The 54,874-nt window shown below is 59.5% G+C and carries 60 protein-coding genes (1 of these 60 cut by a window edge); 29 read left to right on the top strand and 31 right to left on the bottom strand.

The window, feature by feature from the left end; genetic code table 11:
• From MF268_RS20960 to MF268_RS20930, 7 genes are all read right to left on the bottom strand, one after another.
• Positions 1–640, bottom strand: the 5' portion of a protein-coding gene (locus MF268_RS20960) for a DUF1217 domain-containing protein (RefSeq protein ID WP_238372812.1). Its footprint begins 185 nt before the window's first position; 640 of the gene's 825 nt are visible here — the first part of the coding sequence; the start codon lies at positions 638–640; its stop codon lies off the left edge, out of view.
• Positions 637–1,080, bottom strand: a complete 444-nt coding sequence (locus MF268_RS20955; protein WP_238372811.1) for a flagellar biosynthesis repressor FlbT — start codon at positions 1,078–1,080, stop codon at positions 637–639. Before MF268_RS20955 ends, MF268_RS20960 begins: the two co-directional genes overlap by 4 nt.
• A gap of 3 nt (positions 1,081–1,083) precedes the next feature.
• Positions 1,084–1,482: a flagellar biosynthesis regulator FlaF gene (locus tag MF268_RS20950; RefSeq protein ID WP_238372810.1), complete on the bottom strand. Its 399-nt coding sequence runs from the start codon at positions 1,480–1,482 to the stop codon at positions 1,084–1,086.
• A 163-nt stretch (positions 1,483–1,645) separates the two neighbouring features.
• Complete coding sequence (locus tag MF268_RS20945; RefSeq protein ID WP_238372809.1) at positions 1,646–2,482, bottom strand: flagellin N-terminal helical domain-containing protein; 837 nt, start codon at positions 2,480–2,482, stop codon at positions 1,646–1,648.
• A gap of 102 nt (positions 2,483–2,584) precedes the next feature.
• The gene (locus MF268_RS20940; RefSeq protein WP_238372808.1) at positions 2,585–2,980 is read right to left on the bottom strand and encodes a hypothetical protein; all 396 of its coding nucleotides are present in this window, start codon (positions 2,978–2,980) and stop codon (positions 2,585–2,587) included.
• Positions 2,977–3,300, bottom strand: a complete 324-nt coding sequence (locus MF268_RS20935; protein WP_238372807.1) for a rod-binding protein — start codon at positions 3,298–3,300, stop codon at positions 2,977–2,979. Before MF268_RS20935 ends, MF268_RS20940 begins: the two co-directional genes overlap by 4 nt.
• Before the next feature lie 26 nt (positions 3,301–3,326).
• Positions 3,327–4,445, bottom strand: coding sequence for a flagellar basal body P-ring protein FlgI (locus MF268_RS20930; protein WP_238372806.1), 1,119 nt, complete (start codon positions 4,443–4,445; stop codon positions 3,327–3,329).
• Positions 4,446–4,640: 195 nt separating this feature from the next.
• Here MF268_RS20930 and MF268_RS20925 point away from each other — a divergent pair, with 195 nt between their 5' ends.
• Positions 4,641–5,387, top strand: coding sequence for a response regulator transcription factor (locus MF268_RS20925; protein WP_238372805.1), 747 nt, complete (start codon positions 4,641–4,643; stop codon positions 5,385–5,387).
• Here MF268_RS20925 and MF268_RS20920 read toward each other — a convergent pair whose 3' ends face one another.
• The 4 genes from MF268_RS20920 to MF268_RS20905 form a co-directional block, all read right to left on the bottom strand.
• Positions 5,388–6,437 (bottom strand): flagellin N-terminal helical domain-containing protein, encoded by a 1,050-nt coding sequence (locus MF268_RS20920; RefSeq protein ID WP_238372804.1) that lies wholly within the window; start codon positions 6,435–6,437, stop codon positions 5,388–5,390.
• A 14-nt stretch (positions 6,438–6,451) separates the two neighbouring features.
• Positions 6,452–7,852: a flagellar hook-associated protein FlgK gene (flgK, locus tag MF268_RS20915; protein ID WP_238372803.1), complete on the bottom strand. Its 1,401-nt coding sequence runs from the start codon at positions 7,850–7,852 to the stop codon at positions 6,452–6,454.
• A 30-nt stretch (positions 7,853–7,882) separates the two neighbouring features.
• The gene (locus MF268_RS20910) at positions 7,883–9,175 is read right to left on the bottom strand and encodes a flagellar hook protein FlgE (RefSeq protein ID WP_238372802.1); all 1,293 of its coding nucleotides are present in this window, start codon (positions 9,173–9,175) and stop codon (positions 7,883–7,885) included.
• Between the two features lie 141 nt (positions 9,176–9,316).
• The gene (locus MF268_RS20905; protein ID WP_238372801.1) at positions 9,317–11,080 is read right to left on the bottom strand and encodes a tetratricopeptide repeat protein; all 1,764 of its coding nucleotides are present in this window, start codon (positions 11,078–11,080) and stop codon (positions 9,317–9,319) included.
• A gap of 137 nt (positions 11,081–11,217) precedes the next feature.
• On the opposite strand from MF268_RS20905, the gene flgF reads away from it, so the two are divergent.
• The 5 genes from flgF to MF268_RS20880 all read left to right on the top strand — a co-directional run bounded on the left by flgF (position 11,218) and on the right by MF268_RS20880 (position 14,849).
• Complete coding sequence (flgF, locus tag MF268_RS20900; RefSeq protein ID WP_238372800.1) at positions 11,218–11,967, top strand: flagellar basal-body rod protein FlgF; 750 nt, start codon at positions 11,218–11,220, stop codon at positions 11,965–11,967.
• Positions 11,968–11,982: 15 nt separating this feature from the next.
• Positions 11,983–12,768: a flagellar basal-body rod protein FlgG gene (flgG, locus tag MF268_RS20895; RefSeq protein ID WP_088634289.1), complete on the top strand. Its 786-nt coding sequence runs from the start codon at positions 11,983–11,985 to the stop codon at positions 12,766–12,768.
• Between the two features lies 1 nt (position 12,769).
• Positions 12,770–13,429 (top strand): flagellar basal body P-ring formation chaperone FlgA, encoded by a 660-nt coding sequence (gene flgA, locus MF268_RS20890; RefSeq protein ID WP_238372799.1) that lies wholly within the window; start codon positions 12,770–12,772, stop codon positions 13,427–13,429.
• Positions 13,426–14,181 carry a flagellar basal body L-ring protein FlgH gene (locus MF268_RS20885; protein ID WP_238372798.1) on the top strand — a complete coding sequence of 252 codons (756 nt, stop codon included), beginning with the start codon at positions 13,426–13,428 and terminating at the stop codon, positions 14,179–14,181. The genes flgA and MF268_RS20885 overlap by 4 nt, the downstream gene beginning before the upstream one ends.
• Positions 14,182–14,246: 65 nt before the next feature.
• Positions 14,247–14,849: a hypothetical protein gene (locus tag MF268_RS20880; protein ID WP_238372797.1), complete on the top strand. Its 603-nt coding sequence runs from the start codon at positions 14,247–14,249 to the stop codon at positions 14,847–14,849.
• 16 nt (positions 14,850–14,865) lie between these two features.
• Here the strand turns inward: MF268_RS20880 and MF268_RS20875 are convergent, their stop codons facing one another.
• From MF268_RS20875 to MF268_RS20845, 7 genes are all read right to left on the bottom strand, one after another.
• Positions 14,866–15,531: a flagellar hook assembly protein FlgD gene (locus tag MF268_RS20875; protein WP_238372796.1), complete on the bottom strand. Its 666-nt coding sequence runs from the start codon at positions 15,529–15,531 to the stop codon at positions 14,866–14,868.
• Between the two features lie 31 nt (positions 15,532–15,562).
• On the bottom strand, positions 15,563–16,756 hold the full coding sequence (locus MF268_RS20870) for a flagellar hook-length control protein FliK (protein ID WP_238372795.1): 1,194 nt from the start codon (positions 16,754–16,756) through the stop codon (positions 15,563–15,565).
• A 10-nt stretch (positions 16,757–16,766) separates the two neighbouring features.
• Positions 16,767–17,501: a sigma-70 family RNA polymerase sigma factor gene (locus MF268_RS20865; RefSeq protein ID WP_238372794.1), complete on the bottom strand. Its 735-nt coding sequence runs from the start codon at positions 17,499–17,501 to the stop codon at positions 16,767–16,769.
• Between the two features lie 114 nt (positions 17,502–17,615).
• On the bottom strand, positions 17,616–18,368 hold the full coding sequence (locus MF268_RS20860) for a hypothetical protein (RefSeq protein ID WP_238372793.1): 753 nt from the start codon (positions 18,366–18,368) through the stop codon (positions 17,616–17,618).
• Positions 18,369–18,749: 381 nt separating this feature from the next.
• On the bottom strand, positions 18,750–19,742 hold the full coding sequence (locus MF268_RS20855; protein ID WP_238372792.1) for a flagellar motor protein MotB: 993 nt from the start codon (positions 19,740–19,742) through the stop codon (positions 18,750–18,752).
• Between the two features lie 72 nt (positions 19,743–19,814).
• The gene (locus tag MF268_RS20850) at positions 19,815–20,285 is read right to left on the bottom strand and encodes a Ros/MucR family transcriptional regulator (RefSeq protein WP_238372791.1); all 471 of its coding nucleotides are present in this window, start codon (positions 20,283–20,285) and stop codon (positions 19,815–19,817) included.
• A gap of 134 nt (positions 20,286–20,419) precedes the next feature.
• Positions 20,420–20,740 (bottom strand): MucR family transcriptional regulator, encoded by a 321-nt coding sequence (locus MF268_RS20845; RefSeq protein WP_238372790.1) that lies wholly within the window; start codon positions 20,738–20,740, stop codon positions 20,420–20,422.
• Positions 20,741–20,938: 198 nt separating this feature from the next.
• Between MF268_RS20845 and MF268_RS20840 the strand changes: the two genes are divergently transcribed.
• Positions 20,939–21,601, top strand: coding sequence for a response regulator transcription factor (locus tag MF268_RS20840; protein WP_238372789.1), 663 nt, complete (start codon positions 20,939–20,941; stop codon positions 21,599–21,601).
• Here the strand turns inward: MF268_RS20840 and MF268_RS20835 are convergent.
• From MF268_RS20835 to MF268_RS20825, 3 genes are read right to left on the bottom strand one after another with little or no spacing between them, the layout of a single operon-like run.
• On the bottom strand, positions 21,598–23,457 hold the full coding sequence (locus MF268_RS20835; protein WP_238372788.1) for a hypothetical protein: 1,860 nt from the start codon (positions 23,455–23,457) through the stop codon (positions 21,598–21,600). The genes MF268_RS20840 and MF268_RS20835 overlap by 4 nt on opposite strands.
• Positions 23,454–24,800 carry an FkbM family methyltransferase gene (locus tag MF268_RS20830; protein ID WP_238372787.1) on the bottom strand — a complete coding sequence of 449 codons (1,347 nt, stop codon included), beginning with the start codon at positions 24,798–24,800 and terminating at the stop codon, positions 23,454–23,456. The genes MF268_RS20835 and MF268_RS20830 overlap by 4 nt, the downstream gene beginning before the upstream one ends.
• Positions 24,797–25,798: a hypothetical protein gene (locus tag MF268_RS20825; protein WP_238372786.1), complete on the bottom strand. Its 1,002-nt coding sequence runs from the start codon at positions 25,796–25,798 to the stop codon at positions 24,797–24,799. Before MF268_RS20825 ends, MF268_RS20830 begins: the two co-directional genes overlap by 4 nt.
• Before the next feature lie 130 nt (positions 25,799–25,928).
• Between MF268_RS20825 and motA the strand changes: the two genes are divergently transcribed.
• The 3 genes from motA to MF268_RS20810 are packed head-to-tail and all read left to right on the top strand — an operon-like array spanning position 25,929 to position 27,509.
• Entirely contained in the window at positions 25,929–26,795 is an 867-nt protein-coding gene (gene motA, locus MF268_RS20820) for a flagellar motor stator protein MotA (protein WP_238372785.1), read from the top strand.
• Positions 26,792–27,073: a hypothetical protein gene (locus MF268_RS20815; protein WP_238372784.1), complete on the top strand. Its 282-nt coding sequence runs from the start codon at positions 26,792–26,794 to the stop codon at positions 27,071–27,073. The genes motA and MF268_RS20815 overlap by 4 nt, the downstream gene beginning before the upstream one ends.
• Position 27,074: 1 nt before the next feature.
• The gene (locus MF268_RS20810) at positions 27,075–27,509 is read left to right on the top strand and encodes a hypothetical protein (protein WP_238372783.1); all 435 of its coding nucleotides are present in this window, start codon (positions 27,075–27,077) and stop codon (positions 27,507–27,509) included.
• Positions 27,510–27,732: 223 nt separating this feature from the next.
• On the opposite strand, the gene MF268_RS20805 is transcribed toward MF268_RS20810, so the two are convergent.
• Entirely contained in the window at positions 27,733–28,767 is a 1,035-nt protein-coding gene (locus MF268_RS20805) for a GlxA family transcriptional regulator (protein ID WP_238372782.1), read from the bottom strand.
• Between the two features lie 100 nt (positions 28,768–28,867).
• Between MF268_RS20805 and MF268_RS20800 the strand changes: the two genes are divergently transcribed.
• From MF268_RS20800 to MF268_RS20785, 4 genes are read left to right on the top strand one after another with little or no spacing between them, the layout of a single operon-like run.
• The gene (locus MF268_RS20800) at positions 28,868–30,121 is read left to right on the top strand and encodes a sarcosine oxidase subunit beta family protein (protein WP_238372781.1); all 1,254 of its coding nucleotides are present in this window, start codon (positions 28,868–28,870) and stop codon (positions 30,119–30,121) included.
• Between the two features lie 12 nt (positions 30,122–30,133).
• Positions 30,134–30,436, top strand: a complete 303-nt coding sequence (locus tag MF268_RS20795; protein ID WP_238372780.1) for a sarcosine oxidase subunit delta — start codon at positions 30,134–30,136, stop codon at positions 30,434–30,436.
• Positions 30,433–33,423, top strand: a complete 2,991-nt coding sequence (locus MF268_RS20790; protein ID WP_238372779.1) for a sarcosine oxidase subunit alpha — start codon at positions 30,433–30,435, stop codon at positions 33,421–33,423. Before MF268_RS20795 ends, MF268_RS20790 begins: the two co-directional genes overlap by 4 nt.
• Before the next feature lie 13 nt (positions 33,424–33,436).
• Positions 33,437–33,991, top strand: a complete 555-nt coding sequence (locus tag MF268_RS20785) for a sarcosine oxidase subunit gamma family protein (protein ID WP_238372778.1) — start codon at positions 33,437–33,439, stop codon at positions 33,989–33,991.
• Between the two features lie 7 nt (positions 33,992–33,998).
• On the opposite strand, the gene pqqE is transcribed toward MF268_RS20785, so the two are convergent.
• From pqqE to MF268_RS20750, 7 genes are all read right to left on the bottom strand, one after another.
• Positions 33,999–35,108 carry a pyrroloquinoline quinone biosynthesis protein PqqE gene (gene pqqE / locus MF268_RS20780; protein ID WP_238372777.1) on the bottom strand — a complete coding sequence of 370 codons (1,110 nt, stop codon included), beginning with the start codon at positions 35,106–35,108 and terminating at the stop codon, positions 33,999–34,001.
• A complete protein-coding gene (gene pqqD / locus MF268_RS20775) occupies positions 35,105–35,383 on the bottom strand; it encodes a pyrroloquinoline quinone biosynthesis peptide chaperone PqqD (RefSeq protein WP_238372776.1) in 279 nt (92 codons plus the stop codon). Before pqqD ends, pqqE begins: the two co-directional genes overlap by 4 nt.
• Positions 35,380–36,138: a pyrroloquinoline-quinone synthase PqqC gene (pqqC, locus tag MF268_RS20770; protein ID WP_238372775.1), complete on the bottom strand. Its 759-nt coding sequence runs from the start codon at positions 36,136–36,138 to the stop codon at positions 35,380–35,382. Before pqqC ends, pqqD begins: the two co-directional genes overlap by 4 nt.
• Entirely contained in the window at positions 36,135–37,031 is an 897-nt protein-coding gene (gene pqqB / locus MF268_RS20765; protein ID WP_238372774.1) for a pyrroloquinoline quinone biosynthesis protein PqqB, read from the bottom strand. The genes pqqC and pqqB overlap by 4 nt, the downstream gene beginning before the upstream one ends.
• Positions 37,032–37,052: 21 nt before the next feature.
• Positions 37,053–37,148: a pyrroloquinoline quinone precursor peptide PqqA gene (pqqA, locus tag MF268_RS20760; protein WP_088634264.1), complete on the bottom strand. Its 96-nt coding sequence runs from the start codon at positions 37,146–37,148 to the stop codon at positions 37,053–37,055.
• Between the two features lie 102 nt (positions 37,149–37,250).
• The gene (locus MF268_RS20755; protein WP_273545128.1) at positions 37,251–37,955 is read right to left on the bottom strand and encodes a response regulator transcription factor; all 705 of its coding nucleotides are present in this window, start codon (positions 37,953–37,955) and stop codon (positions 37,251–37,253) included.
• A 9-nt stretch (positions 37,956–37,964) separates the two neighbouring features.
• Positions 37,965–39,548 carry a HAMP domain-containing sensor histidine kinase gene (locus MF268_RS20750; RefSeq protein ID WP_238372773.1) on the bottom strand — a complete coding sequence of 528 codons (1,584 nt, stop codon included), beginning with the start codon at positions 39,546–39,548 and terminating at the stop codon, positions 37,965–37,967.
• Positions 39,549–39,722: 174 nt separating this feature from the next.
• On the opposite strand from MF268_RS20750, the gene MF268_RS20745 reads away from it, so the two are divergent.
• The 14 genes from MF268_RS20745 to MF268_RS20680 all read left to right on the top strand — a co-directional run bounded on the left by MF268_RS20745 (position 39,723) and on the right by MF268_RS20680 (position 52,043).
• The gene (locus tag MF268_RS20745; RefSeq protein WP_238372772.1) at positions 39,723–39,926 is read left to right on the top strand and encodes a hypothetical protein; all 204 of its coding nucleotides are present in this window, start codon (positions 39,723–39,725) and stop codon (positions 39,924–39,926) included.
• A gap of 153 nt (positions 39,927–40,079) precedes the next feature.
• Positions 40,080–41,027: an AAA family ATPase gene (locus MF268_RS20740; RefSeq protein ID WP_238372771.1), complete on the top strand. Its 948-nt coding sequence runs from the start codon at positions 40,080–40,082 to the stop codon at positions 41,025–41,027.
• Positions 41,024–41,929 (top strand): DUF58 domain-containing protein, encoded by a 906-nt coding sequence (locus MF268_RS20735; protein ID WP_238372770.1) that lies wholly within the window; start codon positions 41,024–41,026, stop codon positions 41,927–41,929. The genes MF268_RS20740 and MF268_RS20735 overlap by 4 nt, the downstream gene beginning before the upstream one ends.
• Positions 41,922–42,293, top strand: coding sequence for a hypothetical protein (locus MF268_RS20730; protein WP_238372769.1), 372 nt, complete (start codon positions 41,922–41,924; stop codon positions 42,291–42,293). Before MF268_RS20735 ends, MF268_RS20730 begins: the two co-directional genes overlap by 8 nt.
• Positions 42,286–43,242, top strand: coding sequence for a VWA domain-containing protein (locus tag MF268_RS20725; RefSeq protein ID WP_238372768.1), 957 nt, complete (start codon positions 42,286–42,288; stop codon positions 43,240–43,242). Before MF268_RS20730 ends, MF268_RS20725 begins: the two co-directional genes overlap by 8 nt.
• The gene (locus MF268_RS20720; RefSeq protein ID WP_238372767.1) at positions 43,239–44,129 is read left to right on the top strand and encodes a vWA domain-containing protein; all 891 of its coding nucleotides are present in this window, start codon (positions 43,239–43,241) and stop codon (positions 44,127–44,129) included. Before MF268_RS20725 ends, MF268_RS20720 begins: the two co-directional genes overlap by 4 nt.
• Positions 44,126–44,821, top strand: coding sequence for a hypothetical protein (locus MF268_RS20715; protein WP_238372766.1), 696 nt, complete (start codon positions 44,126–44,128; stop codon positions 44,819–44,821). Before MF268_RS20720 ends, MF268_RS20715 begins: the two co-directional genes overlap by 4 nt.
• Entirely contained in the window at positions 44,818–46,026 is a 1,209-nt protein-coding gene (locus MF268_RS20710; protein WP_238372765.1) for a hypothetical protein, read from the top strand. Before MF268_RS20715 ends, MF268_RS20710 begins: the two co-directional genes overlap by 4 nt.
• 105 nt (positions 46,027–46,131) lie before the next feature.
• The gene (gfa, locus tag MF268_RS20705; RefSeq protein ID WP_420485452.1) at positions 46,132–46,743 is read left to right on the top strand and encodes an S-(hydroxymethyl)glutathione synthase; all 612 of its coding nucleotides are present in this window, start codon (positions 46,132–46,134) and stop codon (positions 46,741–46,743) included.
• A 117-nt stretch (positions 46,744–46,860) separates the two neighbouring features.
• Complete coding sequence (locus MF268_RS20700; RefSeq protein ID WP_238372763.1) at positions 46,861–47,586, top strand: response regulator; 726 nt, start codon at positions 46,861–46,863, stop codon at positions 47,584–47,586.
• 16 nt (positions 47,587–47,602) lie between these two features.
• Positions 47,603–48,760: an FIST N-terminal domain-containing protein gene (locus tag MF268_RS20695; RefSeq protein WP_238372762.1), complete on the top strand. Its 1,158-nt coding sequence runs from the start codon at positions 47,603–47,605 to the stop codon at positions 48,758–48,760.
• Positions 48,757–51,021, top strand: coding sequence for a hybrid sensor histidine kinase/response regulator (locus tag MF268_RS20690; protein ID WP_238372761.1), 2,265 nt, complete (start codon positions 48,757–48,759; stop codon positions 51,019–51,021). Before MF268_RS20695 ends, MF268_RS20690 begins: the two co-directional genes overlap by 4 nt.
• Positions 51,022–51,048: 27 nt before the next feature.
• Positions 51,049–51,699 carry a hypothetical protein gene (locus MF268_RS20685; protein ID WP_238372760.1) on the top strand — a complete coding sequence of 217 codons (651 nt, stop codon included), beginning with the start codon at positions 51,049–51,051 and terminating at the stop codon, positions 51,697–51,699.
• On the top strand, positions 51,696–52,043 hold the full coding sequence (locus MF268_RS20680) for a hypothetical protein (protein ID WP_088634250.1): 348 nt from the start codon (positions 51,696–51,698) through the stop codon (positions 52,041–52,043). The genes MF268_RS20685 and MF268_RS20680 overlap by 4 nt, the downstream gene beginning before the upstream one ends.
• A 4-nt stretch (positions 52,044–52,047) precedes the next feature.
• Here MF268_RS20680 and MF268_RS20675 read toward each other — a convergent pair whose 3' ends face one another.
• Positions 52,048–52,863 carry a quinoprotein dehydrogenase-associated SoxYZ-like carrier gene (locus MF268_RS20675; RefSeq protein WP_238372759.1) on the bottom strand — a complete coding sequence of 272 codons (816 nt, stop codon included), beginning with the start codon at positions 52,861–52,863 and terminating at the stop codon, positions 52,048–52,050.
• Positions 52,864–53,003: 140 nt separating this feature from the next.
• Here MF268_RS20675 and MF268_RS20670 point away from each other — a divergent pair, with 140 nt between their 5' ends.
• Positions 53,004–54,011, top strand: coding sequence for a quinoprotein relay system zinc metallohydrolase 2 (locus tag MF268_RS20670; protein ID WP_238372758.1), 1,008 nt, complete (start codon positions 53,004–53,006; stop codon positions 54,009–54,011).
• A gap of 1 nt (position 54,012) precedes the next feature.
• On the opposite strand, the gene MF268_RS20665 is transcribed toward MF268_RS20670, so the two are convergent.
• Entirely contained in the window at positions 54,013–54,624 is a 612-nt protein-coding gene (locus tag MF268_RS20665) for a hypothetical protein (RefSeq protein WP_238372757.1), read from the bottom strand.
• Between the last annotated feature and the right edge of the window lie 250 nt (positions 54,625–54,874).

The following is a 54,874-nucleotide window of genomic DNA, read 5'->3' as shown; positions in this document are numbered from 1 at the left end:
CCGGGTCTTGCAGCTTGGACAGGTCGTAGGCTTCTTCGATGAACTTGGCCTGTCGGTCGATATCGACCTGCGCCATCGCAGCAGGAAAACCAAGTGCCGTCCGCATGAAAGACGCCATTTCCTTGTCTTTCAGGATATCGAAGGGATTCTGGACATCGGCGGCTTTGGCTCGAAACTCGAGCGCGGTGGCGACCGTTTCGTTCTGGTCGGCCTGGTTGTTCACAAAGATGGTGTTGGTGTACCGCTCGACCATTTCGTTCTGCCAGGTCGGCAGCAAGGTATTGATGTTCGTGGTACCGCCGTTGCCAAAACCCATAACTTCGTAGAGGTCCTTGAAACGGCTGTCGGTCAGCTTGTTGATCAGTGACTCATCATCCTCGATGTCGCTTTTCAGGATCGACTTGATCATCGCCTTGCCAAAGATCTGGTCCTCTAAATCAAAGGCTTTCATAACGAAGGTGTAGAGTTCATAGTCATCGACAAGCTGGTCGACAGTTTCTACATCACCGATCCGTTCAAGAAATGTCTCAATGGCACGGCCGTGTTGGGCCGTGTTCTTGATCGTTTCTATCTGCGTATCCTTGGTCGCGTCCGCGATTTTCAGACCCAACAGACTCGATGATGCGCTGATCGGAATCATGCCCGAATTTTCTCCACGTCCGGCTCTTCCGCTTCGACACGGGTTGGCGCGGCGATATCGTTCATCAGCATGCGTTCGTAGTCCAGCACCGGACGCAATTCACGCAGCGCCTTGTAATAGTCAGAACAGCTCACATAGTTCGCGGCCTCGAAAATGTGGTGGACACGCGACGGACCAAAGACTGTCGCCAACTCGGCAAGGCTTTTCTGGATGGTTGGGATCAGCTTTTCGCGCAGGTCCGCCCGGGTGAGCGCGGTCTGAACCAGATAGTAGACCTTGCTGACCGAGGTTACCGCCGATGACGTGTCCAACAAATCCTTGCCGCGGACCACATCGGCCTTTTCCTCGATGATGATGGTGTGGCGGCGGCCCGAATTGCGCATCGGGCAGCCGTTAACGATTATTCTTTCGTAGGGTTTGAGGGTGAGTTTAAGTGCCATGGTTTACGCGCTCTCTCTCAATTGCTGAACTGTCAGCGCCTCGATGATATTGTTGTTGACGGTGGTCAGGGCGCGGACGCCGGCGGTGCCGCCAAGAATATTTGAGGTGGTCTTTTCGACCCAGATCGCCAGCGACAAAAGTCTGGCGCGAAGCTCATGCGGAAGATTGTTCCCCTCGTCCGTGAGATCGTATTTCATGGCGCTCCAGAGCCGCTGGTTCTCTGCCAATGCGGCGCGTAACCCGGTCGCCAGTATCACTAATCTTTCATAGGAACTTTCGGCGTTGTCGAATTTGTCTGCCATTTGTTCCATTCGTCCCGTAACCGTGGATAACAAGCGACGTTCGATTTGACGCGGCGTCTCAACTTCTCGGAGCGTGCGCCGATAAGCATTAATGCTCATATTCTGCCTTTCCTTGCCGCACTTTCTGTACGGACTGGTCGTTGTATGTGCCTTCCGTGTACGGAAGTGCGTTATGAATCGTGCCCCAACTTGTGGAAGGGCCCGCATACGGGCCCGACCGGTCTTATGTTACGCCTAAGCGTAAGCCAGTGATCCTGGTCTGTTAACGGAACAGGCTCAGGATATTCTGTGGCGCCTGGTTCGCAATCGAGAGCGATTGCGTGGCCAGCTGCTGCTGAACCTGGAGAGACTGCAGACGTGCCGCTTCCTGCTCCATATCAGCGTCGACCATCGAACCGACGCCACTATCCAGTGTATCGGTCAGTGCACCCAGGAATTCTTTCTGGGTTTCGATCGACTTTTCGGCGATGCCGAGCGCGGTTGCTGAAACGATAGCAGCGTCAAGCTGGGTCTCTGCCTCTTGCAGCGCGGTCTGCATAAGTGCCGTGGTCGATGCGGTGGTCAGGTCGATCGCGCCCAGGGTCGAGGCGATAGCGCCAAGGTCCTGTTGGCTGAATGTGATCGTGGTGGTCGAGATCGAACCTGCCGCGCTGCGGCTGATACCGGTCACTACCGTCACGGTCGCGGTACCTTCGACAAGGCTGGTGCCGTTGAAGGTAGCCTGCGAGATCGACGTGTTGATACGTGCAACCAGTTCATCCAGTTCGTTTTGGATGTCTGCACGTACTTCTGCAGTGCCGCCCTGTGCAAAGGCAACACGCTCTGCGAACAAGCTTGCCACTTCCTGAACCGTTTCCGCGCCAAGGCGGGCGGTTGCAACAGAGTTTTTCTGAAGCGTCAGGCCTTCATCAATCGCTTTGTACATGGACGAGTCGCCCTTCATCGTCTCGGAGATCGAGAAGTAAGCAGCGTTGTCCTTGCCCGAAGAGATCTGCAGACCCGAAGAGATACGGCTCTGAGTGGATTCAAGGTTCTTGTTGATGGATTGCAGAGTTTGCAACGCGGTCATTGCCGAGTTGTTCGTGAGAATAGAGGACATCTTCTGTTCCTGTAAGAATTTTCTCGAGATCGTCTTTCTGACGAAAACGGGACATGCCCGTGAAAGGGAAAATTGGAGCAGAAGTTAAAGCAGGGTTAAATTTCAGATCGACTGATCTATGTGTTGCGGCCGCGCCACATCATCCTTCCGTAGAGTACCCGATGATTCATACAACCCGCCAAGCCCGTACCGATCCCGGATCTTGGCGATTTCCTGCGCCGCGCGACCGGTCGCATCCGCCATCCGCTCCAGCAAAAGCTGGTCTTTTCGGATCAGAGCGTAAAGATTTGTAAGGTCTTCGCGCAGCTTCGCGGATTGCTTTCCGTCCTTTTTCAGGTGTGCTTCGATCTGCCCCGAAGCTTCTTCGAGTTCGTTCAGCAGCGCGTATTTTTCGCTGTAGAGTTTCCGGACGACTTCCAGCTCGCCGACTGCGATGGCGGAAATCTCGTCGTGAAGCAGGCGGGACAGACGTTCAATGATCTGATGGGCTGCGCTCATTTTTCATCCTCGGAAAGGCCGGCAGAAAGACCGGATTGATAGGCCTGGATCGTTCCCACGACCTGCTGTGAAATTCCTGTAAGACCCTGTCCGGCGATTTGGTCCGCATAGGCCCGGGCGAGGAATCCGCGCCATGTCTCTTCGGCGTGACCGCCGCCGAACTCGCCGATATCAACGCTCTTCAGCATTTCTTCGACTGCATTGGTCAGGAAAACGGATTCGAACTCCCGCGCGGCGCGCTGTTCAGGCGTTTCGCCGGAATGCCCGATCTTGTAGGTTGCGGCAGGCATCTCTGCCGCCATTTTCGAACTGATTTCCATTTCCCGTGCCCCCCGGTCCGGTCTGATCAGATGATTTCAAGGTCAGCGTGCAGTGCACCGGCGGCCTTGATCGCCTGCAATATAGATATGGTCTCGCTTGCACCGATGCCAATGGCGTTAAGTCCATCTACAAGCCGCTGCAGGCTGACATCTCCTTCGAGAATGGTGAACTTCGCTTCCTTTTCATTCACGGCAACCGAGGTTTGCGGCACGACAATCGTGGCACCGCTGACCGAGAAGGGTTCTGGTTGGCTGATCACAGGGTCTTCGCGTACGACGACGGTCAATCCGCCCTGGGAAACGGCAACCTCGTCTATCCGTACGTTTGAACCGATAACGATTGTCCCGGAGCGGGCATCTATAACCACCTTCGCCGCGCTGTCCGGTTCGACCGTCAGGTTCTCGATTCCTGCCATGAGCTGCGGCACGTCTTCCTTGTTGTTCAGCGCTATTTCGATCGTTGTCGGGTCCAGCGCGGCTGCCTTGCGTTGTCCGAGCTGATCGTTGATGGCATCGGCGACCCGGACGGCTGTGGTGAAATCCGGTGTACGCAGAGCGATCCTCAGCGAGTCCATATCGTTGAGGCGAAAATCGATCTCGGCTTCGACGGTGGCGCCGTTCTCGATACGGGCGACGGTCGGGACACCTTCGACAACTGATGCGTTAATGCCCTGCGCCGCGAAACCGGCGACGGCGATCGGGCCCTGCGCGACGGCATAGACTTCGCCATCCGCGCCGGTAAGCGGGGTCACGACCAGCGTCCCGCCGCGCAGGCTGTCAGCGTCCCCCAGCGATGAAACCACGACATCGATGGTCGATCCGCGCCGCGCAAACGGCGGAAGCATCGCCGTCACCATGACGGCGGCGGTGTTTTCTGTCTTGATCTTATCTTCGCTCAGGTTGCCGACACCAAGGCGTTCCAGCATGCCTTCAATGCTTTTTTCGGTGAAAGGACTGTTGCGAAGCGTGTCTCCGGTGCCGTTCAGCCCGACCACAAGTCCGTAACCGACAAGTTGGTTCTCTCGCACGCCCTCAAAGCTCGCGATGTCCTTGATGCGGACATCGGCGTGTGCGGAGCCGACATTCAGAACGGTCACAATAGCGATCGACAGGAACTTGAGCGCAGAAAGAATAGCGTAACGCATGGCTTTTCCCGTATCGCCCAGAAGGGCAGGGTGAAGATTTCAAGCATTAAAGTACTATTAAACCTAAGGATTGCAAGAATAGATTGCCGCTTTTCAAAGGATATTCATAGTTTTTATTGACTATACTTCGAATAATACTTTATTCTTGTAAATGTTGCCGCGAATAGTGTGCGGATATTTCGGACAGGGGACGCGATGAACGTCTATCTCTACCATAGCCAGGACCGGCGGCAGAAGTTGCTGGATGAGCTACACGCTGATCGGATCAAGGCGATCGAGATCGGCCCGGCGTTCTTCAGGGGTGACCTTCGTCTGTTGAACCGTGCCGGGCATGAAAATCATGCCATCCTTCTGGTCTCGGGGCCCGATATTATCGAGCAACTGCGTAAACTGCGGCGCGCTGGTTGTGCGCAGCCGATCATCGTCCTGCGTGACACGCGCGATGCGCAAGAGGCGGTCAGCGCTCTCGATGCGGGTGCCGATGATGTTCTTGTCATGCCGGTTCGCGCGCCCGAAATCCGGTCGCGTATTAACGCGGTGTTGCGCCGCATCCACGGTCATTCCGCGGACAGCGTGACGGTAGGCGAGGTCACCGCGTTCTTTGACGGGCGGGATCCGGAGGTCAGTGGACAGCGGGTAAAGCTTTCGCGCCGCGAACATGCGATCTTCCAGCAACTGGTGCTGAATTCGCGGCGCGTCATCTCTAAAGCTGCCATTTATGATGCGGTGTACGGAATGGCGGAGGATCAACCGTTCGATAAGGTAATCGACGTTTATATCTGCAAGATCCGCAAGAAAATCGGGCAGGCCGCGCTCTCGGGTCATCCATATATCGAAACGGTCCACGGGCGCGGCTACAAACTCGACACGGCCGAGCGTGACGCCACGTCTGAACGCCGTCATTCGGCCGGGGTTACGCCGATACAGGCGGCGCTCAGCTGATTACCCGAGGTAGTTAAGCAGCGTCATGTTGGCGAGACGGGATGTCAGGACATAGCTCGACTGAAGCTGTGTTTCGAGAAGCTGAAGCCGCGTCGCCGCCTCGTAGGGGTCCACAGCTTCGAGCGCAAGAACGCGGGAATTCAGCACGCTCAGCAGGTCTTCCTGACCGGTGACGGTATTTTCCAACCGCTGCTGCTGTGAACCAAGGCGCGCCTCTGCTTCCAGTACACCGCTGGTACCGGATGAAATCGCCGAAACGGCCTCTGTCATGTAAGCGGTATAGGCGTCATCATCGCTGATCTGCGAGATATCTACCGAGGCAAGCATCGTCAGCCCCTTGATCACGTCGCGAAACGCCTGATCATTTGCTTGTACCCCATAGGCAAGCGTTACACCTTCTTCAATCCGCGCAGTCACACGTTCGCCTGTCGCCGCCGGTGTGCCGTTAAAGAACACGTTTTCGTAGTCGGTAGAGCTGAACAGCGTGTCGAGCGATGCGATCATCGCCGTTGCATCGGCAGTATTGACCGGCCCAGTGCCGGTAATGGCGGCCAGAACGGATTCTGGCGTCGTTCCCATGCCGTCAATGTCCTGATCCCACTTGTTCAGCGCGATCTTGTCATCGTCGACACCGGCGAACAGGGACTTGCCTTGGTACTGGGTGTTTGCAAAACCGATGAACTGCTCAAGCGCTGTCCGGGCTGCGGCCTGAACTTCGGGCGCGGTTGACACGGGGCTTTCCTTGTTCGCAACAGCCATCGCCATCACGTCCCGAATGGCGGTCCGCATTTCAGTCATCGCATTGACTGTTACGTCCATCCGACCTTCGAGCAGCTTGTTCGATGTCACAAATGATTTGGTCCGGTCGATTTGGTTGCGCACCGAAATCGAACTTGCGGCGCGGGCGCCAAGGTCGCGAAACACATCCGCGCGAAGACCCGTTGTCGCTTCTTCTTCGGCTTTCGAAAGTTCCCGGGTGATCCGCAACGCCTGCTGTTGGCGCGCCAGCGAGGACTGAAGGTTCGATACGTTGTTTACGAAAGTCGTCATGGCCGGTTTTCCCGTTAGACCGCTGCAAGCAGCGAGTCGATCATTTCGTTCAGAGTGCTGATCACCTTGGAGTTCGCCGCATAGGCTTGCTCGATCATCAGAAGATCCTGAAGCTCGGTATCAATGTTCACGCCCTGGGCGTTCAGCCGGGCGGAATTCAGGCTCGACGCCGAAGCAGCCAGGCCTTCCTGTTCTTTTTCCGCGGTTGCCCGCGTGTTCTGCTGATCCGCAATCAATGCCGAGGCATAATCTGAAAGGGATATGTTCGTCGGCAGTGAGGTTGCGCCGTCAAATGTCTGCGGCGCGTCCAGACCATCGAGGAACGCGCCAATTTGCGTGGCGGAGCCGGAAGGACCGGGTGCCACCGCGTTCATGCCGTCGCGAATACGTGAGATTTCACCGCCCTGTTCCGGCAGGACCGCGTCGTTAATCTCGATCCGCGAGGCAAGACCTGTGATACGCGCCGGGTCATAGGCAAGGCCTTCATCCGTGAACAGCCCGGTATCCCCTGCGCTTAGGCTCGCATCGGCTGCCTCAAAGGTCTGGATCAGCGCGCGGGCAAATTCATCAAGCTGCAGCTGCATCTGCGGCATGACGTCATTAACCAGTTCGATCTGCCCGGCAAGACGACCTTCGGCAATACCGTTCGGGGGCGTGATGTCGACCGTTCCAGCGGTCAGGACACCCGAACCTACATTGTACTCGAGGTCAAAGGAGGCGTCGTCTTCGACGAGTCGGTAGCCGTCCGTGGTCATCACGTCGACACTGCCATTACCGTTCGTTTCGGTCCTGAAGTCGATGAATTCGGCGAGCTGGTTCAGCTTGTCGCCCATCTGGTCTTCAAGCGCTGCGCGTTGCTGCGAATTCGGCAGGGTGTTCTCAAGGCGCTGGTTCAGCAGGGCAACATCGCTCAGCAGATTGTTGACTTCGTCGACACTCGCCAGGAGAGAGTTGCGCACTTCCTTGAGGCTCGTATCCAGATCTCGCGACAAGGTGTTGAGCCCGGTCGCGATGGCGCCCGCTGACTGAACTACCGCTTGTTGCACGGAAGCGTCCGAAGGATCGTTATAAAGCAGATCAAGGTTGCTTTGAAAGTTTGTCAGAAGCGCTGCCGGTGAACTCGGATCATCCACCTCACCCAGTGAAGTCGTGTATGCCGAAACTCCGTCCGCGATCGCATCCTGCCGTGTCATCCGTGCCAGTTCCGAATGATACATGCGGGTCAGAGACTGATCGACCGCACGGTTCACGCCGTTCGCCACGGCGGTTCCCATCGCGGTCGTCGTTTTCGAGAGGGTGCGCCTTCCATAGCTGTCGCTATCGGCATTCGCGATGTTATTGGACACCAGTTCGGCCCATTTTCCCGTGCTTTTCAGCCCGGTGTTCGCGATATTGTATGCGCTATTGATACTCATCCAGCGCCCCTTTCAACTTTTTGGTACCGATTAACGTTTCAGACGGGTGGTTTCATCCATCATTTCATCGGCGGTCGTGATGATCGTCGCGTTCGAGGAATACGCCTGCTGTGTCCTGATCAGCTGGGTCAGTTCCTCCGCCAATTCGACGTTCGAGGATTCAAGTGCGCCGGTCGCGATGGACCCGATCGATCCTGTGTTGGCAAATCCAAGGTTGAAGGCACCCGACGACTGGGTCGTGATATAGGCGTTGCCGTTAACCTGCTGCAGGCCATTCGGGTTTGGCACTTCGGCCAGCGGGATATTGTAAAGCAGGCGGCGGGCGCTGTTGTCGAATACACCATAAAGGTCGCCGCTCTCGTCGATTTCGAACCGCACCAGCTGACCGGTTTCAAACCCGTCCACATCGGCATCGACCGGTGTGTAATCACCCGCGAACTGCGTCATGCCGTCGGTCGAACCCGGTGCGCCAATCGATATATCGATAGTCTGGGGCGTTGTCCCGTTATCAATCGTCAGGCTTGCAACCCCGGTGGCGGCGTCAAAGCTGAACGCGGCCGGCGCAGTTGCGAGAGAGGTGATATTGGTGAAGGAAGCAGGTGTGCCGGCGGCCGCGCCGCTGTCGTTAAAGGTGACATCCACGGACCCCATTGGTGATCCTTTCGCCGAGATCTGGAGATTCCACTCGTTCGCCGTGGTCGACGGGGTCCATTGGAACTCCATCTGCTCAACCGCACCCAGGGCGGTATAATAGTCCTGTGAACTGACGAACGCCTGACCGGTGCTCGACGCGCCCGTCTGCTGTGCGGGAAGGTTGCCGCTGATGCCAACGGTGGTAGAGGCCTCGCCCTTGATAGTGGCCGATGCGACGTTGACGGTAGTCAGGTCGCGAAAGTTCGACCGGTCGACCGAGCCGAGATTGCCGTTGCTGTCATAGGCGAAGCCGGAAAGAAACAGGCCTGCCGCGTTGACCAGATTGCCTTCTTCGTCGGCGCTAAAGGAACCGGCGCGGGTAAAGGCGAAGTTTGTCGAAACCGTTTCATTCGGCGAGCGCGATACAACGAAGAACCCGTTGCCGCTGATCGCAAGGTCGGAGGCGACCCCGGTCGAACGGGTGGTGCCGTCGGTGTCGATTTCAGAGCGCGCAACCGCGTTGACCCCGCCGACGCTGCCGTTCGGTGTGGCGGTCGTGACCATCTGGGAAAAGCTGCGGCGATATCCGTCCGTGTTCGCGTTAGCAATGTTTGCCGAAATCTGACCGACTGCGGTCGAGTTGGCCAGCAAGCCGCTGACACCTGACTGCATTGCGTCCGAAATACCCATACTTTTCCCCGAATGCCGTTTACGTTTTCTTCCACCGTAAAGATAGGCAGAGAGATTTTCATGCCGGTTAAAGAATTGAATTTTATTTTGCCCGACGAATCTTGCCCCAGGATCAGACAATACTTGGTTACGGCCGTGAGGTCAGTCGGTGCCCGGCTTCAGATCGTTCAGCGTATCCAAAGTCTCGCCTACCAGATCGACCCGCGCTCTCGCCGTGTCCGAGCGAAGTGGCAGAAGGGCAGGGGCATCGTCGCTAAAGCCGCGCGCGATCTGCTCCCACTGCGGGCGGTCGTTAAGGTCGGGGTATCTTTGTACCAGTTCGTTGACCTGCCCACGGTCGCCGGAACGGTGTGCAACCAGCAAAAGTCGGACCACATCCACAAAATCAACGTTGTCCGAGGTCTGGTCGACGATTTTAGTATAAGCGGCCTGCGCTTTCTCCCAGTCCCCTTGATCAAACAGGGCTGCCGCCCGCAGCCGCTGATAGTTCAGGCTTGGGTCGGTCTGGCTGGTTCTTACGACATCTTCCGCGTCGCCCTGATCGGCGAAAAGCTTCGCCTTGAGCATATTCAACTGGTCCGCAAGTTCGGTGTCGTCGCTTAGCAGGCCTTCGGAAAGAATGTGTTCCGTTTGCTCAATCTGACCACCGCGATAGAGCGCCTCCGCCTGTTTCAGCTTCAGTGAATCCAGCTTGACGTCATCGACCTCAAGCAGCCCAAGATCTCTTCCGACTAGAAGGTAGTCATGGGTTTCCCCGTACTCATCCGCCGCCACGACGGTCGAACCGGCTGCCATGAAACGATCGGCAAGTGCCTCGGTCTCGGCGCCAAAACCCGGTTCAAACCGGTAATCCATTGAGATGATATAGTGTCCTGCAAGGAATTCTGTCAGCGAAAACTCTTCGTTCCGTCCCTTCGCATAGAATGTCGTCCAAAGGCTCCGCGCCTGCTGTCGCGCGAGAGAGGCGGCGGGGGTGTCCGGGTGGCGGGAAATGATGGCGCCCAATGTCCCCAGCGCAGCGACCGTATCATCGAGTTCTATTTCCAGTTCGACAATGCGCTGCAACAACTCAATCCCGTTGCGATCACCGCTCCACGACCGGCTCGCCTGTTTCATCATCGACAGCGCGTCTTCGCGGCTTAGCGTTTTGCTTTCGAGCCCCAGCTCGATCAGGGAAAGCCGTGCGTGATGGGCCCAGATATCGTTGCCTTCGCCTGCTTTCTGGAAGTTCTCGAAGGCCATCAGCAAGTCGCCCCCTTTTTCGGCGGTCTTGCCCAGAAGGTAAGGATAGGCTGGCAGTTTCGCGAGTTCCGGGTCTTCCTCGAAACGCGCGGCCAGGTCCTTGGCGGTCGACCATTGCGACGTTCTTATCGCCAGATCGAGAAACCTTGGCAAAATACGTTCCACCAAGGCTTTGGGATAGGCAGCAATCCGGGCCGACGCCGCATCAAGCCGCTCAGCCGCCGCGTCGTCGTCTCCCTGCTCATAGGCGTTCAGAACCTCGAATACCGACCGATCCGGCCAATCGAGGCTCTTATCCGACAAAAGCTGTTTTGCATGGGGGCTCAGATCACGTGTTCGGGTGTCAAGCATGCCTAGCGCAAGTTCAAGTTGCGCTCGTTGCCGCGCCATATGCTCGGGGAGATCGTCACCGAGTTCCGACAAAACCGAAAGCCCTTCGGGCATCAGCGCATGGGCCAGGTAAAACTCTGCGAGGTTGAGCAGATTCCGGGGTGTTTGCCCGCGATCAGGTGACAGCTTTGATTGCAGCCTTCGCCGGTCGCTCAGAAAGTTTTCCGTCTTGTATCTCGACAGCCGAAAAGCCGGCTGACCGGCCTCGGCGTGGCTCACCGTTTCCGGAGCGCCGGACGTTGCCGTTGATGCCTGCGGCGTAAGCGCAATCATCGTCGCAAACAAGGATATACAAGTATTAAATCGCAAAATCGCCCGCATATCTTATCAAAGTTCTTGCGTTATTGTAGAATAGAATTCATTCTATGCAAGAACAGATATACACTTGATCATCGTAAGCGGGGGCAAGCATGGATAACTCGACCTACGTGGCGCTATCCCTGGCGCAGGCCATGCGTCGTGATCTTGATGTGACGACAAACAATATTGCGAACGCCAATACCGCCGGGTTCAAGGGTGAGCATATCGTCTTCAACAACTATGTTCATAGACCTGAGGATACAGCGGACGGTCAGGACATCAGCTTTGTCATCGAGGACGGGTCTTACCTCGACAATCGGCAGGGGCCGATTGAACAGACTGGCAATCCCTTGGATGTTGCAGTGCTCGGAGAAGGCTGGCTTTCGTACCGAACGCCCGACGGTCAGACAGCGTTCGGGCGCGATGGCCGGTTCACGATAGATGCCGAGGGCAATCTGATCACGCTGAACGGGTCGAGCGTTCTGGATGCCGGCGGCGGTGAGATTGCGATCCCACAGGATGCGGGCGACATAACGATCGCACGTGACGGAACCATATCGACCGAAAACAACGGCGTGGTCGGACAGCTTGGCCTGTTCGATATCGCCGATTACCAGCGGCTTGAACGCATTGGCGGCGGTCTGCTGGTGCAACCAGAAGGGTCGGGTGCGCCCGTCCTGATCAACTCGATCACCAGTGAAATCGTGCAGGGCTCCATCGAAGGGAGCAATGTCGAACCGGTCACAGAGATGACCCGGATGATCGAAATCCAGCGCGCCTATGAGCGGGCGATAAACCTAATGAGCAGCGAAGACGACCTGCGGCGCGACATGTTGCGCCGTGTTGGCCAGACGACGTGATAGGGGACTGAGCAGATGAGAGCTTTGGGAATTGCAGCCACGGGGATGATGGCGCAGCAGACGAATGTCGATGTCATCTCGAACAATATTGCCAACGCGAACACGACCGGTTTCAAATCCAGCCGAGCCGCGTTTCAGGATCTGATCTATGACAGCCAGACCCGTGAAGGCGCCATCACGGCCGAAGAAGGCACAGTACGCCCGACCGGCGTGGACGTCGGCCTTGGGGTTCGCACCGTCGGCACCGTCCGGCTCAACGTGCAGGGTGGTCTGATCAGCACCGAGAACGAGCTGGCGATGGCAATTGATGGACGCGGCTACTTTACCGTCAACTTGCCCGACGGAGCGCAGGCCTATACACGCGACGGGTCATTCCAGCTGTCGGCCGAGGGTCAGATCGTGACGCTTCAGGGGTATGAAATCGACCCCGGTCTCGTGGTACCCGAGAATACGGTTCAGCTTGAGGTCAGCGAACAGGGCATCGTCAGCGCCTATGTCGAAAATGATCCGGTCCCGGTAGAATTGGGTCAGATCACCCTAACGACCTTTATCAACGAAGCAGGTCTGCGCCCGCTCGGGAACAACATGATGGCCGAGACAAACGCCTCGGGCGATCCGATTCAGGCGGTGCCGGGCGATCCGGGCGTCGGCATGATCCGGCAGGGCTACCTTGAAAACTCGAACGTGAACATCATCCAGCAGATCACCGATTTGATTTCTGCTCAGCGCGCCTATGAGATGAACTCGAAAGCGATCGAGACCGCTGACCAGATGATGTCCTCGACCAACCAGATCAAGTAACATGCGTTTTCTGGCCCGTCTCTCCATCGCATTGATAAGCCTTGGGTTTTCCGCCGGGGCAGAGCCCGCGCGCGAACTGGTGATCGAAAAGGCGCGCGACACTTACGGCGCAGAACTGCCCCAAGGTGCCGAATTCAACGTCTCCTTCCAGCGCGGCGAAGGCGTTGACGCGCTCATGCTCTCGGCTTTCTGGATGGATAAATCTACCGGGCAATTCCTGGCTAACGCTGTTACGGCTGACGGAACGATCGAGCGTTTTCAGGGGCTTGCGATCTTGTCGGTCAAGGTCCCGGTTCCGACACGCCGGCTTTTGCCCGGTGAAATCCTCAAGGCGAGCGATATCCAGATTGTTGACATGCCCTACGCTCGGATCAGCGCTTTTGCCGAAATCGATGAAACCAAGCTGGTCGGCAAGGAAGTCCGCCGTGTACTGACTCAGGGCCGTCCGGTTATGGTGCAATCGGTCATGGAGCCGCTGGTCATCACGCGCGGCGACCGTGTGTCGATCCGTTACAGTGATGGCAGACTCGCGCTGACGGCGCCGGGACGCGCGATGCAAGATGCGCATCGCGAGCAAGAGCTGAGTATCATCAACCTCGTCAGCAACAATCTCGTAACTGGTATTGCCCGCGCAGAAGGCGTGGTGGAGATCATAAGATGAAACACGGAATTCTTCTGTTGGCCTCGGCCCTGACCGCACTTTCGGCCTGCGGTTCCGACCCGTTCAACCTTGATCCCGAAGTGTCGGGCATTCAATTCAACTCTGGCACCATGCCCGAGGCTACACGGGTAAGCGTACCGATGCCCGTGCCTGAACCCGAACGCCGGCCTGTCCGTGCCGAACGCGCCTCGCTTTGGGAGACGGGATCGGCCGGGTTCTTCGCGGACCAGCGCGCGAGCACGGTTGGCGACATTCTGACCATCCTGATCGAAATCGAAGACGAAGCGCAGCTCAGGAATGCCTCGACGCGCGCCCGCAGCGGCGGCGCTTCCATCGGCTATCCCAAGCTCTTCGGCTATGGCACCCAGATCGACAAGATCCTGCCGGGCGTCGGGCCCGAGGATCTGCCGTCGGATGACATCGTCGATATCTCGGGCGAGCTGAGCGCGCTTGGGGCGGGAACGATCAACCGGAATGAATCGATCAATCTCAAGATTGCCGCCCTGGTTGTCCAAGAACTGCCGAATGGCAATCTGGTTGTGGCGGGACGTCAGGAAGTCAAGGTAAATCAGGAACTTCGTGAATTGCGGGTGGCGGGCATCATCCGCCCCGAAGATGTCCAGATGAACAACACCATTCCTTACGAAAAGATCGCCGAAGCACGGATAACCTATGGCGGGGACGGATCGATTTCGCGTCAGCAGCGTCGCAGCTATGGCGAAGGTGCTCTCGACATTATTTTGCCTTTTTAGGACGCTATTTTCGCCTCAATAGGCATTCATAAAGCTACTTGAAACAAATTTACTCGAGTGGCGGAATGAAAAAAATACTGATCCTCGGCGCCGTCCTACCTATCGTAGGCATTGGCATCGGCTATGGCGCGGGCCTTCAGATGAAGAGCCCGGAAGCCGAGGCTGCCGAAGTCGCCGCCGCCGATACTCACGAACCGGCGCCACAACCTAATCTCTTCGACGATGCGGCGGAAAAAGCACCGCAGCCGGCGAAGAAGAAAGAGGTGCTCCACCTCGCCAGCGTGCACAAGTACTCGGGTAAGGAAGAGGCGCTGATCGAAACCGATGTCGAGGACGCCAAGGATTCCAAGAACGTCGTCCAGCTCGGCTCCATGATGGTGCCGGTCTACAAGGCGAAATCGGTAACCTACGTCGTTGCCGACTTTGGCGTTTCCATGCCGGATTCGACCTCGGCGGCTCATTACCGGATCGCCGAAAACTCGGCGCGTCTGCGTGACAAGATCCTCGTTTCCTTCCGTGAAGCAGCCGAGAATTCACGGATGAAGCGGGCGGCGATCGATTCTGACTGGTTGTCGGAAAAGATCACGGACAACGTGCGCAGCGAATTCAAGGAAGCACAGGAAGTTCTGTTCCTGTCGCTCTACAAGAAAGACGTGCCGCGCAGCTAAGCGCGGCACCCGATCTCTACCTGATCGAGATCACGCTTCCGGCCAGTGCCAAGCTGCCGTTTTCCAGCATCAGGACTGATTCACCTGTCTCAAAGTTCAGCTCCTTGACGGTCGAGGCCGTATAGGTGCTCGCAGATACGTCCGCATCTTCGGCTGTCGTCGCAGTCATCCGGATTGTATAGACGCCGTCCTGCACCGGCAGACCGTCGGTATCCATCCCGTCCCATTCAACCTTGTGCACTTCACCCGCCGTTCCCGAGAGATTCTTGAGCGTGCGGATGACCGTGCCATCGGCAGTAGTGATCGCTGCGGAAACGGTCGAGGCTGTCTCGGCTAGGTCATATTCAAACGCGGCGGCTCCGTTGCTCAGGGTCAGCTGATCGCTGGCAAGAGTGACTTCGTGCCCAATCAGCTGGATATCCGAAAGCGCGCCATAGGCCGCGAGATAGGCGTTCACCTGTTCCAGATTCGAGTTCGTCTGGATCGACTGTTCAACTTGCGAAAGCTGCGCCAACTGGGACACGAAGGTCGTCGAATCCATCGGTTCAAGCGGGTTCTGGTTTGCGACCTGCGCGGTCAGCAGCTTCAGGAAGCTTTCGTAATCCGCAGTCAGCTTGACTTGGGCGTTGCCGGCGGCTGAATTGCTTGCAGTCGTCGCGCCTGTGGTTGGATCGATTGCCATTTCTGTTGTTCCTTTTCGTCGCGACGAGGCGTTACGTGATGATATCGACGCGGCCTTCACCGACCGTGGCAGTCATTGCCTCTGGCGTCGCCGCTTCTTCTTCGGTCTCGCCCATTACTATGGAAATCTGTTCGGACGGCTCATTGGCGTTGCGATTGCCCTGTCCGAAGTCTTCAAAACCAAGGCTATTGTTTTCGAGGCTGACGCCACTGTCGCGCAGGGCCAGCAAGAGAGCTTCCCGGTTGTCCCGCAGCGCGCCCATGACGCTGGGGTTCTCTGCCCGGACCGTCACTTTTAACGTGCCTTCATCGTCGCGGGAGAGATCGATTTCGATTCCTCCCAATCCGCGCGGAGATAGCTCAACGCGCGTCGTGCCGTCGGCGATCTGCGTACCCTTTATCTGCCCGACCAGATTGGCGGCAAAGCCGGAAACCTGCGGTTGCTGTTGGGGCGTCGGGCCGTTTGACGCGCTGCTTGGGGCAGGGGAGGACGGTTGGGTTTGCTGTGTTTCAGCGGGTCGCAGGTTCAGCAGTTCCTGAAAAGTTACCGGGTGGCGTGTTTCGCTCGTGCTTTGCGGCGCCGTTTGTGTGACAGCCTGCTGCGCCTGATCACTGGCGACTTTGCTTGCGGTGCTGCTCCGAAGCTCGACAGGTTGACCGCTGGCAGCAACCGAGCTCAGCGCAGGCGCTGTCGGTGCGGCCGACGGCTCAAGCCCAATCAGCACCCGCGCCATCCCAAGAAAGGCCTGACCCGCTTTGGCGCTGTTCTCTGGCAGGGCGACCTCAGGTAGCATGGCCGCGTTCTTGAGCAAAACCTCACGCGTGTTCGCGCCATACGCCTTGTCGAATTCTGAAAGCAGCGTGTTCAGCTTTTCGGCAAGCTTGCCAATGTCCAGCCCGGTACCGGTATCGCCCGGTTCAGTGGTCACGGCATTCTGTTGCGTTCCTGTCTGCGCCATCATCCATGCCGCGAGAACATCCAGATCGTCCGCAAGATCTTTGAGCGCGAATTCCCGTTGGGTGGAGTCTCCGGGCAACTTTAGCGTGGCACCGCCCGTGTTCGGGTCTTGTGATGCCGTCGAGGCGCCAAGCCGCGCGAGGAGGGCGGCAAAGCCCATTGCCGCGTTGCCTTCGGTCGAAGTCTGGGAGGTCGTCGAATTAGTTTTCGACGCGCCTGCCGAAGCAAGCCCGGGCAGAGAAGTAATTGATGAAAGTGTAGACAGCATAATAATTTCCTCAGGTAAGAGCGTGAAGCCCAAAGCCGCCGTCAATCAGGCGTTTGCGCAGCCGCAACAGGGCGCGGCCTTCCAATTGCCGCACCCGATCGCGGGTAATCCCCATTTCCTGCGCAAGTTCTTCGGGTCTCATCGGTGGATCGTTCAGTTTCAATTTCTTGATAATATTTGCATCTTCTGGTTTCAGCTGGTCCAGCGCCGCGCGTAGCATCCGCCTTTGTTCGTCCTTGCTGGATGACAGGGTGGCTTCTTCCTCGGGCGTCAGACTTGGGCAGGCCATGCTCAGCAGCGTTTCTCCTGCCACGCCGATTTCCACCGTACTGTTCATCGCGACCTGCGCGATTTCCTTGCGTTCTCCGTCCAGCCTTCCTCCGCTGGCGTCTAGAAAGGTTCTTACCGGAATATCCACGACTGTCTTGATTTTTACCATCGCCGAGGACACACCGTTAAGAACCCACCATCCGGCATAGGTCGAAAACCGGACATCCTGCGACAGGTCGAAATTATCGGCGGCGCGCATCAGTCCGATCATGCCTTCGGCCACCATGTCTTCGCGGTGCGAGGGATTGTCCGACCAGCGGGACGCCTGTGCATAGACCTGTCGGGCGTGCGACCGGATCAACAACTCCAGCGCATCGCGGTCGCCCTTATCCTGCCAGTTCCTGACTGCCTCGCGCTCTTCTTCGACCGACAACATCGGTTCGTTCATCGCCGCGTGGCGGGTGATAAACATCATGGATGTATGCCTGATAATTCATACCTGCATGAACAGATAATCATAAGACATGATTAGATGAAAGATTTGTTTGATTTAGCGATGGTTAAATTGCCCCTGAGAAGGAGCAATTCATCAACCTTCGATCAGGCGCTGCTGGCGGGGCATCATCAGGCTGCCAACGGCGGCACTTGCTTTCTTGAGCCAGTCGCCAAAGCCCAGCTTGTCCTTCGAAAAGTTCAGCAGTCCGGTCGGGACAAGGTGGTACATCGGCGCCGAGAATCCGGGATCGAGCGTTGTGAGGTACTTGCGCAGCTGGGGCCCATGCAGACAATCCTCTGTCGCGAAAAGACGTGCGGCCTGGCAATCCTTGCCGCGTGAACCGGACCAGTAGTCGCCAAGACACGCCGCGAGGCCCTTTGAGAACTCCTCGGGGACAAGCCCGAGATTGCGAAGCTCGGCTGTTCGCGCCATCTGATCGAACGCGCAAGCCATGATGTAGAGCGCCTCGTTCTCGCGTTCGAGCGGAAACGCTCCGACGCGGAGAACGCTGAGAAGCGTCTGACCGACTGCCATGCCAATATCGTGGGAGAACGCATGGGGAGAGCTCATCCGGATAGCATTATCAGGCTCGGAGACCAGCAGCAGCGAACCGTAGGGAACGTCTACGGCAAGTTCCTCGACAACGACATCGCCCAGTGGCAGCGCGGGCATTAACTCGAGTTCGTCGGGAAGGATCATAAGTCCATCAATGCCTCGCTCGGCGGAAAGGCAGACAAAGTGCATTGGCAGAAGCACTTTCAATACCCGCATTAGGCGATCAGCCTGCTTGCGTTCCATAGGCAGGATCGCACCCTGCCATATGAGCTCTAGCGTTCGATTTGACATTTTACTCCCCAGAAAATTTCCGTCACACCCAACACCAAATTAACCCGTTATTTACTGTCTATTCCAGTTTCAAACGGTTAACTCGAACAACAATATACACCCTTGGTTGCGCTAAAAACACACAATATATAGTCGATCTCCTATATCTAGCGTAGGTTTTCAGCGATACTTATGGCCTTGTGTTTTAAGGAGTTTTTAATTGGGAAGGGTGATCCGCCTTAATTATGCCTTGAAATTGTAGCGTCGGAAACCCGCATTAGTTGTGAAAACAAGCGTTTACAATTTCGGGGATTGACACCGATTTTTTGTGGATAAGAGGCGGAAACCCACGTTCCCATTGATTATCCGCTCGCCCGGAAGGAGAAGATGCGGGATTTCCGCCTATGGGAGAGAGCCTGGCATAGGATCGGGATAAGCGAGCAGAATGTCGATCCGTCGGTTCTGTGGCGCTTCGGGTGTGTCGGGCGACAACAGCTTGGTATCTGCCATGCCGGAAATACGTTCGATCCGCGCGGGATTAATTCCATTGCTGACCAGCACGCGTCGCGTCGCGTTTGCGCGATCTGCGGAAAGTTCCCAATTTGAATAACCCGACGCCCGGCTGAAGGGAACCGCGTCCGTATGGCCGGAAATGGTGACGGGATACGGCATGTCCGAAATTGCATCGCCAACGATCTGGATCAATTCGCGGGTGTGGTCCTCGATACGCGAACTACCGCGCGGGAACATGGAGCGTCCCTCTTGATCGAGGATTTGCACGTTAAGCCCTTGCGGCGTGCGTTCAAAATTGATGTTTTTCATCAGATCGCTCAGTTCCGGCTGGCCGCGAACTGCTTCGCTGATCATCTGCTCGATCTCGTCGAGGTCACGTTCACGCTGATCATGCGCCTGAACAATGTCGGTCATATCAGGGGGCAACGTTTGATCGCCCGGAACCTCTGTCTGTTCCTGCGGTTCATCGGCGATTTCCGTACCGTCCCGCATGTTTTCTGCGGCAGGTTCGTATTCGACGATCACTTCGGGCTCGGCCTCGATGCGGCTGTCGAAAACGGAAAGGGGGTTTTCCTGTCCAAAACTTGGAAGCTGGATTTCGCTTTGCGGTCCGTCCGTCCCGCTGAGCACGCCGTCCGGTCCCAGCACTTCGCCGCCAAGTACGCCATCGCCGCGTCCGCCCGATTCCGAGAGCGACGGGGTGAAATAATCAGCAAGGCCGCGCAGTTTTTCCTCATCCGATGCGGCGAGAATCCACAGAAGCAGAAAGAAAGCCATCATCGCGGTCATAAAGTCGGCATAGGCGACCTTCCAGCCACCGCCATGGTGGCCGTCGTGCGAATCCTCTTCGACACGTTTTATGATGATGGGTTCGTTGGACATTGCTTACCTGCTCGACAAATCGTCACCCGGGCGCCGGCCTCTAGCGGACCGGTCGCCGGGGAGACGAAATTATTATGTGATCGTTTCGCTCTTGCCCGCGCCGGCTCGACCTTCGCGAGAGTATTTGCCAAACCCGGCTTCTTTTGCGTAGGCGGCTTTTTTCTTGGAGTAGCTGGGCGCAACAAGCGGCAGATCATCCGGGAGACTGAACATCGTACGATATTCAGCCTCGGTCAGGCCATGTTCCGCACCAAGATGGCGTTTCAGCATCTTGAATCCTTTGCCGCAGCAAAGACAGAACACTTTATCTTTGGTAATAGCCTTGTCCAATGGCACAGCTGGTTCAACCTGAGATGGAGCGGTTGGTGCAGCGGTAGCAGGGGAGTGCGATGCGCCGTTGACGAATTCGGTCAGGCGCGCGAGCAGGTTCATGATGTCATCAACCGATACATCGGACCGGCCCGCATAGGCAGAAACGATTTGCGTTTTCATAAATTCGTTGGAGTTTTGGTCGAAAAAATTCTTGGTATTACTATCACTCATTGTGTTGTCTCCGGAACGAAGTTTCGTGGCAACTAAATCTATGGTTGCAAGTGTGCCCTAGATTCGAACGCTTTACCACTATCTTTGTCATCATGGCCAAACATCTTTCGGTGATGTTGGCAATTCTTGATAAGTTACTCGTGTTGTTCATACGATGACTCTTTTATTGCATGCCGTCGACGCAAATAGGAACGGGCGATCATAGGATAGTCGTCAGGGAGCCCCCAGCGTCGGCGGTACTGCGCCGGCGTCATGCCTAAGGTTTCGGCAATATGCCGCCTGAGCAGGACATGCCTTGTTCCGGTTTCAAGGCAGATCAGGAAATTGTCTGACACACCGTCTTCTACGGAGAAGTGATTGGAATCACTAAGGTTACGGCCGCTGATGCCAAACCGCCAACTCTGATGCGCTGTGATCAGTTTCTGCCAAATTTTCCTGACAGTGCTGACCGTCATGCATCATCCTCCCTTCGGTTTGCCTTTTTTCAGGCGCGACCTTTGTGTATGTTCAAATCTGATTTAGGGGTGCTGGGTTAAGAATAATTCAAAAAGTTGGATATTTTTGTTCATCGACGGCATAAATAAAACGTTTTCAAGCTATGATTGTTCCATCGCCAGATACACTCTATTTGTGCAAATTTTAGGGGGCTGACCATGTCTGGCATTTCTGTTGTCGTTGATCCGGTCGATGCCCGTCGACACGAGATCCTCGCCGGTCTTGCCGAGGCAGGGCAGCAAGCGATCATAGAAAATCCCGACGAGACGGCCCTTCAGACGCTGTTCCATGAGCTGCCCCCGCTCGACCTTGCCGTGATCGCGGTGACACAACCAACGGATGCGCCGCTGTTTTTGATATCCCGGCTGCGTCTGGTGTTTCCCGGGTGTTTGATCCTTGCAATTGATCATGTGGATTCCGAGGCGAGTGTTGCCTGGGCCTTTTCCGCCGGCGCTCACGATGTTGTTCGGTTGCCGTTCAGAAAAGCTGAATTCGACGCGCGCCTTGCCCGGCGGCTGATGTGGATCGCGCCCAAGAGCGCAAGATCCGGAAACGATGCGGACCCGCTGATTGCCAAGCTTGAACTGACCCCTGCGGAGCAGCGCGTTCTGCGTGTTCTGGTATCCCACATGGGCCGGATCGTGACCCGGGATGAGCTCTCCCAGCATCTCTACGGGCGCGACTGGGATTACCAGGATCGGCGGTTCGACGTTCATATTGGCAGAATAAGGCGCAAGATCAGGGATACGTTCAAAGGGCTCTACGCGATTCAGACAATCCGTTCGGCCGGATACATGTTCGAGGTCAAAAAGCCGGATTAGCTTGCGGCAAGTTCGCTTTTCAAAGCCGCAAGCGGCGCGCTCCAGTCGCCTGAAACCTGTTGGCGATGCAGGTTCAAGTTGCCGTACCACGGATCGGCGCCCGGCTGATCGCCCCAGTACCACATGCATTCCGCCCCGGTGGGAATAAGAACATGCGCCGACGGATGCCCGATGGCCCCGGCCATATGCGCCGTCGTGTTGTCGATGGTCGCGATATGATCCAGCGCGGCGATCTGCGTGGCGAAACCGGCGAGATCCTGCATCTGGTCGACCGTATCGTCGGATATGATCTGCAGGTCGGGGCGGCGGGCAAGCGCGGCTTTGATATCGTCGGTGGTCTCGCCGTATTGCAGATTCACCAGCAGCGCGTTCTCGGGAAGAGCATCGACAAGCTCTGACAATTCGATGGAGCGCAAGAGACCGATAAGGCTGACACTTTTCCACGCTACGCCGATGACGGGCGCACCCTCTGCCATCCCGGCGTACTTGTCGCGAAGGATCTGGATACGGGCGGGATCGGGACGCAAAAAATCGCCGGCCCAATCGCTTTTGCCTGCACCGTCGAGATAGCGGGTGAGGTCGCCGACATAGACCAGCTCGCTTGGGTTAAGCTCTTGTGCCGTGGTGGTGAATTCGGCCATGTCCACATGTTCGACATTCAGCGCGTTATCCGCGAGAAGCGGCTTGAATCGCGTCTCTGAAACAAAGCGGACGGGTACATCCTTGGCAATCGGCGCGAGCGGCAATAGCGACAGGAGCGCCAGCTGGTCGCCCACCCCCTGTTCGGCCATCAATGTCACGCGGCTCAGGCCCGACAGGTTGTCGGGTGTTGCATTCGCGGCGGGCAGCCGTGCGCGTTGCTGATCGCCAAGACGGCGTTCGAAATACTCGGCACCCTTGGCGTAATTCCCTGACCGGAAAAGGAAAACGCCATAGGCCTTGTTAATGTTGCCGCCGTCACCGGTGACGTGAATCGCTTCGAGATAGGCGGCGTCTGCCTCGTCCCATTCGGCGCGGTCCTGATGGATATTCGCCATCACCCCACGGGCGAGCGCATACCCTTCGGGCGTCTTGAAATCATTCTCTTCCGCCAGCTTCTCGGCCTCGTCATAGCGGCGCGAACTGCGCAGAAGTAGAAGGTAGAGGCCGACCACGGAATCGCGGTCTTCTACCTTGTCCAAAAGATCGAGCGCCAGCTTTTCTGCTTCGTCAAACCGGCACTGGATCACCAGCGCGCGGAGATAACCGATCCTATACTTTTCCGGTGCCGGATCGAGTTTCCACGCTTGTTCATACCATGGCGCCGCCTTGCCGTTTTCTTCGGCTTCGACCAGCATTTCCGCAAGGCGGAAGCTGAGATCGGCGTTCCTGAGGCGATGTGCGACCGGTGTCAGAACCTCGGCCGCCGCCAGCCGCCTTCCGAGCCGGGACATGAAATCAAGATAGATGCCCGCCAGCCCAAGATCGTCGCTTCCGGCATTGAGGGCCTGTGCCGCGAAGAGCACTGCCTCTTCGACCTGGGCTTGCAGAACATGCGCCTTGGCCAATCCGGCAAGCACTACGGGATCCTTAGGCCGGATCTGGCCGGCAAGGGTAAAGAAGGACTGCGCCGTCTTGCCTTCACGCTGCCCCAGCGCCGCGCCACCCATCACGACCCATGCGTGGTGGTTGGATGGATGGCTCTGCGTGATAGGATGAGATAGCCTAACCGCCTCGGCGATTTCGCCGCGCGCCAGAGCGTTATAGGCTTTGTGCAGGTCCAGTGATTCCTGCCCCTTGATTCCGTAGATACGGGCCGCCTTGGCCATCTGGGCGCGACGATCCTTGCGACTTGGCGCGGCGCTTTGCATGGTCATGAACCTTTCGGAATAGCAAAATAATCGACGGTATTCATGTAGGCGGTGCTGTCCACGACGCGATACCCGGCCCTGCGGCACCAGCCCTGCACGAAATCCATCATGTTGGGGCGCAGAACTTCGATCCAGATCAACGGTTTGTCGCGCTCGATCAGCGAGGTGGCCCCGGCAAGTACATCCATCTCCATGCCTTCTGCATCGATCTTGATGAAATCGACATGATCCTGCCCAAGAAGCTCGTCGAGGCTGCGGGTTTCGATCCCACCCTCGTCACTTTCGACAAGTCGGGTGGCGCCAAGGTTGTCGGCATCGTCTGTGACTGCCGAAAAGCGCCCTTCGCCCCTGCCTGCACCAAGACCCCAGCCACGCCGGTCGATCCGTTCGGAAATACCGTTGGCATCGATGTTCTGCTCGAGCAGATTCAGCGCCTCGGGGTTGGGTTCAACCGGAAAGATCCGAGATGCGTCGAGATGGCGGGCGTACCAGACTACGTGGTTCCCGATATTCGCGCCGACCTCGACGATGGACGGTTTGTCCTTTTTCAGCAGCGACTTGAGCTTGGCCAGAGAATCCTGTTCGAAGAATTCGCCCCGCAGATGCGCCGCCTGAATAAGGTCGCGCGGGTTGGTGACGCGCATCCTTGCCGGCACGTCGCCGCCGTCGGGAATTTCTGCCCAGACGGCGCTTTGGACAAGTTGTTCGGCCCATTGTTCATGCACGGATTTTGACCAGTCCGCGCCCGTCGCGCCGCGCGGGCCGCCGGAGTGCTGGCCGCGCCGGTTGACGAAAAAGATCTCGGGGCGCTTGGCGCAGCGGCAGTTGGCCCAGAGCTGATAATAGAATTTGAAGTCTTCGCCCGTATCCATTTCGGGGTCGAACCCGAATTTTGCCGCCCATTCGGTGCGGATGAAGGCGCCGATCTGTAGCGAGAGATAGGGCGCGACCCGCAAGAGGGCTTCGCGGCTGTCGATCCGTTCGGGCTGGCCTTCGCGCAATTCCGGATTGCCTGCTTCGTCAAAGGTGCAGATCAGTCCCCAGATCGCATCAAGATCTGGCTCGGCCGCAAGAACCGCGCCAAAGGCTTCAAACGCGTTGGGAGTCATGACGTCATCGGCGTCAAGGAAGAAAACCCAGTCGTAACCGGTGCTTAGTGCTTTCTTCAGGGCGTCGTTCCGCCTGTTCGAGCGGCCATGTTCGCCCTTTGTGTCATCCATCACCAGATGGTCGATGGCTTCGAACGGGCCCTGTTCGAATGCCATGGCCTGCGCGATCGAAGGTGCGCAGCTTTCAGCGAGAAGGGTCTCGTGCCCCGGACCGACCGGGGTAATGACCGCACATTTCATTGGTTGTCCCAGAACGCGAGGTCGATTTCGGCGATATGATTGGCGTCCTGCTGCACCGCGAGGGTTGCCAGTGCGCCCCCGGCACCGATCAGGGCCAGCGCGGCAACCGCTGCCGCCCGCAGAGGTAGACGGGACCGACGCTTGGGTACGGCGGTCGCCGGTGTCTCTGCGGGCACAGCGAGACCGTGTGTCAGGAACACGCCCTCCGAGGTAACCGTTGCATCGATCATGAAGCGCTGTTTGAGAAAAACCGCCCGCAGGGCAGGGGGAAAGTCTTCGGGATCGATATCGATGATCGCGGCTTGACCGGCTTTCCAGCCCTTGAGCACGGTGCGCGGTAGATAGAAATGCCTGAAATCCGAGCTGAAGCCGATGGTGGTCGCCTTGGCGGGCGCGGTTTGGATTGAGACCTGATCCGGTAGCAGCATGACCCGGATCATCTTGCCGTGGCCCCCGATATGGCCGGTGGAAAACTGGCAATCGCGGCGGCTTGGCGCCTTGAGAGAGGCGAATCCGGCAGGCATGCCTTCGCTCGTTTCTGCGGGCTCGGCGGCTTTCGGTTTCGCGATGGTGCGGTTGGCAACAAGGGCGAGGTTCAGGCGACGGCGAACCGTACGGGCGACTTCTTCGCGTGTTACCTCTTCACTTGCGTTCGCCTCGGCGCGCTTGGGGTCCTTGGCAAACTCTTCCGCGATTTCAACCAGATGCTGCGCTTCGGAGACGAGGTGGAGGATGTTCTGCTCTTCCGAGAACCGCACCGCACGAGTTGGCCAGCCTTCGACCTGCGGGGCGACCTTAAAGCTGCGCTCGGGGCGTTCGATGACGCTGGCGACCCGCGTCAAAAGCCGCGCCGTCTCATCACTCTGTCCGACGATCATTTTGCAATCGCCATCTGCGCTCAGGCAAACGGCAAGCGACATCCGGGCGGGCCAGTCGGGCAGGGCGATCTGCACCAGGTCGCTGTCCAGGATATAGGCAAAGAAATCGTCGCTATCCATTTTTGCTCGCCAAGATTGAAATTGTTCTACAAACTATTCTTGTTTATACTTGTATGAAAGTCAATTATCTTTATCTTATACATGAAAGTACAACAACGCCTGCGGGCAACTTGTTCAGACGGATGTGTAGATGACTTTATTCCTTGGCCTTGCTCTCGTCTTCGGGCTTGTCTTCGGTGGCTTCATGCTGTCCGGCGGCAAGATGGATATCGTGCTCCACGCGCTGCCATTCGAAGGAATGATGATCGGGGGCGCCGCCATCGGCGCGTTCGTGATCGCCAATTCCTTTTCGGTCGTCAAAAGCAGCCTTGCGGGTATCCTTCGCGTGATCAAAGGATCGAAATGGAAAGCCGCCGACTATCAGGATCTGCTGAACCTGATGTACGAACTCGCACGAATCTATAAGCAAAAGGGCATCCTTGCGCTGGATGACCATATCGAGAATCCGAGCAACAGCGAGATCTTCAAGCGCTATCCCAAAATCCAGAAGGATCATTTTGCGACCGAACTGATCACCGACAGTTTCCGCATGTTGTCGATGCAGTTCGATGACAAGTTCCAGACCGAGGAAATCATCAATCGCAAGATCAAGAAGCATCACCATGAATCCCTAGCTTCGGCAAATGCGATCCAGACGATGGCGGACGGTCTGCCCGCGATCGGGATCGTCGCGGCTGTTCTCGGCGTGATCAAGACGATGTCTTCAATCGATCAGCCGCCAGAGGTGCTTGGCGGGATGATCGGCGGCGCGCTTGTCGGAACCTTCCTTGGCGTCTTCCTTGCCTATTGCATGGTGCAGCCAATCTCCGGTCGTCTCAAACAGATCGAGGATGAAGACGGCGCGTTCTACCACGTGATCCGCGATATCTTTGTGGCCATCGTTGCGAACCATTCGCCCAACATCTGCGTCGAGATCGGTCGCGGGAATATCCCGACCCGGATGCAGCCCGACTTCTACGCTGTCGAAGCGTCGCAGAAAGAGCTTTCAGTCTCATGAAACTGACGTGCGCCGCGCTGGCCGGATTGCTCTGGGCCGGGGCGGCCCTTGCCGCTGGTCCGGCGCCGGCGCCCGAAGAAACTGCGGAAGATGCGCCCGAGGAACCGGTGGTGACCTACCCTTCGCCACCGACCTATGAGACGACGATGCCCGCCGCCAGACATCGGTTCCCCAGCACGATATTGGAAGACATGCGCCGGAAAATCCTTATTAAAACCGGGCAGTTAGAAGAGGAGCCTGAGGAGCAGGAAGCTCCCAAACCGGCCTCTGGTCACTGACATGGAAGCGCGACGCATCCGGGCGCTGGGGCTGATTGAACGTTTGAAGCGGCACGAGATGGAAGCCGATGCGCAGGAGATGGGACGGCTGCGCAGCGAGGCCAACAGGCTGGAGCGCCGACGCGAGGAACTGCTCGAACAGTCGCAGACGGCGAGTTACAATTCCGACCCGTCACTCGTGCCTTATCTGGGCAATTACATCCGATCGCTGCGCAGCGAAATCGGCCGTGCCGAGCGCGATCGTGCGCGGATTGACCCCGATCTGCGGGCCATCGAAAACCGCATGTCACTGGCCTTTCGCGAGATGAAAACCTATGAATCCGTGCGCAAGGCTGCCGAGGCGCGGCTGCGGCAGCGGGTTGAACAGGCCGAGGAGTTCGAGAACGCGGATCAGGCCCTGAATCAATGGTGGCGCAAGCGTGGACGCAGCCGGTGAGGCGGCCCAAAACCGGGGCACAGGCTGTATGATATCCGTACACCCCCTGTACACCTCCCGTATGACATTTCGGCATGTGCGGGCCAATTTCAGTTAACAAGCGATTGATGACGCGCTGATGCGAAGGGCTTGAAAATTCTTATTTTGCCTTCGTCCATGGATGGAGCTTGGAGAAAACAGCGGCAACGGAATTCCGGTGAAAGTTCTCTTGATATCTGGCCGGTCAGATTGCGTTTGATGGCATCAGGACCCCAACGGGGGGTTCCTCGCCGGTGATGGTGCCCACCTGCGCGCGCCGGTATTCCTGCGGGCCAAGTCCGCGTCCGGCGCGCAGGGCGCGGGCGAGGTGGGGCGCGTCGCAAAAGCCCGTCGCAAGGGCTATGTCGGTCACAGTTTCCTGCGTCGTGCGCAGTTGCAAAAGCGCGCGCTCGAGCCGCAGTTCGAGGTAGATGCGCGACGGGGCAAGGTTCATATCCTTCTGGAAGCGCCGTTCGAGCGACCGCCGTCCGACGCCAAGCCCTTTGGCGAGATCCGAAACCGAAAGCGGCGTTTCAATATTCTGCTGCATCCTGAGGATCGCTTTTTTCACGAGTGCGTCCCGGGGCTGGCGCAGGGATTGCTGACCGGGCTGCGGTTTCTCACCGCTCAGCGCCCGGTCGATCATCATGATGTTGAGGCTTTTCGTGGCGGCAGACTGCCCGATGTGGCGCTCGACGAGAAAGGCGGCGAGATGCGCGGCTCCATGCCCGCCGGAACATGTCAGCCGGTCACGATCCACGACGAAGATCTGGTCGGACACCAATTGCTGGCTCTCGAAGCGGTCCAGAAAGTCCTGATGATGGAACCAGCTAACGCAACAGCGGTAGCCTTCAAGCAGCCCGGCCTCGCGAAGGGTGAAAACACCGGTGCATAATCCGACAACCGGTACGCCTTCTGCTGCCCGCTCCTGAAGAAACCGCAGTTCCTCCCCGGCGAGCGTATTGTGATCGCCGATCAGACCGCCAACGACGACGATGTAGTCGTAGTTACCGGCCTGTCGCAGCCTTGTATCCGGTTGCACTTTGACGCCGCAGCTCGACGGAACAGGGGTCATATCCGCCGATAGAACCGACCATTCACAGAGAATCGGACGCGAGCGGTCGGCCTCGTCCGCGGCAAGGCGCAGCACGTCTACAAAGTTTGCAAAGGCCGAAAGCGTAAAGCGATCGGCAAGGAGAAAGGCGACACTCAGCCGCTTCTTGGTACGAACCTCTGGCATGACGCAAATATTCACTCGGACAGACGCAAATGTCCAGTGCGGGAATGTCATAAAACGGTAGCAGGCTCTCTCAGTCTTCCCCTCAAGAACAGGCTCGCAGATGACTCGTTTCAATGCTCTCAATCTGTTGCGACATGCCATGTCCGGTCACAAGAAATGGACAGAGCAATGGCCCGACAGCCAGCCCAAGAACGAATATGACGTGATCATCGTCGGGGCAGGCGGGCACGGTCTGGGTGCGGCCTATTACCTCGCGACTCAGCACGGGATCACCAATATCGCCGTGATCGACAAGGGCTGGCTTGGCGGCGGCAACACCGGTCGGAACACGACGATCATCCGGTCGAACTATCTCTATGACGAGAGCGCGCGCCTGTTCGATCACGCGGTCGATCTCTGGCAGGATCTGAGTCAGGAGCTGAACTACAACGTCATGTACTCGAACCGCGGCGTGCTGATGCTGGCGCATAACGTGCATGACGTCCAAAGCTTCAAGCGGCATATCCATGCAAACCGGTTGAACGGTGTTGATAACCGCTGGCTGACAACTGAAGAATGCAAGGAATACTGCCCGCCGCTGAATATCTCGGACAAGGCGCGGTATCCTGTGATGGGTGGTGCCTTGCAGGAGCGGGCAGGGACTGCGCGTCACGATGCGGTCGCGTGGGGCTATGCCCGTGGGGCCGCCGCGCGTGGTGTCGATATCATTCAGAACTGTGCCGTGACGGCGATCCGCCGGAATGTCGATGGATCGGTGGCCGGTGTCGAAACCGAGAAAGGTTTCATCAAGGCCAAGAAGGTCGCCGTATCCGCCGCCGGGCATACCTCGGTCGTGATGGACAGCGCGGGCGTGCGTCTGCCGCTGGAAAGCTATCCGCTGCAGGCGCTGGTGTCCGAGCCGGTCAAGCCGATCTTTCCCTGCGTCGTGATGTCGAACGCGGTTCATGCCTATATCAGCCAGTCCGACAAGGGCGAGCTGGTGATCGGCTCCGGCACCGATCAATACACGAGCTATTCGCAGCGCGGGGGGCTTCCGCTGATCGAGCACACGGTTGCGGCGATCACGGAAATCTTCCCCATTTTCAACCGCATGCGGATGCTGCGCAAATGGGGCGGTATTGTGGATGTGACACCTGACCGGTCTGCCATTCTTGGCAAGACACCGGTTCAGAACCTTTACGTCAACTGCGGTTGGGGTACGGGTGGGTTCAAGGCCACGCCGGGCGCGGCCCATACCTTTGCCTGGACCATTGCCAAGGATGAACCGCACCCGATCAATGCGCCTTTCAATCTTGAGCGTTTCCGCACCGGCCGTCTGATCGACGAAGCCGCCGCTGCCGCCGTTGCGCACTGAGGATTACCGACCATGCTGCTGATCCATTGCCCCTATTGCGAAGAAACCCTGCCCGAGGCCGAATTTGCCCATGCCGGTCAGGCTCATGTCGTCCGGCCTGAAAACCCCTCGGCGCAGAGTGACGAGGAATGGGAAAACTTTCTGTTCATACGCTCCAACGTTAAGGGGCCGCATTACGAACGCTGGCGCCACGTGCATGGCTGCGGGCGGTTCTTCAACGCCGTCCGCGATACGGTCAGCGACCGTTTCCTGACCACCTACAAGGCGGGCGCGCCGCGTCCGGATCTCGAGACTCTGACGGGAGAGGTGAAATGAGCGAATACCGCGTTTCCGGCCGGGGCCGTATCGACTCCACTCAGCCTGTGACCTTTACCTTTGACGGCGCCACCTATCGCGGTTTCAAGGGCGACACGGTGGCCTCGGCCCTGCTGGCCAACGGCGTTCACCTGATGGGTCGCTCGTTCAAGTATCACCGTCCCCGCGGGGCGGTCGCTGCCGGGTCCGAAGAACCCAACGCGCTGATCGGCACCCGCCGTGGGGCAGGTCGGTTCGAACCGAACACCCGCGCGACGGTGCAGGAAATCTGGAACGGTCTTGAGACCAGCTCGCAGAACAAGTACCCGAGCCTGAAATTCGATGTCGGCGCAGTGAATGACGCGGCCTATATGCTGTTTTCGGCCGGGTTCTATTACAAGACCTTCATGTGGCCCAAGAGTTTTTGGGACAAGGTGTACGAACCCTTCATTCGCGCGGCAGCGGGTCTGGGCGTCAGCCCGACCGAGGAAGATCCCGATACCTATGCCTCGCGCAACCTGCATTGCGACGTGTTGATCGTGGGTGCCGGTCCCGCAGGTCTTGCGGCAGCTCGGGCAGCGGCCGTAAAGGGCGTCAGCGTTGTTCTCGTCGATGAAAACGCCGAGGCCGGTGGCACATTTTTGTCCGAACCGCAGGCGCGGATCGATGGCAAACCTGCCTGGGACTGGCTCGCGTCGGAACTGGCCGCGCTGCGCGAGATGGGCGTGCGGATCATGACGCGCACCACCGCGATTGGCTATTACCACCAGAACATGATCGGACTGTGCGAAAAACTGACCGATCACCTGGCCGAGCTGCCCGCCGACACCCCGCGCGAACGGCTGTGGCGCGTGCGGGCGCGGCAGGTCGTACTGGCGCAGGGCGCGCTTGAAAAGCCGCTGGTGTTTCACGGCAATGATCGTCCCGGCGTCATGCTGGCCGGGTCGGCGCAGACCTATCTCAACCGCTACGGCGTCTTGGTCGGCAAGCGTCCTGTTGTGCTGACATGCCACGATTCCGCATGGTATGCGGCGTTCGATCTGCACCGCGCCGGTGCCAAGGTTCAGGCCATTGTCGATACGCGCGGCAGCGTGCGTGATGAGCTGGTCAGCGAGGCGAAATCGCTGGGCATCCCGGTAAAGCTGTCGCACACCGCCACGGCCACCTCGGGGCGCCTGCGGGTGAACTCGATCCGGGTGAATCCGGTCAGCGGCGATACGGTCGGCGCAGGGGAAAAGATCGCTTGCGATGCCGTGCTCATGTCCGGCGGCTGGACGCCGTCGCTGCACCTGTTCTCGCATACCAAGGGCAAGCTGGCATGGGACGACGACCGCACGACTTTCCTGCCTGATGTCACGCCTGAAGACTGCGTGATTGCCGGGGCCAGCCGGGGTCTCTGGGGGATCGAGGCGGCGCTGACGGACGGGGCCGATAAGGGCCGCGCCGTGGCAGACGCGCTTGGCGTTACCCGCAATGCGGTGGCCTATGCGGTGGAAGCGGACCGGACGGGCACCGGCGTTTCGCACAAGGAACTGCCAACGGATCGCAGCCCCGGCAAGGCGAAAGCTTTCGTTGATTACCAGAACGATGTGACGGCCAAGGATCTGCGGCTGGCGGTGCGCGAGGGCATGCGTTCCATCGAGCATGTGAAGCGCTATACCACCAACGGTATGGCCACCGATCAGGGCAAGATGTCCAATATCAACGGGCTCAATATCGCCTCGGATGCGCTTGGCAAGAAGCAGCCGCAGGTCGGACTTACCACCTTCCGCCCGCCTTACACGCCGACCTCCTTCGGGGCGTTCGCGGGGTATCACCGCGGGGCGCATTTCGAACTGACGCGGAAAACCCAGATTGATGCCTGGGCCGAGGAAAACGGCGCGGTGTTCGAACCTGTGGGCCAGTGGCGGCGTGCGTGGTATTTCCCCAAGCCGGGCGAGGATATGGATGCCGCCGTGCGTCGCGAATGCAAGGCCACCCGGTCCAGCGTCGGGATCTTCGATGCCTCGACCCTTGGCAAGATCGAGGTCGTTGGCCCCGATGCGGTCGAATTCATGAACCGCATGTACACGAACCCCTGGACCAAGCTGGCGCCGGGGCGCTGCCGCTATGGCCTGCTGCTGGGCGATGACGGCTATATCCGCGATGACGGTGTGATCGGTCGCATGACCGAAGACCGTTTCCATGTCACCACCACAACGGGCGGTGCGGCGCGGGTTCTGAACATGATGGAGGACTACCTTCAGACCGAATGGCCCCATCTTAACGTCTGGCTGACCTCGACGACCGAGCAGTGGTCGACCATCGCGCTGAACGGTCCCAACGCGGCCAAGCTGCTGCAACCCTTTGTCGAGGGCGTGACCCTGACCGAAGAAGCCTTTCCGCATATGTCCTGCGTGGAATGCACCGTGGCCGGTATGCCCGCACGGCTGTTCCGGGTCAGCTTTACCGGCGAGATCGGGTTCGAGGTCAACGTGCCTGCCCCGATGGGCCGCAAGCTGTGGGAAACTCTCTGGGAAGCGGGCCAGCAATATGGCATCACGGCCTATGGTACGGAAACAATGCACGTTCTGCGCGCGGAGAAGGGTTATATCATCGTCGGTCAGGACACCGACGGGACGGTTACGCCCTATGACTGCGGCATGGGCTGGGCTGTGGGCAAGAAAAAGCCGGACTTTGTTGGCAAACGCGGTCTGGCCCGCCCTGACCTTGTTGCCGAAGGCCGCAAGCAGTTCGTGGGCCTGCTGACCGAAGACGGATCGAAGCTGGAGGAGGGCGCGCAGATCGTGTTCGATCCGAAACAGCAGATTCCGATGACGATGGTCGGTCATGTCACTTCTTCCTACGAGTCCGAAGAGGTCGGCCAGCCGATTGCGTTGGCGCTGGTGCAGGGGGGGCAGAACCGGATGGGCGATACCGTCTATATCCCGATGCCCGACCGGACCATCGCGGCCAAGATCACCTCGACAATCTTTGTCGATCCCGAAAACGCCCGTCTGAAAATCTGAAACGGAGGCGATGATGAACGCTCCAATTTCTTCCTTCGATCCCTTCGCACTGGTTGAGACCTCGGCGGCGCAGGTGCGTGTGGCGTCGCCGTGCGGTCGGCTTTCCCTGCGGGCCCGTGGCGATCTTGCACCGCTGGACGCGGCGCTTGGCCTGACCCTGCCGGAAAAGATCGGTCAGCGGGTGTCGGTCGGGAATCTCGAGGCGATCTGCCTTGGGCCCGACGAATGGAAGCTGGAAACCGAAACCGGCGCCGTGGCGGGGATCGAGGAGGCTTGCGCCAAGGCCTGTGCCGAGCTGCCGCATGCGCTTGTCGATATTTCGGCACGTGAGGTCAGCTTTGTGATCGAAGGGGTTAGGGCGGCAGAACTGCTCACGCTGGGTTGTCCGCGCGACATCGCCACCATCGAGATTGGCACCGGTCGCCGGACCGTCTTCGACGGTGCCACGGTGCTGATCTGGCGTGACGGTGAGAACAGCTTTCGCATGGATGTCTGGAACAGCTTTGCCCCGCATCTTTTCGCGCTGCTGGATACCGGGTGTCGTGAACTGGCGGCCGAAGCCGCCTGATCCGACCCTATTCCGCCGGTTCCGGGATCGGTTTTCCCGGGGCTGTTCGGTGCACCAGATTTTTGCGGTCGCTATGGGCATGGGCGTCGGCCTGTAGCTGCAGCGCCCCGTGATGCGGTGACTTGATGCAGACCGGATCGGTGGCGGCCGCATCCCCGACAATGGCCATGGCCTGACAGCGGCAGCCGCCGAAATCCTTCAGCTTGCGGTCGCAGCTTTGGCAGGGTTCCTGCATCCAGTCGGTGCCGCGATAGGCGTTGAATGCCGAACCGTCATACCAGATGTCGCGCAGGTGACTTTCCCGCACATTGTCGAATTGAAGATGCGGGATCGTCTGGGCCGCGTGACAGGGAAGGACCTCTCCATCCGGGGTCACGTTCAGCCCTGTGGTCGCCCATCCGCCCATGCAGCGTTTGGGATAGTCCGAGTGGTAATCGGCGGGCACGTAGTCGATCACCAGCATGCCTTTCAGCCGTTTGCGGGCCTCGGTCACGATGGCATCGGTTTCCCGCGCCTGTTCCATTGTCGGCATCAGCGTGTCGCGGTTTTTCAGCGCCCAGCCGTGAAACTGCACAGTGGCGACCTCGATCCGGCGCGCACCCATTTCGACCGCGAGCTCGATCGAGCGGGGCAGCTGGTGCAGGTTGCGACGGTGCATGACCGCGTTCAGCGTCAGGGGAAAGCCGATCTCCTTGATCCAGCCCGCCACCTGCATCTTGCGGTCAAACCCGCCACGGTAGCCGCCAATGTCGTCGGCCATCGCCGCATCGGTGCCCTGTAGCGAAAGCTGGATGTGATCCAGCCCGGCCTCGTCCAGCTCGTGCAGGCGGCGTTCGGTCAGACCGATGCCCGAGGTGATGAGGTTGGTGTAAAGCCCGGCTTCGCGCGCGGCCGCGATAAGCTCGGTCAGGTCGCGGCGGCTTGCCGGTTCGCCGCCCGAGAGATGAAGTTGCAGGACGCCGATCTCGGCCGCTTCGCGAAAGACACGCTTCCACGTTTCGGTGTCCAGCTCGCTGTCGATCCGGGCCAGTTCAATCGGATTGGAACAGTAGGGGCAGGAGAGGGGGCAGCGATGGGTCAACTCTGCCAGCATGGCAATGGGGGGACGGGCGTTCATCGGCGCAGCTCCAGAAAACGGCGGTCGAGCAGCGCGCCAAGAAAGCCGCCGGTATCCTTTGCGATTTCCTCGGCGGGCGCGTTGTAGCGGCTGGCGAGATCCTCGGTGATCGTTCCGAATGATCTGATGCCGTCGAGTTCCGACAGGATCGCCTGACCGACTTGATCCAGTGTCACGGCGCGTTCCGGGGCCAGCAACACCCATTGGTCGCGCACCTTGTCAAAATGCAGACGAACGCCACGCGGCAGAAAGGGTATGTCTTCTCTGTCAATCATGAGGCCCGCGCCAGTGCCATGCCTTCGCCAGGCACCCATGCGCCCGGCGGTATCCGTCCCGGTTCAACATAGGCGCCGTAGAGCGCATCAAGTTGCGACCAGAGTACATCCGTCTTGAAGATCAGCGCCGCTGCGGCCTGATCCTGCTTTTCCGCCGTATCCGCGTGATCCAGAACCCATGACAGGCCAAAGGCCACGTCCTGCGGCGCTTCTTTCAGGCGATTGCGGAAGTAGCTGAGGCTACTGTCATCGGCGAAATCGTAGTTCTTCAGAAGGCCTTCGATCCGGTCGGCATGGATCTTTGGCGCAAAGAGTTCTGTCAATGATGCCGCCACCGCTTCGAGCAGGGTCTTGTCGCGAACGAAACGCACATAGGCATCGACGGCAAATTTGGTGGCCGGCAGCACGCCCTTGGTCGAGGCGACATAGTCACGGTCAAGCCCCACGGCGCTGGCCAGTCGCAGCCAGCGGCGGATACCGCCTTCGTTTTCATCGGTCCCGTCGTGGTCTTCGATGCGCTTGCGCCAGATACGTCGCAGATCCGGGTCCTCGACGCGGGACATGAAGGCCGCGTCCTTTATCGGGATCGAATGCTGGTAGTAATAGCGGTTGATGACCCAGGCGCGCACCTGATCGGGATTGCATTTCCCGCCGTGCAGCATGTGGTGGAACGGGTGCTTGTCGTGGTAGCGCTCGGCGCCGATCTGGCGGAGCCGGGATTCAAATTCCTCACGTGAGGCGGGTGCCTGTATCATGGCGTGATCTCCATTCCATCCTGACCAATGGTCCATCCGGCGGCTTCGGCCTTGGCGCGTTCCTCTGAATCGGGGCGCAGTACCGGATTAGTGTTGTTCATATGGACGAATATGCGTTTGCCGACGTTCAGCCCGTCGAAGGCGGCGATGCTGCCGTCGGGCCCGGACATGGACATATGGCCCATCCGCTTGCCTGTCTTTTGTCCCAGACCGGCGCGTACCATTTCATCATCCGCCCAGAGCGTTCCGTCAAACATCACCAGCGCCGCACCGGCAAGCCTTTGGCGCAGGTCGTCGTTCATGCGGGCGCAGCCCGGAATATAGAAGGCATCCTTTTCCCCGGCGCGGAGATGCACGCCAACGGTCTGTTCGCCCATCATATCGGTCTCGACCTCATCGCCTTCGAGATAGAGCGGTACCTTGCCGGGAACGGCAAACAGCTCGGCCATCAGTCCCGGTGCGATTTCGACGGGCGTGTCGAGGCTGACAGTCTCACGCCGGACAACAGAGTTATTCAAAGCTGAGAACACCGGGTTCTCCTCGAGCACGTCATGGATGCCCTTGGTGGCGAATATCTTGAAAGGCTGCATTTCGCGCAGTGTCAACAACCCGGCGACATGGTCTATGTCGCCATTGGTCACCAGTACGGAATGCAGGGGGAGGGTCCGCAATCCCGTCGGATGCAGATCGGGACAATCTGCAAATTGCTGTCGGATATCCGGTGATGCGTTCAAAACAGCCCAGTCCTTTCCGCTGCCGGTAAAGGCGACCGAGGACTGCGTTTGCGAAGGGATCTTTCCAGCGCGGGCGAGATTACAATTCTCACACCCGCAATTCCATTGCGGCAGCCCCCCTCCGGCGGCCGCCCCAAGTATTCGCGCGCGGAATTCCATCAGGCCCTCCGCGCGGCAGTCTTAGAACAGTACGCCGTCGTCGTCCGCGTCGGGTCCGTACATGTTGATTTCCATACCGCATTCGATTTCGCGGATGATCGGTTTGTTCCAGGCCATTGTTCATCTCCTCCTGAGTGAAGTGACATGTGGGATGTCTTGCTCATCATGTGGCTTGCTTGCCCGTTTCGTCAAAGAGAATGTTATAAGAAAAAATAAATGTTACCGTTGTTCAGTATGTTGTGAGATTTTTGGTGCCGTGCCGTCGAGCATGAAACCCTGATTCCGGATCGTCTTTATTTCGAATCCGAACTCCTGCGCCGGGTCCAGCTTGCGCCGCAGGTAGCCGACATAGACATCGACCACGTTTTCCGAGCTTGCGCCCTGGTTGGCCCAGAGCTGGTCGAAAACCGTTTCGCGTGACAGGGGCGTGCCCGCGTGCCGCGATAGCAGCGCCAGAAGGTTGACTTCACGTTCGGTGAGTTCGACGCGCCGGTGGTCGGATGAGAGGATCCAGCTTGCCATGTCCAGTGTGGCGCGCGGTTTGTCCGGGCGGGCGCGGCGCTGCTGGACCTTGAGGCGGGCGACAAGCTCGTCGAAAGAAAACGGTTTGACCACATAATCATCTGCCCCGGCTTCAAGCCCGCGGGCGCGGTCTTCGACTTCGGAAAGAGCGCTCAGCATCAGGATAGGGGTGCTGTGCCCGGCGTTCCGGACGTTGCGCACAAGGTCGATACCGCTGTCCGAACCGATCATGACGTCGATGATCGCGGCGCTGATCGCCGTGTCGGCAAAGCGTTCCAGCGCGGTATCCACGCGGTTTTCGCTGACGCTGCGCAGGCCGTGCAGGGCCAGCCCCCTCGACAGGGCCGAGGTGATTTCGGGGTCGTCATCCACGATCAGGACGGGGTCTTCGATGCTGCTCATACAGAAAGCCTATCCCTGCGCCACGGGGAGGCATAGCGTGACTTTCGTACCGGGTGCCGCGCCTTTACGGTCGGCCCGGGGCAGGGGGCTTTGCAGGTCGATCCGGCCGTTCTGCTGCTCGATAACCCATTTGGCAAAGGCCAGCCCGATGCCGAACCCTTCGCTCGCGGTGCCGCCGGTGCCCTGCCGGAACCGCTCAAAAATCCGGTCCTGTTCAGCGGGGTCGATGCCCGGGCCCTGATCGATGACATGGATGCAGATCCGTTCGTCTATCTTCTCCAAATTCAGGGCGATTTCGCCGCCCTCCCGGGCATGGCGTATCGCGTTCTGGATCAGGCCGGCCACGACCTGCCGCACCCAGTTGCGGTCCCCCTGTGCCATCGGAGTCGCTGCCCCGGTCAGAGTAATGGTCATCCCGGCGCTTTCGACCTGCGGGCGCATGTCCTCCAGCGCTTCGCTGACGGTCTCACCCAGATGAAAAACCCCGGCGTTCAGCTGCAGCAGCCCCGTTTCGGACCGGGCCAGACGCAGCAGGTCGTCGATGCGCCGGTTCAGCCGCAGCGCCCTAGTCCGGATCGTCTGGAAGGACTCCTTCGAGACATCGCTGCCCTTCAGGCCGATTTCACTCTCCATCAGGATGACGCTGAGCGGGTTGCGAAGCTCGTGGCTGATGTCGGCAAACAGGCGACGCCGGTTTTCATCGGTCCGGGCAAGTTCGTCGACGGCCTCGCGCAGCTCCTCGGTGCGTTCCTCGATGGTGTTGTTCAGCCGGGTCCATTCCGCCTCGACCTCATCCCTTCGGTCCGAGAGCGTTTTTGCCATGCGGTTGGTTTCGGCAAGGACGTGGCCAAGCTCATCGTCCGTTTCGGGCAAGGAGACCGAAAAATCCGCTTGCCGGATCTGCCGGGCGGCGTCGCGCAAGAGGTCCAGCCGCCGGAACAGGGGCCGGATCAGCAAGAGGTAGAACCCGATCAGCAGCAGGATGGTGGCCGCGGAAATCGCCAGCGCCATCGGGATCAACTGCCGCCGCAGGTCGGTGATGCCGGCGATGATTTCACGCCGGTCTCGGATTTCCTCGCTGATCACGGCATTCAACAGCGGATCGAACCCATGCGCGAAACTGTCGATATACCCCTGCAACCGTTCCGGCCCGGCAGTTTCGTCTAAAAGCCCCTTTAGCGTGGTATCGAAAAGCGCCTGCATCCGGGCCAGTCCGATGCTTTGCGTTGCGCGGCGTGACTGGGCGTCGAAACCCGAGGGCGCCGCTTCGCTTACCGCTGCTTCGTGGTCGCGCCGGAGAGAATCGAAGGTGTCTGAGATGTTCACGGCGAGCCGGTCGAGCCTGTCGGCGCGCGCTTGTGGTGACAGGCCGGATTGTGCGGCCTCGGCCGCGACCACGATGAAACTGGTGACCTGCGTCGACAGCACCGAATAGCGCTCGACACGTTTTTCTGCCTGAACCGAGGCCTCGATGCGGCGCGAGACGATTTCCATGCCGATGATGCTGAGCGCGGCGCCAAGCAATGCAACCAGAGCCACCAGCCCAGCCCCGAGGGCAAGTTTGGCTTTGAGTGAATTGAATTTCAGGGACACGTGCGGCGGCCCGCCTGCAATGCGAGTGAAATCTGTGCAATCCCCCGGCTTTGGGCCTGTGATACGGGCTTTTGTGACTTAAATCGCAGATAGTGCGCTTTCGTGAGGGTTATATTTACCGCAGAGCTTTACATTGAGGACCGCTACTAATGGTTGTATTGACATGAGGGTATGATGATTGAGTTGATTTTTGTTGCCTGTCTGAGCGCATCGCCCGCCGAGTGCGAAAGCAGAAGTATGCTTTATACAGATATTTCCCCGATGACTTGCCTCATGCGCGCCCAGCCGGAGCTCGCCAAATGGACCGAGGCGCATCCCAACTGGCAGATCGCCAACTGGAAATGCAAGTCGGTCAACCTAGCCGAGAAAGAAGCGTAACAGCTCTTTCTTACGTTCGCCAGACAGCCGCGCTGTCTTCGGTAAGGGTCAATTTCGATCCGGACTGAGACTTTGGGCTGTGTTTGCCTGACCCCGCTGAAGAGATAGCATCCTGCCTATAGTCGCCTGAGCGATCAGGGGGAGGAATACGGCATGGATGTTCAGGCAAAGACCCGCCTGTCAGGGCTCGACGATCATCTCGTCGCCGGTCTTGTCGGCCATGACGTTCTGATCGAACGTCTGCTGATCGGGATCCTGTCGGGCGGTCATATTCTGATCGAGGGCGCGCCCGGTCTTGCCAAGACCCGCGCCGTAAAACGACTGGCCGAGGCGATCGAGGGTGGGTTTGCCCGGATCCAATGCACGCCGGATCTCATGCCCTCGGACCTGACCGGCACGCCGGTGTTTCGCCCCCAGACCGGCGATTTTGAGTTCGTGCCGGGTCCAGTTTTTCACAACATCGTTCTGGTCGACGAAATCAACCGGGCCCCGCCCAAGGTCCAATCGGCGCTGCTTGAGGCGATGGCCGAAGGGCAGGTTACCAGCGGGAACGCGACCCACAGGCTGCCGGACCCGTTCCTTGTCGTCGCGACGCAGAACCCCATCGAACATGATGGCACTTTTCCCCTGCCGGAGGCGCAGCTTGACCGGTTCCTGCTTCATGTCGTCCTGTCGCTGCCAGACGCGGAAACCGAACGGAAGATCCTTGATCTTGTCGAAGCCGAAAATCAGGCCCCTGTCGCGGCACCGGTCAGGCTGCACCTCGACGATATGCGTGCGGCGCGATCCGAGGCGATGGCCGTGCATCTTGCCTCGCCGCTTAGAGATTACATCGTGCGGCTGGTGACGGCGACGCGGCAGCCGCCATTTTCCGAGGATATCGACCACCCGGTGTCGCCGCGCGGGTCGCTGGCCCTTGCCGCCGCGGCCAAGGCGCGGGCTTATCTGAAGGGGCGGGACCATGCGTTGCCCGAGGATGTTCAGGCGGTGGCCGCGGATGCGCTGGCGCACAGGCTGGTGATGGCATGGCGGGCGGTGGCAGAGGGGAGGACGGCGCGGGCCTTGATAGCCGATGTGCTGAAAGCCGTCGAACCGCTGTGAACCCGGCTCTGCAGGCGCCGGGAGTCTGGCTGGATGCCCGGTCGCTGATCGCGCTTCGCACCCATGTGCTGAACGGTGCAGAGACCGAGGCTCAGGCCGCCTTGCCGGGCGGGTTCGTCACCCGGCGGCGCGGACAGGGCCAGGAGGTCGCCGATGTGCGCCAATACGTAACCGGCGACGATATCCGGCATCTTGATCGCGGCAGCACGGCCCGCACCGGCGTGCTCCACGTGCGCTCGTTTCAGGAGGAGCGGGATCAAGTGACCTTTCTGGTTGCCGATTTCAGACCTTCGATGCTCTGGGGGACGCGCCGCGCCTTTCGATCCGTTGCGGCGGCCGAGGCGCTTTCGCTGATCGGGTGGCGCGCCATCGAGGAAGGTGGCCGCGTCGGGCTACTGGTGATCGGTCCGAAGATGCCGGTCGTGACATCGATCCGGGGCAGGGTGCGGGGAATGCTTGCCGTGATCGGCGCCATGGCCCGCGCCCATGCAACGGTTCTGGAAGAGGCGCAGAGTGGCAGGGTCGATGATCTCGATCTTGACGGCGCGCTTGCCCGGGTGACGCGGCTTGCCCCGGCTGGGGCCGAGGTGGTGATTGCCTCGGGCTTCGACCGACGGGGGGGCGATCTTTCGGACCGTCTGGGCCAGTTGGCGCGACGGCGTCATCCCCGGATGGTGATGGTTGGCGATGGCATCGACGCGCTGCCGCCGGGCAGCTATCCGATCCGGCTTGCTGACGGGTCGCACCAGCTGGGCCGTATCGATGAGGGACTCGAAGATATCCCGCCGGAACCGCTCGCCGGGTTCCCCTTGCTGCGGGTCGACGCCGCCGCGCCTGTGGCGCAGATGGCGCGGGTGATCAACGGCGGTTTTCCGAGGCGGGAAGGCATGTCTCATGGCTGACCGCGCCCTCAGTCAGGAAGCGATGTTGGCCGGGCTGCATGACATCCGTCTGCCTTCGCATTCTGCCGGGGGTGTTCTGGCGGATCTTCTCGCGGCCATCGCGCTGGGTCTTATTCTTGCGGTTATTGTCGCGCTGCTCTTGCGGTTTTTCCTGCGGTCGAGACCGCCGACCAAGCCGGTCAGTATGAAAGACAGGCTGACGTGCATTGGCACGTTGCCCGAGGACGACCAAAGGCTGGCGCTGCTTCATCTGCTCAAGCGGGACCACCCGCAGGTTTACGCGCGGATATCGGCGCGATTGTACGAACCCGGCGGGTTGCCCGATCTGCATGGCCTTGAACGCGAGGTCTCGGGGCGTGATTGATCTGGCTGATCCGCTGTTCCTGCTACTGCTGCCTTTGCCGGTCGTTGTCCTGTGGCTGATCCCAGGGCACGTCCATAGGGGCGCGGCACTGACTGTGCCGGACGCCGTCGCCCGAAGCCTGCTTGGGGCGGGCCAGCAACAGATGCTGAAATCCGGGCGCCGGTTATTGCTGCCGGGTCTGGTCTGGCTGCTGCTCGTCATCGCGCTGGCAGGACCGCGCCTGCTTGAACCGGTATCGGCCCTGCGCGTTTCGGGGCGCGATCTTGCCATCGCCATCGATCTGTCGGGGTCCATGGTGCGCGACGATTTCCATCTTGATGGGCAGCAGGTTACCCGGCTTGAGGCGGTGCAAAAGGTAGGGTCGGATTTCGTGCGGCGCCGGGCGGGGGATCGCGTTGCGCTGATCGTATTTGGCTCTGAGGCCTATTATGCCGCGCCGTTTTCCTTCGATACCGAGGCCATCGCGCGCCGGATCGAAGAGGCGAGCATCGGCATTTCTGGACGGGCGACGAATATCTCTGACGGGCTTGGGCTTGCGCTGAAGCGGATGGAGCATTCCGACGCCGCGACCAAGGTTGTGATCCTGTTGTCCGACGGGATCAGTAATGCAGGGTCTACAAATCCGCGCGCGGTGGCCCGTCTTGCGGCGGATATGGGCGTGCGCGTGCATACGATTGCCCTTGGCCCGAAGGACCTTGAAACCAGTGATCCGGGCGAGCGGGGCGTCGTCGATGCGGCCACCCTGCGTGCCATTTCCGAGCTGAGCGGCGGCACCAGTTTCCGGGTGCGCACCAGCGAGGACTTGCTGGACGTCACGCAGGCGCTGGACCGGCTCGAGGCCACTACAGGCGATGGTCTTGCCGCCGAGGTCTACCGTGAACTCTGGATCTATCCGGCGCTGCTGGCCGGTCTCGGGTGCCTCTGGATCGGCTGGAGGAGTACGCGATGAGCGATCTCGAGCTTCTGCGCCCGCTCTGGTTGCTGCTCTTGCCGTTTCTGGCAGTGCTGGTTCTGGTACTTCGCCGTCGCCCCGCGCGACTGGGGGGCTGGGACATGGCCCTTGATCCGCATTTGAAAGCGGCTTTGCAGGCGCTAGGCCGGGTGGACGCCGGGCGTCGCGGGTTTGCGGCGCTGGCACCTCTGCTTGCGGCAGGTCTCATCTTTGCGGCCCTGTCCGGACCGGCGGTGGAGAGGCGGGACGCCGGCGCCTATCGCAATCTCGACGGTGTAGTTCTTGTTCTGGATGCTTCGGAGTCGCTTGACGATGGCGGCAAACGGCTGGCCTTGCAGACGGCGGGCAGGGTGGGGGTGGCGGCCCTGCAAAGCCGCCCCGCCGCGCTGGTGGTCTATGCGGGCGATGCCTATGTGGCGACCGACATGACAGCGGATACGAAGCAGCTTGGCCAGACCCTGTCTTTGGTCGATGGCGAAACCGTACCGGACAAGGGGTCGCGGCCCGAGCGGGGATTGTCCCTTGCGGCGACGATCCTTGCCGAATCCGGTACGCTCGCCGGGGATGTCATCCTGTTGACCGATGGCGCGGGCATTGGCCCCGACGCGATGCAGGCTGCGGCAGAAATCGCGGGGCAGGGCGCGCGGCTTTCGGTCGTGGTGCCGGGAGATATTGCCGCTGCCGAGACGCTGGCCAGTACTGGGGGCGGAGAGGTGTTTCGCACCTCGGAAACACAGGCTTTGGCCAGCTTTTTGCGGGACGATGCGCGGGATCGGCTGGAGCGCCAGGATTACCCGCTGCTGTTCCGGATGGACCTTGGGCGCTACCTGTTGCTGCTTGCGCTGATTCCTGTGTTGCTGATGTTCCGAAGGGCGTCGGCATGAAACGTTCGGCCTATATCGCGGTGGCGGCGATCATCTGCCTTGTCCTTGCGCTGCTTGCGGGGCGCGGGACCGCGCCGCTTGGCCGTCTCGCGCTTGCGCTCGGGATGAACCGCCTGGCCGTGCCATTGCTGGCAGAACCGGGTTGGAAAGGCATCGCGCTGTACCGGGCTGGCGATCATGCGGGCGCGGCGGAGGAATTTCGACGGGCGGGCGATTTTTTCAATCTCGGCAATGCCGAAGCGCAGGCCGGCAATTATGCCGCCGCGCTCGAAGCCTATGATATCGCGCGTCTTGCGGGCGATGAACAGGCGGCCGCCAATTTCGACCTGCTCGCCGCCTTTTACGCGGGCCTCGCGCTTGATCCCGAAGCGCCGATCGCGTGGTTCACCGAAAAGGACGGCGGAGAGGGGGCGGTGGTGAAATCCTCCATTGCGCAGGGCAACGCCCGCGCCGCCGGGGCAGGGGACGGCACCACCAATACTGGCGCGCTGCTGGGTCTGCCGGAACTGGCAAGCCACGGCGACGAGCGCATCCGCAAGATATTCGACGACCGGTTCATGGTCGCCAATAGCCGCTGGCTGGCTACGCTGTCGGACGTGCCCGGCGAATACCTCAAGGCGCGGATCGCGCAGGAACATAAGCGCCGCAAAAAGCTTGGTCTTTCCCCGCCCGAGCCGGAGGATCCGCGATGAGACTCCTGTTGCTCTGCCTGATGCTTTTGCCCGCGTTGGCCTGTGCCCAGACGCGCGACGTCAATCCCGGCGAACTGGCGCTGGAGGTGAGCGTTGAAACCTCGGCTGATGATATCCTGAAGGGGGAAATGGTGCTGGTCACCATCCACGGTCGCTACCGAAGGCATATCACGCTGGAAAAGCTCGAAACGCCGGAGCTTGACGGTTTCAACTGGATGCAGCTGGGGCAGGATACGTGGTACGAGACCCGCGAGCGCGGTCAGCCGATCAAGAATTTCCGGCGTCGGATGGCGTTATTTCCCGACCGGACCGGGGCGCTGACGATCCCACCTTTCGTGCATCATCTGACATTGACAGATGAAGGCGATGACTGGTTCGAGCATGACATCGCCTCGGCCCCCGTTTCACTTGACGTGGGCCCCGCGCTTGCGGTCGAGGGTTGGTGGTTTCCGGTGCGCCGTCTCGAAATCTCGGATCAATGGTCGAACGCGCCGGACCAGCTCAAGCCGGGCGAAGGCGTGCTGCGGGTGATCCGTATTCAGGCCATCGGCGTGTCGCCGGACATGATCCCGCCGATGCCCGAACTGCATTCGCCCAGTGCGATGATTTTTCCGCACCCGGACAAGCGGTTTGTCGAACTTTCACCGATGGGTCCGGTTTCCATCGCGTTCTGGCGCTGGACGATCCGGCCCACCAACAACACTTCGGCCATCATCGAACCGATCGAGTTCGACTATTTCGACACCACGACCCGCAAGATGCAGATGGTTACGATCTCGGCGCAGCGGATCGCGATGGAGGAAAGCGCGGCACCGCCCAGCATGCCGACCCCTGAACCCGCCCGGCTGCATCCGCTGCTGATGACGCTGGCTTTGGTGGTGGCGCTTGGGGCGGGGACATGGCTGCTCTGGCCGGGGCGAAATCTTGCGCTTGCCACTGACCGGTTCGGCCCCTTCGATCCGCTGCGGTTCAGGCTTCGCCAGTCCGCGCGACGCGGGGACCTCTCCGGGTTGCGTCACCATGCGGCAGCGCTGATCGCGCGTGAAGGAACGGGGCAGAATCTGCTGCGCGAGTTCGACGAAGCGGTTTTTCGAAAAGGCGGTATCGCCCGGGATCAGCGTGAATTCGCACGCGAATTCGCGGTCCGGCTGAGCCGTGAGATACGCGAAAACAGACGCGAGTTCGCGCGATCTACCGCCACCTAAGGCTGAATTGTCCGAATCCCCGGCATCGGCCACGCTCTGTCGGACTTACGTCCAAGAGCAACCGGAAAGGTCATGGGAGGAAGTTCAATGACATTACTATCTAAAATGCTGGGCGGCGGCGGCGATGGGGGTGGTGCAAAGTTCAGCCACGTCAAGATTCATCCCGCTGTAGATGGCGGGGTCAAACCCGGATCGGGCAGCTTTTCGGGCGGTACGCTGTCCTGCAAGTGTCCGAGCAACAAGGTGACTGTCGAGGTGTCGGGCCAGACCGCCCATAACCACGTCTGCGGATGCACCAAGTGCTGGAAACCCGACGGCGCGGTATTTTCACAGGTCGCCGTGGTTGGCCGTGACAATCTCAAGGTCACCGCGAACGAGGACAAGCTGGAAGTTGTCGATGCGTCGGCGGCGATCCAGCGCCACGCCTGCAAGGAATGCGGCACCCATATGTATGGCCGGATCGAAAACACCGGGCACCCGTTCCACGGGCTAGATTTCGTTCATACTGAACTTTCACCCGACAGCGGCTGGTCCGCGCCCGAGTTCGCGGCCTTTGTTTCTTCGGTGATCGAGTCCGGGGTGTCACCCGACCGGATGGACGGGATCCGGGGCCGGTTGAAAGAGCTCGATCTTGAACCCTATGATTGCCTGTCGCCGCCGCTGATGGATCTCATCGCGACCCACACGGCCAAAGCGAACGGCGTCCAGTTTTCATGAGACCCTGACCGCGAGGGACAGGCACCGCCGCATGCCGGCCCAATCCGGTGTGCGGTGGTATGCAACTCTTGCGCGAATCTTCCGATGGTTGTTAGATTCCCATCGGGAGGAACTTTCATGAAACACGAACCGGTAAGGCACTCACCTTGCCGCGTGCAGTCAGTCATGGTGATCGACGATCATCCGCTGTACTGCGACGCGCTCGCGACGACCCTTCGGCACGCATTTCCAAGTTGCCACATCGAAACCGCTTCCACACTTTGCGACGGGCTCAACCTGCTGACCGGCGATTTTAAGCCGGACATGGTGATGCTTGATCTGCGGCTGCCGGACGTCACGGGTATCAGCGGATACCTGCGGCTGCGCGACCGTCTGCCGGATACGCCCATCGTGGTTATATCGGCGCTGACCTCGGCCGACGTGGTGCATACGCTGATGGACGCGGGCGCTGCGGGCTTCGTGCCAAAGGATATCTCCTCTGAAGTTCTGCAAGAGGCGCTATGCGAGGTCAGCATGGGCCGTCGCTATCTGCCGAAAGAGCACCGTCAGAGCTATCGTCCGGCCGCGCGTGCCGCCGCCCTGCATGATGTAAGCTGGAAGATCGCGGAACTGACACCGCAGCAGACCCGAATCATGAAACTCATCTGTGCAGGCAAGCCGAACAAGCAGATCGCCTATGAGTTGTCTCTCGCCGAAGCGACGGTAAAGGCGCATATCACCGCCCTGCTGCGGCGGCTTGGCGTACAGAACCGGACACAGGCGGCGATGCTGGTCGAAAGCGCGAATCTCGAAGGGGAATCCCAAAGCAGTGACGCGGCTGCCCGGGCCTTCCTGAGTCAGTAGTGCCCAAGCCGCCCTGATGCTTCAGATCGCCCCGCAGCAATCCTCGATCCGCATCGGCATTTCCTATCTGTCCGATGCGGGAGAAGCCGTGCGTGAACTCGTCAATACGCTCGACACCTCGGACTCCTGTTTTCTGCTGGTGTTCGCCCCCGACCGGCTTGATCCCGATGAGCTGGCCGAGGCGCTTAATCAGGGTTTTGCGGGGGTGCCGGTTTTTGGCTGTACCACGGCGGGCCAGATCACGCCCGAAGGCTACGAGGATGACGCGCTTCTTGTCGTCTCCTTTCCGAAATCCCGGTTCCGCTGCGCGACGCTCCTTGTCTCGCCGCTCAAGCCGCTCTCGATCAAGCAGATCGCGGCGGATGTGCATCGCCTTTCTGCCCAGTTCCAGAAAACGGCGAACTGGAACCGGCTGGCGCTGACATTCACCGACGGGCTGTCCAAGCAGGAGGACATGCTGGTTGCGGCGCTTGCCGCCGGTCTTGGTGAAATGCCGGTCTTTGGCGGCTCGGCGGGGAACGGGTTGCAGTTCCGCGAGACATCCGTGCTGCACATGGGCAAGTTTCACCGCAATGCCGCGCTGGTGCTTATCCTGGAAACCGATCTCGAATTCACCGGAGTGGGCTTTGACCATTTCCTGCCGACCGAGAAACAGATGGTGGTGACTGAGGCCGTCCCCGGCGAACGGATGGTTCTGGAATTGAATGGAGCACCCGCCGCCGAGGAATATGCCCGGCTGATCGGCGTGCCGGTCGATCAGCTTTCGCCGCAGGTCTTTGCCGAGAACCCCGTGCTGGTGCGCAACAACACGCTCTACCACGTGCGCGCCATTCAGGAGGTTCAGGAAAATGGCGGGCTCTCGTTCTTTTCGGCCATTGACGTGGGGCTGGTGCTGACCCTCGGGCGGGGTCAGGAAATCCTGCGTACGCTGGACGAGGAGCTTGACGTGCGCAACGCGCGCGGCAAATCGCCGGAATTCGTTCTGGGTTTCGACTGCTTCCTGCGCAAGCTCGAGATCGAGCAGAAACAGCTAAAGGAACCGGCCTCGCGCATTCTGCAAGCCCGCAAGGTGATCGGTTTCAACACTTATGGTGAGCAGCATTGCGGCGTGCACGTGAACCAGACCTTTGTCGGCGTGGCTTTCTTTGAACCTCAAAGGCGGGACTTGCATTGATCAACAGCGACGACCCGCTCGAAGTACAGGTAGCCAAGCAGGCCAAGATCATCGAGGCGCTTGTGCGCCGCGCCGGGCGGCAGAACGACGTCGGAAGCTCGGCCTATTCCGCTTTTCAGTCGGCCATCGCGCTGCAAGGCCAGATCTGGGCAAAAACCCGCGATCTTGAACGCGCCTCGAACGAACTCGAACTGCTGCGCTTTGATCGCGAACGCACGCAGAAGAACCTTGCCGATGCGCTTTCCGTCATGGAAGGTGGCTTTGCACTCTTCACCAACGGGCGTCTTCAGGTCTGCAACGATCTTTTCAAGACACTGCTGCCGGATATCACCGACAAGATCCTGCCCGATCTGAGCGTTGCCGATTACTTTCAGGCGGTGCGCAACAGTAGCCATATCGTCACGCGCGATGACAAGACCCGGCGCAACCTGCGCCGGGCGGGCAATGCCACCCCCGGTTCCGCGTTGATCTCTTTCGTGCTCGAAGTGGTCGGCGACCGCTGGTTCCAGATCAGTCAGCAACACGCGAGCGCCGATAATATCGTCGTCCTGCAAACCGAGATCACCGATATCGTTCGCAAGAACCGGACCGAGAAAGACCTGCTGATCGACCGGCACGCCCATTACCTTCAGGCGGCCATCGATCACATGAGCCTTGGCATCTGTACCTTTTCCAACGCGGGCACGGTGATGATCCACAACGCCCGGTTTTGTGAGCTTCTTGGCCTGCCTTTTGTCCTTGCGCAGGACGGGACCAAGTTCTCGCGTATCCTGCGGTTCATCAAGGAAAATTACGAAGTCTCCGCCGACGGGCTGAACGCGAGTGACGGCTGGTCGCGCAAGCTGCGCCGCGAAGGACGGTTGCGCGAAAGACTGCGCCATCGCAGCGGAAATGTGCTTGATCTGCACGTTCACCTGCTGCCGGATCAGGGGTTTCTGGTGGACATCAAGGATGTGACGCTGGAATCCCGCACCACGGCAATGCTGGAAAAACGGGTGCAGGAGCGGACCTCGGAACTTACCCGTGCCAACGCGCAGATGACCGAGCAGTATCAGGAACAGGCCCGGGTCGAAGAGGAACTGCGCCTTGCCAAGGAAGAGGCCGAAGCGGCGGTTTCCTCAAAGACCCGTTTCCTTGCGGCGGCCAGCCATGACCTGCTGCAACCGATCAACGCGGCCAAACTGCTGATTTCCACGCTCAGGGACATGTCGCAGGGCACCAACATGGAATCGATGGTCGAACGGCTCGACGGGTCGTTCAATTCGATGGAAACGCTGCTGCACGCGCTTCTTGACATATCGAGGCTGGAAAGCACCGGCAGCGGGTTGTCGCCGTCGGATTTCTGTCTGGGCACAATCATGCAGACCGTTATCGAGGATCAGGAGCCGATTGCCCGCAAGAAGGGCGTGCAGCTCGACATGGTACCCTCGACGGTCTGGGTCCGCAGCGACCAGCGCTACCTGTTGCGCTCTATCCAGAACCTTGTGGTAAACGCGATCCAGTATACCGAAAAGGGCCGTGTCCTGATCGGTTGCCGCCGCCGGGGCGACAAGGTCGTGCTCGAAGTCTGGGACACGGGCATCGGCATTTCGCATCGCGACCAGAAACGCGTTTTCGAGGAATTCACCCGCGCCGAAAACGTGCCCCCCGGATCGGGCATGGGGCTTGGCCTTTCGATCGTCGACCGTACCTGTCGCCACCTTGGCCACAAGGTGGGGGTCCGGTCCAAGCCCAATGTCGGGTCCGTCTTTTCCATCGAGATGGACGTGATCGAGGAACGCCCGATGATCACCGCCCCGTCGCCGGATGTGAAAAGCGATCAGTTTGCCGACATGGACGTGATCGCGCTGGTGGTCGAAAACGATCCCGATGTGCTTTTTGCCACGGTCCAGAAACTCGACAGCTGGGGGGCCAGCGTTCTGGGCGCGCAGTCCACCATGGAGGCGCTTGAAATGGTGCGCGACCTCGGGATGCCACCCGACATCATCCTTGCCGATTACCAGCTTGACGGCCATGCCACGGGGATCGAGACGATACAGGCGGTGCGGGCCGAAACCGGCTTTCATGTGCCTGCCATCATGATCACCGCCAACCGCAGTGCTTCGCTTGTCGATACTGGCAGCTTGCATGATTTTACCGTGCTGCCCAAACCCGTTGAACTCTCGCGGTTGCGCAGCCTGATCGGCTGGAAAACGCGCGTCTCGCCAGAGCGAGAACCGCCGTCACCGACAAAAGTATCGGATGACGCCCGGCACGCGTGATCTAGGCTGAGCCGAAAGGAGGACATCATGCGACTGTTGCGGCTTTTCATCCTGACAACCCTGCTCTCTGGCCCTGTTCTTGCCGATACGACCCAGACCACCAAGACGGAAACCTATGATCTGTTGTTCCGTGACGGGACGCTTGATGACGTGTCGCGCGACATGTCGCTGGTCTATGATCGCCACGTCAGCAACCGGCTGTTGCCCGAAACCGCCACCCGCGACACCGGACGTATCGTCCTGGAATTCGGTGGCGAGGATGCCGCGCAGGCCAATCTCGAATTCCAGCAGGACGGCAAGTATCGCAACCTTGGCAGTTTTCCGGCGAGCGTCGGCAATCCGATCATCATGTATTTTGTTGAAACCGTTGTGCGCGACATGGCTGAATCGGCGGGTGGCAGTCCCTTCTATATTCGCAACCGCGTGAAAGAGTCGCTGATCCGCCCCGCCGAACGCCATGAGGCGGGCGACAGCGTCGACGTGATCCTGCGCCCCTTTGACGGAGATCCCAACGCGGCGCGGATGAACGGGTTTGGCGATCTTGCGCTGACTGTCACCATGTCGGACGAGGTGCCCGGCTGGTATCGTTCGCTTTCAGCCAGCGTGCCGGCCCCGGACGGTGGCGCGCCGATCTATTCCTCGACCCTCAGCTTTGACGGAATGGAAGACAGCGAATGAAACCGCTTGCCGTCCTCCTGTGCCTGATTTGCGGCGGTCTTTCCGCCCAGACCTCGGTTCAGGAGAGGCTGAACGACTACCCCACCGCCGCCCGGGCGGATTACGTCTTTGCCTGCATGGCCGTGAACGGGCAGTCGCGTCAGGTACTGGGGCAGTGTTCCTGTTCCATTGATGTGATCGCCTCGATCCTGCCCTACGACAAATATGTCGAGGCCGAGACGGTGCTCTCGCTTCAGCAGACCGGGGGAGAGCGTATGTCGATGTTCCGCTCCGCCGCCATGCCACGCGCCTTTGTCGCAGACCTTCGCCGCGCGCAGGCCGAAGCGGAAATCGTCTGTTTCTGAAACCTCAGATTTCGCCATCCTTGGGCAGTATCTGTTCAAAGATATTGCCTTCGGTATCCCGCGCCCGGACCCGCAGCGCAGGCGCGCCGTTGTCGCGATAGGCAAAGCGGAACACAGGATTCTCGCTGATCGAAATCCCGCCTTTCATGGTGAACAGCAGTTCTTCGCCCTGATACACCTCAAGCTCATCGATGAAATGCGTGTTGATGAAAAGCTGGGTGATCTGATCGCGTTGCAGCCCCGAGTAATTCGGATGCCGGATCATGATCTGCGCCTCGCGCCGTGTGTTCGACATCGCCGGTTTGTCGCCAAAGGACCGCAGCCGCATCTGCCCCATCGAGGCCAGCGCCACTTCGGGGTCCTTGCTGGCCGGGGCCGAGCAGCCGCCCGAGGCTTTGACAAACCGCCCTGTCATCACCAGCCCGTCGCCCGTATCCGCGATGACGCGGATGTTGGAATATTGATTGACGCGCACCCGGAGTTCGAAATCCAGCGGAGCCATGCCGGGGCCAAAGGTGAAATCGCCCGCCATCGGTGCCGGGTTTTCATCGATCACGATCATCAGGCTTTCGATTGTCGCATCCGGATCGGTCTGGGTCAGGTGCAGCGGGACAATGGCCGCGTCCTCAGCACGATAGGGCGCATCGAGCGCGATGAGCGCCGATCCATCCCCGATCTCGCGATCCCCGACGATGTCATATTTCAGTTCCGCCCATGTCTCACCCTCGACGAGCGGGTTCTTGATTTCCGGGTCGGCAGCCATTGCGGCGCCTGCCGCAAAAATTGCCAGCGCGGCGGCGTATATCATTCTGGTGGGCATTCCGGTTCTCCTCACGACGCGGCATGCATGGCTGATCTTACGCCGTATGCGGGCAAAAATCACTAATCCCTTGGTCGGGGTGGTCTGAAATCACCGTGATCGGCCAGTCTTGGCCAAGGATCATCCAGCGGAGCCATCCAATGTTCGAGGCCGTCGTGACCCTCTGCCTGGTTCTTGGCAGTGCCGACTGCCGAGAAGTGTTGCTGCCGGGCTACGAAGCCATGGACAAAGCCGGATGCGAGGTGGCGCTGGTCGATCGACCGCCACCGGAACCGGGAGCGTTCTGTAGGGAATCTCCTCCGGGACTAGGTTTTGAAGACGTCGGGGCAGGTGTCTTTCTGCACCGTGGAGAGATCGCGGAACCCGATGCCGGCAACCTCGGCGATGTCTCGAACATCGCGTTTATCATTGGCGCACAATCGGTTGCGGTCATCGACAGCGGCAGCGCCGCTTGGATGGGTGAGGCGATCTGGCGGGCGATCAGGGCCCGCACCGACCTGCCGGTCAGCCATGTGATCCTGACCCATATGCACCCGGATCACGTCTTTGGCGCCAGCGTGTTCGCCGGTGCCGGGGCGCAGGTTGTGGCGCATGCCGGTCTTGAACGCGCGTTGGCGGACCGGCGCGAGAACTATATGGAAAGCCTGCGTACTCTTATCGGTGCCGTTCCGATGATCGGCACGAAAGCGGCGCAAGTCGTCGAGAGTACAACGGAGATCGACCTTGGCGGCCGGGTTTTATCACTCAGGGCATGGCCTACCGCCCATACCGGCAATGATCTGACGGCTTTCGACCCGACGAGTGGTATCCTGTTTGCCGGTGATCTTGTCTTTTCCGAACATACCCCGGCGCTTGATGGAAGCCTGCTCGGCTGGCTGTCGGTGCTCGACGAACTCAAGACCCTTCCCGCCGAAAGAGTCGTTCCCGGTCACGGCGGTCCGCTTCTGGATTGGCCGGAAGGGGTCGACCCGCTGGAGTCCTATCTGAATACGCTTGCCCGCGACACACGCGCGGCCATTGCCGAAGGACAGCGGATGGGTGACGCGGTTACAGCCATCGCCACGTCTCAGGCACCGCACTGGCAGTTGTTCGAAGCCTTTAACCGCCGCAACGCCACGGTGGCCTTTTCGGAACTTGAATGGGAGTAAGCTATTCTTCGGCCGTCGCGAGCAGCATCTGTGCAATCGCGTAGATCCGTTTTTCCAGCAGGACCGGCGTTTCGCAGACATAGGTGAGCGATTTCGCGCGGTCGGTATAGATGCGCTCGTCCCAGTCCGCCTGCGCTTCAAGCTCGTCGACCTTGTCGAAATCGGGCTTCTCTGCCGCCATCAATTTGTTCATTTCGGTCCGCGCCGCGTCGATCTTTTCTGCAAGCGAAATCTGCGAGAAAGAATAGTCGCTGATTCCTTTCATGATCACCTTGCGCGTCGCCGATAGCCGGTCAAACGCATCGACATAGACAGCGCCGAGTATATCCGGGCTTCGCCCATGCTTGGCGGTGAACGCGGCCAGCGCCGGTTCGATCTCATCCAGCTCAAGGCGGCGCAGGGCGAACCGGCTGGCCAGTTCGTCTATATCGGCCTGAACGTCGGCGGCTCTTTCGGTGTCTTCCACGGGATAGGGCCACATCAGCCCGAGGGAGAGAGATTCAACCTTTCGTTGAATGCAGGGCCAGCTTGGATCAGAATAATCCGCCCCCTGCGCCGTTGCGCCAAGGCCTAGCACAGCGCATAGAACCAGCGTTCCCAGCTTTGGTTTCATGGCTTTCCTCCCTGCCTGGAACTCTAGCAGAGCGTGTTTTGAAGTCCATCTCGCCGAATACCAACCAAGGTCGCAATTGTTCGGTTTCGACCCCCACTTATACTCGGGATCAATCGCCCAGATAGCGGCGTCAAGGGAGGAGAACGCGATGAAAACCCGCGCCGCAGTCGCCATTGAAGCCGGCAAACCGCTTGAAATCATGGAGGTGAATCTCGAAGGTCCGAAGGCGGGCGAGGTTCTGGTCGAGATC

This window comes from Heliomarina baculiformis (assembly GCF_019966545.1).
Classification (GTDB): domain Bacteria; phylum Pseudomonadota; class Alphaproteobacteria; order Rhodobacterales; family Rhodobacteraceae; genus Heliomarina; species Heliomarina baculiformis.
The sequence above is the reverse complement of the archived record's forward strand: the minus strand, read 5'-3'. Positions and strand labels throughout refer to the sequence as shown.

Bases quoted from the DNA above. Each gene is read 5' to 3' on its own strand.
- MF268_RS20800 (WP_238372781.1), top strand. From the start codon at position 28,868: ATGACTCGTTTCAATGCTCTCAATCTGTTGCGACATGCCATGTCCGGT.
- MF268_RS20935 (WP_238372807.1), bottom strand. From the start codon at position 3,300: ATGGAAATCAGTTCGAAAATGGCGGCAGAGATGCCTGCCGCAACCTAC.
- MF268_RS20685 (WP_238372760.1), top strand. From the start codon at position 51,049: ATGCGACTGTTGCGGCTTTTCATCCTGACAACCCTGCTCTCTGGCCCT.
- gfa (WP_420485452.1), top strand. From the start codon at position 46,132: ATGCTGGGCGGCGGCGGCGATGGGGGTGGTGCAAAGTTCAGCCACGTC.
- MF268_RS20680 (WP_088634250.1), top strand. From the start codon at position 51,696: ATGAAACCGCTTGCCGTCCTCCTGTGCCTGATTTGCGGCGGTCTTTCC.
- MF268_RS20950 (WP_238372810.1), bottom strand. From the start codon at position 1,482: ATGAGCATTAATGCTTATCGGCGCACGCTCCGAGAAGTTGAGACGCCG.
- MF268_RS20875 (WP_238372796.1), bottom strand. From the start codon at position 15,531: ATGGCAATCGATCCAACCACAGGCGCGACGACTGCAAGCAATTCAGCC.
- motA (WP_238372785.1), top strand. From the start codon at position 25,929: ATGACTTTATTCCTTGGCCTTGCTCTCGTCTTCGGGCTTGTCTTCGGT.
- MF268_RS20860 (WP_238372793.1), bottom strand. From the start codon at position 18,368: ATGTCAAATCGAACGCTAGAGCTCATATGGCAGGGTGCGATCCTGCCT.
- MF268_RS20925 (WP_238372805.1), top strand. From the start codon at position 4,641: ATGAACGTCTATCTCTACCATAGCCAGGACCGGCGGCAGAAGTTGCTG.
- pqqB (WP_238372774.1), bottom strand. From the start codon at position 37,031: ATGGAATTCCGCGCGCGAATACTTGGGGCGGCCGCCGGAGGGGGGCTG.
- MF268_RS20720 (WP_238372767.1), top strand. From the start codon at position 43,239: ATGAGCGATCTCGAGCTTCTGCGCCCGCTCTGGTTGCTGCTCTTGCCG.
- flgF (WP_238372800.1), top strand. From the start codon at position 11,218: ATGGATAACTCGACCTACGTGGCGCTATCCCTGGCGCAGGCCATGCGT.
- MF268_RS20825 (WP_238372786.1), bottom strand. From the start codon at position 25,798: ATGGATAGCGACGATTTCTTTGCCTATATCCTGGACAGCGACCTGGTG.
- MF268_RS20745 (WP_238372772.1), top strand. From the start codon at position 39,723: ATGATTGAGTTGATTTTTGTTGCCTGTCTGAGCGCATCGCCCGCCGAG.
- MF268_RS20930 (WP_238372806.1), bottom strand. From the start codon at position 4,445: ATGCGTTACGCTATTCTTTCTGCGCTCAAGTTCCTGTCGATCGCTATT.
- MF268_RS20845 (WP_238372790.1), bottom strand. From the start codon at position 20,740: ATGACGGTCAGCACTGTCAGGAAAATTTGGCAGAAACTGATCACAGCG.
- MF268_RS20870 (WP_238372795.1), bottom strand. From the start codon at position 16,756: ATGCTGTCTACACTTTCATCAATTACTTCTCTGCCCGGGCTTGCTTCG.
- MF268_RS20790 (WP_238372779.1), top strand. From the start codon at position 30,433: ATGAGCGAATACCGCGTTTCCGGCCGGGGCCGTATCGACTCCACTCAG.
- MF268_RS20810 (WP_238372783.1), top strand. From the start codon at position 27,075: ATGGAAGCGCGACGCATCCGGGCGCTGGGGCTGATTGAACGTTTGAAG.
- MF268_RS20920 (WP_238372804.1), bottom strand. From the start codon at position 6,437: ATGACGACTTTCGTAAACAACGTATCGAACCTTCAGTCCTCGCTGGCG.
- MF268_RS20675 (WP_238372759.1), bottom strand. From the start codon at position 52,863: ATGCCCACCAGAATGATATACGCCGCCGCGCTGGCAATTTTTGCGGCA.
- MF268_RS20670 (WP_238372758.1), top strand. From the start codon at position 53,004: ATGTTCGAGGCCGTCGTGACCCTCTGCCTGGTTCTTGGCAGTGCCGAC.
- MF268_RS20700 (WP_238372763.1), top strand. From the start codon at position 46,861: ATGAAACACGAACCGGTAAGGCACTCACCTTGCCGCGTGCAGTCAGTC.
- MF268_RS20805 (WP_238372782.1), bottom strand. From the start codon at position 28,767: ATGCCAGAGGTTCGTACCAAGAAGCGGCTGAGTGTCGCCTTTCTCCTT.
- MF268_RS20830 (WP_238372787.1), bottom strand. From the start codon at position 24,800: ATGAAATGTGCGGTCATTACCCCGGTCGGTCCGGGGCACGAGACCCTT.
- MF268_RS20815 (WP_238372784.1), top strand. From the start codon at position 26,792: ATGAAACTGACGTGCGCCGCGCTGGCCGGATTGCTCTGGGCCGGGGCG.
- MF268_RS20795 (WP_238372780.1), top strand. From the start codon at position 30,134: ATGCTGCTGATCCATTGCCCCTATTGCGAAGAAACCCTGCCCGAGGCC.
- MF268_RS20835 (WP_238372788.1), bottom strand. From the start codon at position 23,457: ATGACCATGCAAAGCGCCGCGCCAAGTCGCAAGGATCGTCGCGCCCAG.
- MF268_RS20730 (WP_238372769.1), top strand. From the start codon at position 41,922: ATGGCTGACCGCGCCCTCAGTCAGGAAGCGATGTTGGCCGGGCTGCAT.
- MF268_RS20755 (WP_273545128.1), bottom strand. From the start codon at position 37,955: ATGAGCAGCATCGAAGACCCCGTCCTGATCGTGGATGACGACCCCGAA.
- pqqE (WP_238372777.1), bottom strand. From the start codon at position 35,108: ATGAACGCCCGTCCCCCCATTGCCATGCTGGCAGAGTTGACCCATCGC.
- MF268_RS20710 (WP_238372765.1), top strand. From the start codon at position 44,818: ATGAGACTCCTGTTGCTCTGCCTGATGCTTTTGCCCGCGTTGGCCTGT.
- MF268_RS20940 (WP_238372808.1), bottom strand. From the start codon at position 2,980: ATGAGCGCAGCCCATCAGATCATTGAACGTCTGTCCCGCCTGCTTCAC.
- MF268_RS20715 (WP_238372766.1), top strand. From the start codon at position 44,126: ATGAAACGTTCGGCCTATATCGCGGTGGCGGCGATCATCTGCCTTGTC.
- MF268_RS20855 (WP_238372792.1), bottom strand. From the start codon at position 19,742: ATGTCCAACGAACCCATCATCATAAAACGTGTCGAAGAGGATTCGCAC.
- pqqA (WP_088634264.1), bottom strand. From the start codon at position 37,148: ATGGCCTGGAACAAACCGATCATCCGCGAAATCGAATGCGGTATGGAA.
- MF268_RS20785 (WP_238372778.1), top strand. From the start codon at position 33,437: ATGAACGCTCCAATTTCTTCCTTCGATCCCTTCGCACTGGTTGAGACC.
- MF268_RS20955 (WP_238372811.1), bottom strand. From the start codon at position 1,080: ATGGCACTTAAACTCACCCTCAAACCCTACGAAAGAATAATCGTTAAC.
- MF268_RS20905 (WP_238372801.1), bottom strand. From the start codon at position 11,080: ATGATTGCGCTTACGCCGCAGGCATCAACGGCAACGTCCGGCGCTCCG.
- MF268_RS20910 (WP_238372802.1), bottom strand. From the start codon at position 9,175: ATGGGTATTTCGGACGCAATGCAGTCAGGTGTCAGCGGCTTGCTGGCC.
- flgA (WP_238372799.1), top strand. From the start codon at position 12,770: ATGCGTTTTCTGGCCCGTCTCTCCATCGCATTGATAAGCCTTGGGTTT.
- MF268_RS20850 (WP_238372791.1), bottom strand. From the start codon at position 20,285: ATGAGTGATAGTAATACCAAGAATTTTTTCGACCAAAACTCCAACGAA.
- MF268_RS20945 (WP_238372809.1), bottom strand. From the start codon at position 2,482: ATGTCCTCTATTCTCACGAACAACTCGGCAATGACCGCGTTGCAAACT.
- MF268_RS20840 (WP_238372789.1), top strand. From the start codon at position 20,939: ATGTCTGGCATTTCTGTTGTCGTTGATCCGGTCGATGCCCGTCGACAC.
- MF268_RS20885 (WP_238372798.1), top strand. From the start codon at position 13,426: ATGAAACACGGAATTCTTCTGTTGGCCTCGGCCCTGACCGCACTTTCG.
- MF268_RS20665 (WP_238372757.1), bottom strand. From the start codon at position 54,624: ATGAAACCAAAGCTGGGAACGCTGGTTCTATGCGCTGTGCTAGGCCTT.
- MF268_RS20865 (WP_238372794.1), bottom strand. From the start codon at position 17,501: ATGATGTTTATCACCCGCCACGCGGCGATGAACGAACCGATGTTGTCG.
- flgK (WP_238372803.1), bottom strand. From the start codon at position 7,852: ATGAGTATCAATAGCGCATACAATATCGCGAACACCGGGCTGAAAAGC.
- MF268_RS20695 (WP_238372762.1), top strand. From the start codon at position 47,603: ATGCTTCAGATCGCCCCGCAGCAATCCTCGATCCGCATCGGCATTTCC.
- MF268_RS20740 (WP_238372771.1), top strand. From the start codon at position 40,080: ATGGATGTTCAGGCAAAGACCCGCCTGTCAGGGCTCGACGATCATCTC.
- flgG (WP_088634289.1), top strand. From the start codon at position 11,983: ATGAGAGCTTTGGGAATTGCAGCCACGGGGATGATGGCGCAGCAGACG.
- pqqD (WP_238372776.1), bottom strand. From the start codon at position 35,383: ATGATTGACAGAGAAGACATACCCTTTCTGCCGCGTGGCGTTCGTCTG.
- MF268_RS20880 (WP_238372797.1), top strand. From the start codon at position 14,247: ATGAAAAAAATACTGATCCTCGGCGCCGTCCTACCTATCGTAGGCATT.
- pqqC (WP_238372775.1), bottom strand. From the start codon at position 36,138: ATGATACAGGCACCCGCCTCACGTGAGGAATTTGAATCCCGGCTCCGC.